Annotated in this window: 52 protein-coding genes and 1 pseudogene (1 of these 53 cut by a window edge); 23 read left to right on the forward strand and 30 right to left on the reverse strand. The window is 61.7% G+C overall.

Annotated features, from left to right (window positions below):
• Positions 1-3 precede the first annotated feature (3 nt).
• The gene (locus tag B5E41_RS13660; protein ID WP_088394739.1) at positions 4-765 is read left to right on the forward strand and encodes a slipin family protein; all 762 of its coding nucleotides are present in this window, start codon (positions 4-6) and stop codon (positions 763-765) included.
• 117 nt (positions 766-882) lie between these two features.
• Here B5E41_RS13660 and lpdA read toward each other — a convergent pair whose 3' ends face one another.
• The 7 genes from lpdA to B5E41_RS13695 form a co-directional block, all read right to left on the reverse strand.
• Positions 883-2,280 (reverse strand): dihydrolipoyl dehydrogenase, encoded by a 1,398-nt coding sequence (gene lpdA, locus B5E41_RS13665; protein WP_088394350.1) that lies wholly within the window; start codon positions 2,278-2,280, stop codon positions 883-885.
• 3 nt (positions 2,281-2,283) lie between these two features.
• The gene (locus tag B5E41_RS13670; RefSeq protein ID WP_088394352.1) at positions 2,284-3,579 is read right to left on the reverse strand and encodes a dihydrolipoamide acetyltransferase family protein; all 1,296 of its coding nucleotides are present in this window, start codon (positions 3,577-3,579) and stop codon (positions 2,284-2,286) included.
• A 3-nt stretch (positions 3,580-3,582) separates the two neighbouring features.
• Complete coding sequence (locus tag B5E41_RS13675; protein ID WP_088394354.1) at positions 3,583-4,596, reverse strand: alpha-ketoacid dehydrogenase subunit beta; 1,014 nt, start codon at positions 4,594-4,596, stop codon at positions 3,583-3,585.
• 1 nt (position 4,597) lies between these two features.
• Entirely contained in the window at positions 4,598-5,830 is a 1,233-nt protein-coding gene (locus B5E41_RS13680; protein ID WP_064806797.1) for a 3-methyl-2-oxobutanoate dehydrogenase (2-methylpropanoyl-transferring) subunit alpha, read from the reverse strand.
• Positions 5,831-5,894: 64 nt separating this feature from the next.
• Entirely contained in the window at positions 5,895-7,022 is a 1,128-nt protein-coding gene (locus B5E41_RS13685; RefSeq protein WP_088394356.1) for an acyl-CoA dehydrogenase family protein, read from the reverse strand.
• 19 nt (positions 7,023-7,041) lie between these two features.
• On the reverse strand, positions 7,042-8,229 hold the full coding sequence (locus tag B5E41_RS13690; RefSeq protein ID WP_088394358.1) for an acetyl-CoA C-acyltransferase: 1,188 nt from the start codon (positions 8,227-8,229) through the stop codon (positions 7,042-7,044).
• Positions 8,230-8,251: 22 nt separating this feature from the next.
• Positions 8,252-9,019: a 3-hydroxyacyl-CoA dehydrogenase gene (locus tag B5E41_RS13695; protein WP_088394360.1), complete on the reverse strand. Its 768-nt coding sequence runs from the start codon at positions 9,017-9,019 to the stop codon at positions 8,252-8,254.
• Positions 9,020-9,153: 134 nt separating this feature from the next.
• On the opposite strand from B5E41_RS13695, the gene B5E41_RS13700 reads away from it, so the two are divergent.
• Complete coding sequence (locus B5E41_RS13700) at positions 9,154-10,179, forward strand: AraC family transcriptional regulator (protein WP_176439386.1); 1,026 nt, start codon at positions 9,154-9,156, stop codon at positions 10,177-10,179.
• Here the strand turns inward: B5E41_RS13700 and B5E41_RS13705 are convergent.
• The gene (locus tag B5E41_RS13705) at positions 10,163-10,582 is read right to left on the reverse strand and encodes a hypothetical protein (RefSeq protein ID WP_088394743.1); all 420 of its coding nucleotides are present in this window, start codon (positions 10,580-10,582) and stop codon (positions 10,163-10,165) included. The two genes, B5E41_RS13700 and B5E41_RS13705, sit on opposite strands and share 17 nt — an antisense overlap.
• The gene (locus B5E41_RS13710; RefSeq protein WP_088394741.1) at positions 10,572-10,832 is read right to left on the reverse strand and encodes a type II toxin-antitoxin system Phd/YefM family antitoxin; all 261 of its coding nucleotides are present in this window, start codon (positions 10,830-10,832) and stop codon (positions 10,572-10,574) included. Before B5E41_RS13710 ends, B5E41_RS13705 begins: the two co-directional genes overlap by 11 nt.
• A gap of 162 nt (positions 10,833-10,994) precedes the next feature.
• Here B5E41_RS13710 and B5E41_RS13715 point away from each other — a divergent pair, with 162 nt between their 5' ends.
• The 6 genes from B5E41_RS13715 (at position 10,995) to B5E41_RS13740 (ending at position 17,771) form a co-directional block, all read left to right on the forward strand.
• Complete coding sequence (locus B5E41_RS13715; protein WP_088394364.1) at positions 10,995-12,140, forward strand: isovaleryl-CoA dehydrogenase; 1,146 nt, start codon at positions 10,995-10,997, stop codon at positions 12,138-12,140.
• Positions 12,137-13,747 carry a carboxyl transferase domain-containing protein gene (locus tag B5E41_RS13720; protein WP_088394366.1) on the forward strand — a complete coding sequence of 537 codons (1,611 nt, stop codon included), beginning with the start codon at positions 12,137-12,139 and terminating at the stop codon, positions 13,745-13,747. The genes B5E41_RS13715 and B5E41_RS13720 overlap by 4 nt, the downstream gene beginning before the upstream one ends.
• 7 nt (positions 13,748-13,754) lie before the next feature.
• A complete protein-coding gene (locus B5E41_RS13725) occupies positions 13,755-15,620 on the forward strand; it encodes an acetyl/propionyl/methylcrotonyl-CoA carboxylase subunit alpha (protein ID WP_088394368.1) in 1,866 nt (621 codons plus the stop codon).
• Positions 15,620-16,072: a MaoC family dehydratase gene (locus B5E41_RS13730; RefSeq protein ID WP_088394370.1), complete on the forward strand. Its 453-nt coding sequence runs from the start codon at positions 15,620-15,622 to the stop codon at positions 16,070-16,072. Before B5E41_RS13725 ends, B5E41_RS13730 begins: the two co-directional genes overlap by 1 nt.
• Positions 16,069-16,905: an HpcH/HpaI aldolase/citrate lyase family protein gene (locus tag B5E41_RS13735; protein WP_088394372.1), complete on the forward strand. Its 837-nt coding sequence runs from the start codon at positions 16,069-16,071 to the stop codon at positions 16,903-16,905. Before B5E41_RS13730 ends, B5E41_RS13735 begins: the two co-directional genes overlap by 4 nt.
• 335 nt (positions 16,906-17,240) lie before the next feature.
• Complete coding sequence (locus B5E41_RS13740) at positions 17,241-17,771, forward strand: c-type cytochrome (RefSeq protein ID WP_088394374.1); 531 nt, start codon at positions 17,241-17,243, stop codon at positions 17,769-17,771.
• A 147-nt stretch (positions 17,772-17,918) separates the two neighbouring features.
• Here the strand turns inward: B5E41_RS13740 and B5E41_RS13745 are convergent.
• The 4 genes and pseudogenes from B5E41_RS13745 to B5E41_RS13765 all read right to left on the reverse strand — a co-directional run.
• Positions 17,919-18,886, reverse strand: a pseudogene (locus tag B5E41_RS13745) (ISNCY family transposase); the annotation flags it as partial.
• Positions 18,887-19,240: 354 nt separating this feature from the next.
• Positions 19,241-19,456, reverse strand: a complete 216-nt coding sequence (locus B5E41_RS31670) for a hypothetical protein (protein WP_176439387.1) — start codon at positions 19,454-19,456, stop codon at positions 19,241-19,243.
• A 633-nt stretch (positions 19,457-20,089) separates the two neighbouring features.
• On the reverse strand, positions 20,090-21,232 hold the full coding sequence (locus tag B5E41_RS13760) for a M24 family metallopeptidase (RefSeq protein WP_088394378.1): 1,143 nt from the start codon (positions 21,230-21,232) through the stop codon (positions 20,090-20,092).
• Positions 21,233-21,281: 49 nt separating this feature from the next.
• Entirely contained in the window at positions 21,282-21,986 is a 705-nt protein-coding gene (locus B5E41_RS13765; RefSeq protein ID WP_088394380.1) for a GntR family transcriptional regulator, read from the reverse strand.
• A gap of 130 nt (positions 21,987-22,116) precedes the next feature.
• Here B5E41_RS13765 and B5E41_RS13770 point away from each other — a divergent pair, with 130 nt between their 5' ends.
• Positions 22,117-23,028 carry a dihydrodipicolinate synthase family protein gene (locus tag B5E41_RS13770; protein WP_088394382.1) on the forward strand — a complete coding sequence of 304 codons (912 nt, stop codon included), beginning with the start codon at positions 22,117-22,119 and terminating at the stop codon, positions 23,026-23,028.
• A 50-nt stretch (positions 23,029-23,078) separates the two neighbouring features.
• Here B5E41_RS13770 and B5E41_RS13775 read toward each other — a convergent pair whose 3' ends face one another.
• Positions 23,079-24,137 carry a LacI family DNA-binding transcriptional regulator gene (locus B5E41_RS13775; protein ID WP_088394384.1) on the reverse strand — a complete coding sequence of 353 codons (1,059 nt, stop codon included), beginning with the start codon at positions 24,135-24,137 and terminating at the stop codon, positions 23,079-23,081.
• Positions 24,138-24,280: 143 nt separating this feature from the next.
• Here B5E41_RS13775 and B5E41_RS13780 point away from each other — a divergent pair, with 143 nt between their 5' ends.
• From B5E41_RS13780 to B5E41_RS13800, 5 genes are all read left to right on the forward strand, one after another.
• Positions 24,281-26,602 carry an alpha-L-rhamnosidase gene (locus B5E41_RS13780; RefSeq protein WP_088394386.1) on the forward strand — a complete coding sequence of 774 codons (2,322 nt, stop codon included), beginning with the start codon at positions 24,281-24,283 and terminating at the stop codon, positions 26,600-26,602.
• Positions 26,603-26,638: 36 nt separating this feature from the next.
• Entirely contained in the window at positions 26,639-27,922 is a 1,284-nt protein-coding gene (locus B5E41_RS13785; RefSeq protein WP_064811822.1) for an ABC transporter substrate-binding protein, read from the forward strand.
• Between the two features lie 62 nt (positions 27,923-27,984).
• Positions 27,985-28,863 carry a carbohydrate ABC transporter permease gene (locus B5E41_RS13790; RefSeq protein WP_011427665.1) on the forward strand — a complete coding sequence of 293 codons (879 nt, stop codon included), beginning with the start codon at positions 27,985-27,987 and terminating at the stop codon, positions 28,861-28,863.
• Entirely contained in the window at positions 28,860-29,687 is an 828-nt protein-coding gene (locus B5E41_RS13795; protein WP_088394388.1) for a carbohydrate ABC transporter permease, read from the forward strand. Before B5E41_RS13790 ends, B5E41_RS13795 begins: the two co-directional genes overlap by 4 nt.
• A 4-nt stretch (positions 29,688-29,691) precedes the next feature.
• A complete protein-coding gene (locus B5E41_RS13800) occupies positions 29,692-30,669 on the forward strand; it encodes an ABC transporter ATP-binding protein (RefSeq protein ID WP_088394390.1) in 978 nt (325 codons plus the stop codon).
• Positions 30,670-30,723: 54 nt separating this feature from the next.
• Here B5E41_RS13800 and B5E41_RS13805 read toward each other — a convergent pair whose 3' ends face one another.
• Positions 30,724-31,074 (reverse strand): type II toxin-antitoxin system RelE/ParE family toxin, encoded by a 351-nt coding sequence (locus B5E41_RS13805; protein WP_088394392.1) that lies wholly within the window; start codon positions 31,072-31,074, stop codon positions 30,724-30,726.
• 5 nt (positions 31,075-31,079) lie between these two features.
• Complete coding sequence (locus tag B5E41_RS13810; RefSeq protein WP_085861332.1) at positions 31,080-31,331, reverse strand: ribbon-helix-helix domain-containing protein; 252 nt, start codon at positions 31,329-31,331, stop codon at positions 31,080-31,082.
• 274 nt (positions 31,332-31,605) lie between these two features.
• Between B5E41_RS13810 and B5E41_RS13815 the strand changes: the two genes are divergently transcribed.
• The 9 genes from B5E41_RS13815 to B5E41_RS13855 are packed head-to-tail and all read left to right on the forward strand — an operon-like array spanning position 31,606 to position 43,076.
• Positions 31,606-32,232 (forward strand): SIS domain-containing protein, encoded by a 627-nt coding sequence (locus B5E41_RS13815; RefSeq protein ID WP_088394394.1) that lies wholly within the window; start codon positions 31,606-31,608, stop codon positions 32,230-32,232.
• 16 nt (positions 32,233-32,248) lie between these two features.
• Complete coding sequence (locus tag B5E41_RS13820; RefSeq protein WP_088394396.1) at positions 32,249-33,487, forward strand: glycosyltransferase family 2 protein; 1,239 nt, start codon at positions 32,249-32,251, stop codon at positions 33,485-33,487.
• Positions 33,488-33,506: 19 nt separating this feature from the next.
• Entirely contained in the window at positions 33,507-35,477 is a 1,971-nt protein-coding gene (locus B5E41_RS13825; RefSeq protein WP_088394398.1) for a hypothetical protein, read from the forward strand.
• 53 nt (positions 35,478-35,530) lie between these two features.
• Positions 35,531-36,433 carry a lysylphosphatidylglycerol synthase transmembrane domain-containing protein gene (locus B5E41_RS13830; protein ID WP_245303095.1) on the forward strand — a complete coding sequence of 301 codons (903 nt, stop codon included), beginning with the start codon at positions 35,531-35,533 and terminating at the stop codon, positions 36,431-36,433.
• 32 nt (positions 36,434-36,465) lie between these two features.
• Positions 36,466-37,407, forward strand: coding sequence for an NAD-dependent epimerase/dehydratase family protein (locus B5E41_RS13835; RefSeq protein ID WP_088394402.1), 942 nt, complete (start codon positions 36,466-36,468; stop codon positions 37,405-37,407).
• Positions 37,397-39,346: an HAD-IIIA family hydrolase gene (locus tag B5E41_RS13840; protein ID WP_088394404.1), complete on the forward strand. Its 1,950-nt coding sequence runs from the start codon at positions 37,397-37,399 to the stop codon at positions 39,344-39,346. Before B5E41_RS13835 ends, B5E41_RS13840 begins: the two co-directional genes overlap by 11 nt.
• Positions 39,343-40,323: a GHMP family kinase ATP-binding protein gene (locus B5E41_RS13845; protein WP_088394406.1), complete on the forward strand. Its 981-nt coding sequence runs from the start codon at positions 39,343-39,345 to the stop codon at positions 40,321-40,323. The genes B5E41_RS13840 and B5E41_RS13845 overlap by 4 nt, the downstream gene beginning before the upstream one ends.
• A gap of 9 nt (positions 40,324-40,332) precedes the next feature.
• Positions 40,333-41,550: an NAD-dependent epimerase/dehydratase family protein gene (locus B5E41_RS13850; RefSeq protein WP_088394408.1), complete on the forward strand. Its 1,218-nt coding sequence runs from the start codon at positions 40,333-40,335 to the stop codon at positions 41,548-41,550.
• Positions 41,547-43,076 (forward strand): FAD-dependent oxidoreductase, encoded by a 1,530-nt coding sequence (locus B5E41_RS13855; RefSeq protein WP_088394410.1) that lies wholly within the window; start codon positions 41,547-41,549, stop codon positions 43,074-43,076. The genes B5E41_RS13850 and B5E41_RS13855 overlap by 4 nt, the downstream gene beginning before the upstream one ends.
• A gap of 15 nt (positions 43,077-43,091) precedes the next feature.
• Here B5E41_RS13855 and B5E41_RS13860 read toward each other — a convergent pair whose 3' ends face one another.
• The 14 genes from B5E41_RS13860 to B5E41_RS13925 form a co-directional block, all read right to left on the reverse strand.
• Positions 43,092-43,892, reverse strand: a complete 801-nt coding sequence (locus B5E41_RS13860; RefSeq protein ID WP_088394746.1) for a phosphate/phosphite/phosphonate ABC transporter substrate-binding protein — start codon at positions 43,890-43,892, stop codon at positions 43,092-43,094.
• An 81-nt stretch (positions 43,893-43,973) separates the two neighbouring features.
• Positions 43,974-45,428, reverse strand: a complete 1,455-nt coding sequence (locus B5E41_RS13865) for an NAD-dependent succinate-semialdehyde dehydrogenase (RefSeq protein ID WP_088394412.1) — start codon at positions 45,426-45,428, stop codon at positions 43,974-43,976.
• Positions 45,429-45,438: 10 nt separating this feature from the next.
• Complete coding sequence (locus B5E41_RS13870; protein WP_088394414.1) at positions 45,439-46,518, reverse strand: ABC transporter ATP-binding protein; 1,080 nt, start codon at positions 46,516-46,518, stop codon at positions 45,439-45,441.
• The gene (locus B5E41_RS13875) at positions 46,515-47,315 is read right to left on the reverse strand and encodes an ABC transporter permease (protein WP_088394416.1); all 801 of its coding nucleotides are present in this window, start codon (positions 47,313-47,315) and stop codon (positions 46,515-46,517) included. Before B5E41_RS13875 ends, B5E41_RS13870 begins: the two co-directional genes overlap by 4 nt.
• A 1-nt stretch (position 47,316) precedes the next feature.
• Positions 47,317-48,189 carry an ABC transporter permease gene (locus tag B5E41_RS13880; protein WP_088394418.1) on the reverse strand — a complete coding sequence of 291 codons (873 nt, stop codon included), beginning with the start codon at positions 48,187-48,189 and terminating at the stop codon, positions 47,317-47,319.
• A gap of 115 nt (positions 48,190-48,304) precedes the next feature.
• Positions 48,305-49,315 (reverse strand): ABC transporter substrate-binding protein, encoded by a 1,011-nt coding sequence (locus B5E41_RS13885; RefSeq protein WP_088394420.1) that lies wholly within the window; start codon positions 49,313-49,315, stop codon positions 48,305-48,307.
• A gap of 49 nt (positions 49,316-49,364) precedes the next feature.
• Positions 49,365-49,688, reverse strand: a complete 324-nt coding sequence (locus tag B5E41_RS13890) for an NIPSNAP family protein (protein ID WP_088394422.1) — start codon at positions 49,686-49,688, stop codon at positions 49,365-49,367.
• A gap of 4 nt (positions 49,689-49,692) precedes the next feature.
• Complete coding sequence (locus B5E41_RS13895) at positions 49,693-51,156, reverse strand: aldehyde dehydrogenase (RefSeq protein WP_088394424.1); 1,464 nt, start codon at positions 51,154-51,156, stop codon at positions 49,693-49,695.
• Between the two features lie 4 nt (positions 51,157-51,160).
• The gene (locus tag B5E41_RS13900; protein WP_088394426.1) at positions 51,161-52,201 is read right to left on the reverse strand and encodes an LLM class flavin-dependent oxidoreductase; all 1,041 of its coding nucleotides are present in this window, start codon (positions 52,199-52,201) and stop codon (positions 51,161-51,163) included.
• Positions 52,198-53,133: a flavin reductase family protein gene (locus B5E41_RS13905; protein WP_088394428.1), complete on the reverse strand. Its 936-nt coding sequence runs from the start codon at positions 53,131-53,133 to the stop codon at positions 52,198-52,200. Before B5E41_RS13905 ends, B5E41_RS13900 begins: the two co-directional genes overlap by 4 nt.
• Entirely contained in the window at positions 53,130-53,972 is an 843-nt protein-coding gene (locus tag B5E41_RS13910) for an alpha/beta fold hydrolase (protein WP_088394430.1), read from the reverse strand. Before B5E41_RS13910 ends, B5E41_RS13905 begins: the two co-directional genes overlap by 4 nt.
• 16 nt (positions 53,973-53,988) lie before the next feature.
• Complete coding sequence (locus B5E41_RS13915; RefSeq protein ID WP_088394432.1) at positions 53,989-54,591, reverse strand: amino acid synthesis family protein; 603 nt, start codon at positions 54,589-54,591, stop codon at positions 53,989-53,991.
• Positions 54,592-54,932: 341 nt separating this feature from the next.
• Complete coding sequence (locus B5E41_RS13920) at positions 54,933-55,628, reverse strand: GntR family transcriptional regulator (protein WP_020922771.1); 696 nt, start codon at positions 55,626-55,628, stop codon at positions 54,933-54,935.
• 145 nt (positions 55,629-55,773) lie between these two features.
• Positions 55,774-56,902: the 3' portion of an FAD/NAD(P)-binding protein gene (locus tag B5E41_RS13925; protein ID WP_088394434.1), read on the reverse strand. It continues 242 nt past the right edge of the window; the window shows 1,129 of its 1,371 coding nt (coding positions 243-1,371); its start codon lies beyond the right edge, outside the window — the gene reads right to left on this strand; it ends in the stop codon at positions 55,774-55,776.

Raw genomic sequence — 56,902 nt, forward strand, 5'->3', positions numbered from 1 at the left:
GCCATGGATATGTTTGCAGATCTTGCCTTCTATTTGGTGATCATTGTCATTGCGGTCGCCATCCTCGCATCGGCGGTTAATATCCTGAGGGAATATGAACGCGGCGTCGTGTTCACACTTGGCCGCTTTACCGGAGTCAAGGGACCCGGCCTGATTCTGCTCATCACCTATGTCCAGCAGATGATCCGAGTCGACTTGCGCACGCGCGTACTCGATGTCCCCAGCCAGGACGTCATCTCCCATGACAATGTCTCGGTTCGTGTCAGCGCGGTGATCTATTTCAGGGTTATTGACCCTGCGAAGTCGACAATACAGGTCGAGGATTTCATGATGGCAACTAGCCAGCTTGCTCAGACGACGTTGCGCTCCGTGCTCGGCAAGCACGACCTCGATGAAATGCTGGCAGAACGCGACAGGCTCAACTCCGATATTCAGGAAATCCTCGACGCTCAGACGGACGCTTGGGGAATTAAAGTAGCCACTGTCGAGATCAAACATGTTGACATCAACGAGTCGATGATACGCGCGATTGCTCGCCAAGCGGAAGCCGAACGCGAACGCCGCGCGAAGGTCATCAATGCCGAGGGCGAACAGCAAGCCGCAGCGAAGCTACTGGAAGCGGCGGAAATTCTGGCCAAACAGCCGGAGGCGATGCAACTTCGTTACTTGAGCACTTTGAACGTCATCGCCAGCGAGAAGACTTCGACGATTTTATTCCCCTTCCCGATGGAGCTGGGCAATCTAATGGCCATTAAGCCGAAGTGATCGAACGGCACTGGCGTTGATGATTGAACCAGCTTCGATGTCAGTCTCGGAGCAAAATGAGGCCACGCCCCAGCGAACTGGCGCAACGCCGCCACCCCGTGATCTTTGCAGCCCGGCTCAGATGTGCAAAGCGTTTCCCAAAGCTTTCAGCGCCGCTTCCATGAGCGCTTCGCTGCGGGTCGGATGGACGTGAATGGTGCCGGCGATGTCTTCCAGGCGCGCTCCCATCTCGATCGCCAGCGCAAAAGCCGCCGAGAGTTCGGAGACCCCGGCCCCCACGGCCTGCAGGCCGAGAACCAGATTGGTGTCGGCGCGGGCCACCACGCGCACGAAGCCCTCCTCAGAGACCATCGTCATCGCCCGCCCGTTGGCGCTGAATGGAAACTGGGCGGTGCGGATCTCATATCCTTGCGCGCGCGCCTCCGCCGGCGACAGGCCGGCGCTGACGATCTCAGGATCGGTAAAGCAGATGGCGGGAATGCATCTTTTGTCCCAGCCCCGCTTCTTGCCCGCAACGATTTCTGCCACCATCTCCCCTTGGGCCATCGCCCGATGCGCCAGCATCGGCTCGCCGGTCACATCGCCGATCGCATAGATGCCGCGCATCGAGGTGCGGCATTGATCGTCGATCCTCAGATAGGGGCCGGCCCGATCGAGGTCGAGTTCCTCGAGACCGGAACCTGCCGTTCGGGGGCGGCGGCCGACAGTGACAAGGACGCGATCCGCCGGCAGTGTCTCACGCCGGCCATCCGACGTTTCAACGATCAATGCCTCGCCATCATCGGCAAGAGCCATCGCCTTGGCACCCGCCAGCAATCGGATGCCGCTCTCGCTCAGCTTGCGCATGACGGGACGCACCAACTCTGCATCATAGAGCGGCAGCACCTGCTGGGTCGCCTCGACGACCGTCACCTCCGATCCCATCTTGGCAAAGGCCATTCCGAGCTCCAGCCCGATATAACCGCCGCCGACCACCACCAGCTTTTTCGGCAGCTCCGTCAGCGAGAGCGCTTCGGTCGAGGAAATGACGCGGCCGCCGAAAGGCAGATTGGCAAGCTCCACCGGATCGGAACCGGTGGCGATTACCACGGTCTCGGCGCGGATGACCTGCTGGCCGGTTTCGGTCTCCACCTCCACCGTCTTGCCGTCACGGAAATGGGCCCGGCCATGGACGATCTTTACCCGCGCCTTCTGCAACAGACCCGAAACGCCGCCCGTCAGCCGGCCGACAATGCCGTCCTTCCAGGCGATCGTCTTTGCGAGATCGATCGAGGCGCCTTCGATGCGGATGCCCATCGGGTTCTTGCCGGCCAGCATTTTTTGCGTGGCGTCGAATTCCTCGGCCGCGTGGATCAACGCCTTGGAGGGAATGCAGCCGACCGTCAGGCAGGTGCCGCCCGGCTTGCCGGCTTCGACGATGACGGTATCGATGCCGAGCTGTCCGGCGCGGATGGCGCAGACATAACCGCCCGGGCCGGCGCCGATGACGAGGAGCTTGCAGACAATTTCTTTCATGGCTCAGCCTTCGATGAAAATCAGCGCCGGTGTTTCGAGCAGAGTGCGCATGCGCTGGACGAAGGTCGCCGCATCCCAGCCGTCGATGATGCGATGATCGAAACTCGAGGAGAGGTTCATCATCTTGCGCGGCACGAATTGCGTGCCGTCCCAGACCGGCCGTGTGGCGATCTTGTTGACGCCGATGATCGCCACCTCGGGATGGTTGATGACGGGTGTCGAGACGATGCCGCCGAGCGCGCCGAGCGAGCTGACGGTGATGGTGGAGCCGGAAAGCTCGTCGCGCGTCGCCGTGCCCGAGCGCGCCGCATCCGACAGCCGGACCATCTCGGCGGCGCAATCCCAGATGCCGCGGGCTTCCGCATGCCGCACGACAGGTACGGTCAGGCCAGCCGGCGTCTGCGTGGCGATGCCGATATGCACGGCGCTATGGCGTGTGATGATGCCGGCATCGTCGTCGAAAGTTGCGTTGACCTCAGGCTGCACGGCAATGGCCTTGACCAGCGCCCGCATCAGGAAGGGCAGGACCGTCAGCTTCGGATGGCCTTCCCTGCGGTCGCCGTTCATGGTGGCGCGCAGCTCCTCCAGCGCCGTCATGTCCACTTCCTCCACATAGGTGATGTGGGGAATGCGCGACGTGGAAAGCACCATCTTCTCGGCGATGCGGCGGCGCAGTCCGGTGAGCTTGATTTCCTCGGTCGCTGTCTTTTTGGCGAGACCGTTCTTTGCCGTTGCGGGCGTCGTTCCCTGCGACAGGAACTGTTCGACATCTTCGCGCAGGATGCGACCGGCCGGTCCGCTTCCCTGCACCTGCCTGAGGTCGACGCCGCTTTCCAGGGCGAACAGCCGCACGGAGGGTGCGGCGACCGGCTTTTCGACCGGCGCAGGTGCCGGCGCAGTTGCAGTTGCAGGTGAAGGTGCAGGTGAAGGTGAAGGTGAAGGTGAAGGTGAAGGTGCAGAAGCCGGCGCTGTCGGGACGAGCTTGGCAATCTCGGCCTTAGGTGTTTCGGCGACCGGCGCTTGCGAGATCCGAATGGGCTGAGCCTCGTCGGATTCCCCTGCCGTCTCAATCCGCACCAGCGGCGCCTTCACCGCGATGCGGTCTCCGATATCGCCGGCGAGCCAGATGACGGTGCCATCGACGGGAGAGGGAATTTCAACTGTCGCCTTGTCGGTCATCACCGCGGCGATCACCATATCCTCGCGGACGGGATCTCCCGGCTTCACATGCCATTCCACCAGCTCGGCCTCGGCCACCCCTTCCCCGACATCGGGCATCTTGATGATGAATTCGCCCATGGCTCAGGCCTCCATGACTTCGGCAAGCGCCCGCCCGACCCGGCCGGGACCGGGAAAATAATCCCACTCCTGCGCATGCGGATAGGGTGTGTCCCAGCCGGCGACGCGCACAACCGGCGCTTCGAGATGATAGAAGCAATGTTCCTGCACCAGCGACACGACCTCGGCGCCGAAGCCCGAGGTCAGGGTCGCCTCATGGACGACGACGCAGCGCCCGGTCTTGGTGACCGATTTGACGATCGTATCGAGATCGAGCGGCAGCAGGCTCCTCAAATCGATCACCTCGGCATCGATGCCGGCATCCTCGGCCGCGGCAAGCGCCACATGCACCATCGTGCCATAGGCAACCACGGTCACCGCAGACCCAGCGCGCCGCACTTCGGCCTTACCGATCGGGATGGTGTAATGGCCGTCGGGCACCTCGCCGAGGTCGTGTTTCGACCAGGGCGTCACCGGCCGCTCATGATGACCGTCGAAGGGGCCGTTATAGAGCCGCTTCGGCTCCAGGAACATGACCGGATCGGGATCCTCGATCGCCGCGATCAGCAGGCCCTTGGCATCATAGGGATTGGACGGCACGATCACCTTCAGCCCGCAGACATGGGTGAAGAGCGCTTCCGGGCTCTGGCTGTGCGTCTGGCCGCCGAAGATGCCGCCGCCAGTCGGCATACGCACGACGATCGGGCAGGTGAAATCGCCGTTCGATCGATAGCGGATTCGCGCCGCCTCCTGCGTCAGCTGGTCATAGGCAGGATACACATAGTCCGCAAATTGGATCTCGACGCATGGCTTCAGCCCGTAGGCCGCCATGCCGATCGCCGTGCCGACGATGCCGGATTCACTGATTGGCGTATCGAAGCAGCGCGTCCTGCCGTATTTTGCCTGCAGGCCCTGGGTGCAGCGGAAGACGCCGCCGAAATAGCCGACATCCTCGCCGAAGACTACGACATTGTCGTCCTTCGCCATCGAGACGTCCATGGCGCTGCGCACTGCCTCGATCATCGTCATCCTGGCCATGTCAGTACCCCGCCTTCTGCCGCTGGCGACGGATATGCGCCGGCATCTCGGCATAGACGCCCTCGAAAATATCGCGCACCGAAGGCCTGCCGCCGGCATGCAGCGTGCCATGCGCCTCGGCCTGGCGCTGCGCCTCGATCACTTCGTCCATGATTTCGGCTTCCGCCTGCACATGCCGCTCCTCCGACCATACGCCCTTGACGATCAGATGTTTCTTCAGCCGCAGCACGGGATCGCCGAGCGGCCAGGCTTCCGATTCCGTCTTCGGCCGATAGGCGCTCGGATCGTCGGAGGTCGAATGCGCGCCGACCCGATAGGTGACATGTTCGATCAGCGTCGGCCCGAGATTGCGCCGGGCACGTTCGGCCGCCCAGCGGGCGACCGCATGGACGGCGAGATAATCGTTGCCGTCGACCCGCAGCGCCGGAATGCCGAAGCCGAGGCCGCGGGCGGCAAAGGTGCCGGAGCCGCCGCGGGCAATGCCCTGGAAGGTGGAGATCGCCCACTGATTGTTGACGATGTTGAGGATGACGGGCGCCTTGTAGGTCGAGGCGAAGACGAGCGCCGAATGGAAGTCGGATTCCGCCGTCGATCCGTCGCCGATCCAGGCCGCGGCAATGCGGCTGTCGTTCTTGATCGCCGAAGCCATCGCCCAGCCGACGGCCTGCACATATTGTGTGGCGAGATTGCCCGAGATGGTGAAGAAGCCGTGTTCCTTGGAGGAATACATGATCGGCAGCTGCCGGCCGTGCAGCGGGTCGCTCTCGTTCGAGTAGATCTGGTTCATCATCTCGACCATCGGGTAGTCGTCGGCGATCAAGAGGCCCGCCTGACGATAGGTCGGGAAATTCATGTCGCCCTTAACAAGCGCCTTGCGGAAGGCGCAGCTGACGGCCTCTTCGCCGAGGTGCTGCATGTAGAAGGAGGTCTTGCCCTGGCGCTGCGCCATCAGCATGCGGGCATCGAAGGCGCGCAGCTTCATCATGTTGCGAAGGCCGGTCAGCAGCTCCTCATCGGAGAGCGATCCGGCCCAGGGACCGACCGCCTCGCCGTCACGGTTCAAGACGCGGATGATCGAATAGGCGAGATCGCGGATATCCTCGGACGCGACATCGACCTCCGGCCGCGGCACGGAGCCGGCTTTGGCGATCTTGACATTGGAAAAATCAGGCTGGCCGCCCGGGCGGACGGCAGGTTCGGGGACGTGCAGGCTCAAACGAGCGGAATCCACCATGTTTTTTCTTTCCTCCCTTTGCCGGCCCTGCCCTTCTCCCCGGAAGCGGGACCGGATGTCATTCCTATAGATTGCGGGCAATCACCATGCGTTGGACGTCGCTCGTTCCCTCGTAGATCTGGCAGATGCGCACATCGCGATAGATGCGCTCGACAGGATAATCGGCCATGTAGCCATAGCCGCCATGGATCTGGATCGCATCGGAGCAGACGCGCTCGGCCATCTCCGAGGCAAAGAGCTTCGCCATGGAGGCTTCAGACAGGCACGGAAGCGCCGCTTCCCTCAGGGAAGCGGCGTGAAAGACGAGCTGCCGCGCCGCCTCGATCCGCACCGCCATGTCGGCAAGGCGGAAGGCAACGGCCTGATGTTCAAAGATCGGCTTGCCGAAGGCGGTACGCTCCTTCGCGTAGTCGCGCGCCGCCTCGAAGGCTGCGCGGGCCATGCCGACGGCCTGCGCGGCAATGCCGATCCGCCCGCCCTCGAGATTGGCGAGCGCGATGCGATAACCTTCGCCTTCCGCACCCAGCCTCAAATCCGCAGGAATGCGCATGGCGTTGAAGGCGATCTGGCAGGTATCGGTGGAATGCAGTCCGAGCTTTTCCTCGACGCGGATCACCTCGTAGCCAGGTGTGTCCGTCGGCACGATGAAGGCGGTGATGCCCTTCTTGCCGGCGTCCGGATCGGTGACGGCAAAGACGATGATGACACTGCCGTTCTTTCCCGAGGTTATGAACTGCTTGGCGCCGTCGATCACATAGTGATCGCCATCGCGCCGGGCTCGGGTCTTGAGGTTCGAGGCATCGGAACCCGCCTGCGGCTCGGTGAGCGCAAAGCCGCCGATCCATTCGCCGGTCGCGAGCTTCGGCAGGAAACGCTGCCGCTGCTCTTCGGTGCCGAATTTGAGGATGGGCACGCAGCCGACGGAGCTGTGCACGCTCATGATCGTCGAGCACGGTCCATCGCCGGCGGCAATCTCCTCGAGTGCGGCGGCATGGGCGATGACACCCGTATCCGAGCCGCCATAGGCTTCCGGCACAAGCATGCCGAGCAGCCCGAGTTCGCCCATCTCCTGCAATTCCTCGCGCGGAAAGAGATGCTCCCGATCGCGCCTGGCCGCCCCCGGCGCCAGCCGGTCGCGGGCAAAGTCGCGGGCGACATCCGAGATCTGCTGCTGGAGTTCGGAAAGAATCATGTGGCTCCTCCCCTTCCCGCTAGTGCCGCTCGATGGCGACGGCCGTCGCCTCGCCGCCGCCGATGCAGAGTGCCGCCATGCCGCGCTTGAGGTCGTAGCGCTCCAATGCTGAAAGCAGCGTTACCAGAATGCGAGCCCCCGATGCGCCGATCGGATGGCCGAGGGCACAGGCGCCGCCGTGCACATTCACCTTTTCATGCGGCAGATCGAGATCGCGCATCGCCGCCATGGCGACGACGGCGAAAGCCTCGTTGATTTCGAAGAGATCGACATTCGAGAGCGCCAGGCCGGTCCGGCCGGAAAGCTTCTGCAGCGCGCCGATTGGCGCGGTGGCGAAAAGATTGGGTGCTTGTGAGTGGGTGGCGTGGCCGAGGATGGTGGCGAGCGGCGTCAAACCGCGATGCTCCGCCTCGGATCGGTGCATCAGCACGAGCGCTGCCGCGCCGTCGGAGATCGAGCTGGAATTGGCCGCGGTCACCGTGCCGCCCTCTCGGAAGGCGGGCTTCAGTGTCGGGATCTTGTCGAGCTTGGCCTTGCCCGGCTGTTCGTCGCGGCTTGCCACCTGCTCGGCTTTGCCCGATTTTACCGTGACCGGCACGATCTCGCTTTCAAAACAGCCGTCCGCGATCGCTTTCTGCGCCCGCGTCAGGGAGGCGATGGCGTAATTATCCTGCGCCTCGCGCGTGAACTGATACGCCTCGGCGCAATCCTCCGCGAAGCTGCCCATCAAGCGCCCCTTGTCATAAGCATCCTCCAGCCCGTCGAGGAACATGTGATCCACGACACGCCCATGGCCAAGCCTGTAGCCGCCGCGGGCCTTGTCAAGGAGATAGGGCGCGTTCGTCATGCTTTCCATGCCGCCGGCGACCGCCACCGAGGCGCTGTCGGCGGCGATCAGGTCATGCGCCATCATGACCGCCTTCATGCCCGAGCCACACATCTTGTTGACGGTGCTGGCCCCCGTCGCGAAGGGTAGACCGGCACCGATCGCCGCCTGACGCGCCGGCGCCTGGCCAAGGCCCGCCGGCAACACGCAGCCGAAGACGACCTCCTCGACCGCCTCGGCCGAGACCCGGCTGCGCTCCAGTGCAGCGCGGATCGCCGTTGCTCCGAGCTCCGGCGCCGTCACCTCCTTCAGCTCTCCCTGGAAACTGCCGATCGGCGTGCGCGCCGCGCCGACGATGACGATGGGATCCTGCAGTGCCATCTTTCCTCCTTGGGGCAGACGCTCAGCGCGCGCCCATCCGCAATGCGCCGTCGAGGCGAATAACCTCGCCGTTCAGCATGGTGTTTTCAAAAATATGGCGCACCAGCCCGGCAAATTCCGCCGGCCGGCCGAGCCGCGGCGGAAAGGGCACGCTCTGGCCGAGTGCCGCCTGAACTTCGGCCGGCATGCCGGCCATCATTGGCGTCTCGAAAATACCGGGCGCAATCGACACGACACGGATGCCGTGACGGGCAAGCTCGCGGGCGATCGGCAAGGTCATCGCCGCCACCCCGCCCTTGGAGGCGGCATAGGCCGCCTGGCCGATCTGGCCGTCGAAGGCGGCAACTGAAGCCGTGTTGACGATGACGCCGCGTTCGCCTTCGGCATCCGGCTCCGCATTCTGAATGGCGGCGGCGGCAAGTCGGATCATGTTGAACGTGCCGATGAGATTGATGCCGATTGTGCGCGCAAAACTCTCCAGCCGGTGCGGCCCGTCGCGGCCGATCACCTTTTCGGCCGGCGCGACACCGGCGCAATTCACCAATCCGCGCAAGCCGCCGAAGGCTTCAACAGCCGCCGCGACCACAGCTGCTCCCGCCTCGCCATCGGTCACATCGGCCTTGACGAAGCGAGCTTCGCTGCCGAATTTCCGCGCGAGCGCCTCGCCCGCGTCAACATTGAGATCGGCGATCGTCACATGCCCGCCGGCCTCGAGCAGCATGCGCGCCGTCGCCGCTCCGAGCCCGGAGCCGCCGCCGGTGACGATGAAACTTGCTCCATGGATCCGCATGAATCCGGTCCTCCTGCCGGCACGCGCCCTCCTCCAGGCGCAACCGGCAGCAGGGATTCTATTCGCTCCACCTATTGCAAGCGATGACAGAACTGCTCCATAATTTCGGCCAGTTTTACCATAGCGAGGATTGGATGGCTGAGATCGAGCGACGCATGATCGCGCCGGGTTTCGTGGAGGAGGCGCTCGACAGCCTGCGGCGGCTCGGCAAGCCGACGAAGCCGATCCTCGCCCGTGTCGGCCTGCCAACGACCGTCGACCAGCCGGTTTCGGCCGAGACTTACGGTGCGCTGTGGCTGGCAATTGCTGCCGAACTGGACGACGAATTCTTCGGCATGGGCGCGCGCCCGATGCGCAGCGGCAGCTTCACGCTGCTTTGCCATTGCGTGCTGCACGCGCCGACGCTCGGCCAAGCGCTCCGCCGGGCGCTGCGCTTCCTCGATGTCGTTCTCGACGATCCCAGGGGGCAGCTAGTCATCGCCGACGGCCTTGCCGAGATCGAGCTCAGGGATGCCGGCGGCCCGCGTTCGGCCTTTGCCTATCGAACCTATTGGATCATCTTGCACGGCATCATCTGCTGGCTAGTCGGCCGGCGCATTCCGATTCGCCTCGTCGATTTCCGCTGCACCGAACCCAAGCAAGGGGCCGACTACCGACTGTTCTTCGGCGCGCCCGTACGCTTCTCCCAACCAATCAGCCGCCTCGGCTTCGACCGCGCCATGCTCGACCTGCCGATCTCCCGCAGCGAGCAGGCGCTGAAACAGTTCCTGCGCGGCGCCCCCGCCAATATTCTGGTGCGCTACCGTTACGATGCCGGCATCGCCGCCGCCGTCCGCCGGCGCTTGAACCAGGCCACGCCGGCTGCCTGGACGAGTTTTGCAGCACTTGCCGCCGACATGCGCATGCCGCCCTCGACGCTCCGCCACCGCCTGCACGACGAGGGGCAAAGCTATGCCGCCATCAAGGATGACATCCGCCGCGATCTGGCGGTCGAGCTTCTGCTGAACTCATCGAAGACGATCGGCGAGATCGCGGTGCAGCTGGGTTATTCCGAACCCAGCGCCTTCTTCCGCGCCTTCCGGAAGTGGATGGGCAAGAGCCCAGAGGCTTTCCGGCGGGAGGAGGCGGAAGGCCAGATCTATGTCAGTCGAACCGCTTGACGCGACCCGATTGGCTTCGCGCTTTCACGAACATGGCGGCAATCTTCATCATGAAGGATTTGCTGAAGCGGCCAAGAGCCTTCTGATAAGGCTCGATGTACCAGGACTGCTCGACAATATCATAATTATATTCGTCTATGACGATCCAGCTCTGCTTGAGATCACCGAGACCGGCACGCCGGCGCTCGATATCGGGAATTTCCAAGGCGACCCTTCCCGCCTGCGGTGGCTGTGTCGTGATCGCCAGAAGCACGAGGTGCGTATTTCCATCGCGCGCACTGCGGATGGCAACCACGACACAAACTGGCCGCTGTTTGCGCCCTTCGGTTTCGCCACGCAGCTGCTGCCACGCCCAGAGATAGGGATAGGATATCACTTCCCCGGGGCGAAACTCATGGCTCATCATCGTAGCCTTCACCCTTCGCCAGCCGCTCGATCGCCTCGCCGAACAACTCGGCATGTTCGTCCGGCATCTCCGAAATGCGATGGGCACGACGCGGGTCCATGCCACTGCGCATCCGCTCGAAGTGCTCATAGCTCATGAGCACAAAACGCGGCTTGTTATGGCGGGTGAGAACCACTGGCTCCCGGCTCGCTGCATCGGTGACATCGCCGACCTGCTTGTTGAGATCGCCTGTCGTGAATTGTCGCATGGGATCATCTCCGTTCTTTATTTCCATATATTCCATATTTCCCATATTTTCAAGAAAACGACACGTGCATGACCTCGAACGGGAAGTCCTCGCTCGCATCAAAATCATGGCCACTTTGAACCTTTCGCAACCCGCGCTACATATTTTAGCGGGAGGAGTGCCATGTTTGATTTTTCGCTCGGCGAAACCGCGGATGCGATCCGCGACACGACGGCGCGGTTTGCCGCCGATCATATTGCTCCGCTGGCAGCGGAGATCGACGAAAGCAACACGTTTCCGCGCCAGCTCTGGCCTCAGATGGGTGCGCTCGGCCTGCATGGCATCACGGTCGAGGAGGAATTCGGCGGCGCCGGTCTCGGCTATCTCGAGCATGTCGTCGCCATGGAGGAGGTGTCGCGCGCCTCGGCCTCCGTCGGCCTGAGCTATGGCGCCCATTCCAATCTTTGCGTCAACCAGATCCGCCGTTGGGCCTCGCCGGAACAGAAGCAGCGCCATCTGCCGAAGCTGATCTCCGGCGAGCATGTCGGCTCGCTCGCCATGTCGGAGGCCGGCGCCGGTTCCGATGTCGTGTCCATGCGGTTACGGGCCGAGAAAAAAGGCGACCGCTACATCCTGAACGGCACCAAGTTCTGGATCACCAATGCGCCGCATGCCGACGTGCTCGTCGTCTATGCTAAGACCGATCCCGCCGCCGGTCCGAAAGGCATTTCCGCTTTCATCATGGAGAAGGGCCTGCCCGGCTTCAGCGTCTCCAAGCAGCTCTCCAAGCTCGGCATGCGCGGCAGCGATACGGCCGAACTGGTCTTTGAGGATTGCGCGGTGCCGGCCGAGGCGCTGATGGGTCGGGAAGGCGATGGCGTGAAGATCCTGATGTCCGGCCTCGATTACGAACGGGCGGTACTGGCCGGCGGCCCGCTCGGCATCATGCAGGCCTGTCTCGATGTCGTGCTGCCCTATGTGCGCGATCGCAAGCAGTTCGGCAGGCCGATCGGCGATTTCCAGCTGATGCAAGCCAAGATCGCCGACATGTATGTCGCGCTGAATTCGGCCCGCGCCTATGTCTATTCCGTCGCCCGCGCCTGCGATGCCGGCCGCGTGACGCGCACCGACGCGGCCGCCGCGATCCTCTTTGCCAGCGAGAATGCCGTCAAGGTCTCGCTGGAGGCGATCCAGGCGCTTGGTGGCGCCGGCTATACCAAGGAATGGCCGGTCGAGCGGTTCCTGCGCGACGCCAAGCTCTACGATATCGGCGCCGGCACCAATGAGATTCGCCGGTATCTGATCGGGCGGGAGCTCATCGCATCATGACGATGATTTCGACTGCGATCGACCGCGACAGCGAAAGCTTCAAAGCCAATACCGCCAAGAACCGAGCGCTTATCGTCGAACTCTACGAGCGTTCGGCGAAAGCACGTGAGGGCGGATCGCAGACGGCGCGCGAGCGCCATACCGGCAAGGGCAAGCTCCTGTCGCGCGACCGCATTCAGCTCCTGCTCGATGCCGGCAGCGCTTTCTTGGAGATCGGCACGCTGGCGGCCAACGGCATGTATGGTGACGAGGCGCCGGGCGCCGGTATCATATCCGGCATCGGCCGCGTTTGCGGCCGCGAGGTGATGATCGTCGCCAATGACGCGACCGTAAAGGGCGGCGCCTATTTCCCGATGACGGTCAAGAAACATCTCAGGGCGCAGGAAATCGCCCTGCAGAACCGGCTGCCCTGCCTCTATCTGGTCGATAGCGGCGGCGCCAATCTTCCGCATCAGGCCGAGGTCTTTCCCGACCGCGACCATTTCGGCGCGATCTTCTACAATCAGGCGCAGATGTCGGCCGAAGGCATTCCGCAGATCGCCTGCGTCATGGGAAGCTGCACGGCCGGTGGCGCCTATGTGCCGGCCATGTCCGACGAGACGGTGATCGTCCGCAATCAGGGCACGATCTTCCTGGCCGGTCCGCCGCTGGTCAAAGCCGCCACCGGCGAGATCATCTCGGCCGAAGAGCTCGGTGGCGCCGAGACCCACGGCCGCCGCTCCGGCGTCGTCGATCATGTCGCCGAGAATGACGAACATGCGCTCCTCCTCATGCGCGACATCGTCGCCAGCCTCAACAGCGTCAAATCTGTCGATATCGACATCCAGCCTCCGCGGCCGCCGAAACTCGATGCGGACGATCTCCTTGGCCTCATCCCCGATGACGTGCGCTCACCCTATGACGTGCGCGAAGTCATCGGCCGGATCGTCGACGGTTCGGAACTGCACGAGTTCAAACCGCTCTACGGCACCACCCTCGTCTGCGGCTTCGCCCGCATCTGGGGCATGCCTGTCGCCGTCATCGCCAATAACGGCGTGCTCTTTTCCGAAAGCGCGCTGAAGGGCGCGCATTTCATCGAGCTCGCCTGTCAGCGCCGCGTGCCGCTGCTCTTCCTGCAGAATATCTCCGGTTTCATGGTCGGCGGCCGCTACGAGGCCGGCGGCATCGCCAAGGACGGGGCAAAGCTGGTGACGGCGGTCGCGACGGCGACCGTGCCGAAGGTCACCGTCATCATCGGCGGCAGTTTCGGCGCCGGCAATTACGGCATGTGCGGCCGCGCCTATCGCCCGCGTTTCCTCTTCACCTGGCCGAACAGCCGCATCAGCGTCATGGGCGGCGAACAGGCGGCTTCCGTGCTCGCCACCATCCGCCGCGACGCGCTGGAGGCGCGCGGAGAGAATTGGCCTGTCAAAGAAGAGGAGGCTTTCAAGGCGCCGATCCGCGCCAGCTACGAGGCCGAAGGCAATCCCTATTATGCCACCGCCCGCCTTTGGGACGACGGCATCATCGACCCCAGCCAGACGCGCGACGTCCTGGGTCTTGCGTTCTCCGCCTGCCTGAACGCGCCGATCCCGAAAGGGCCGCGCTTCGGCCTGTTCCGGATGTGAGGCGGCGATGATGGAAAGACTTCTCATTGCCAATAGGGGCGAGATCGCCCGCCGCATCATCCGCACGGCAAAGGCTGCCGGCATCCGCACGATCGCCGTCTACTCCGAGGCCGATGCCGGCCTGCCCTTCGTCAAGGAGGCCGACGAGGCGATCGCCATCGGTCCGCCGCCGTCCCGCGAAAGCTATCTGTCCGAGGCACGCATCCTCGAAGCCGCCCGCAAAACCGGTGCTACCGCCATCCATCCGGGCTACGGCTTCCTGTCGGAAAATGCCGAATTTGCCGAAGCGGTCGAGAAGGCCGGCTTCATCTGGGTCGGCGCGCCCCCGGCCGCAATCCGGGCGATGGGACTGAAGGACGCCGCCAAGGAACTGATGCAGGCGGCCGGCGTGCCGGTCACACCAGGTTATCTCGGGCCGGACCAGAGCGAAGCAAGGCTTGCAGCTGAGGCCGATGCCATCGGCTACCCTGTTCTCATCAAGGCTGTCGCCGGCGGCGGCGGCAAGGGCATGCGCCGCGTCGACCGGCGTGAGGATTTCAGCGAGCTCCTCGCCTCCTGCCGCCGTGAGGCCGCCGCCTCCTTCGGCGACGACCGCGTTCTGATCGAACGCTATATCGTCAATCCGCGCCATATCGAGGTGCAGGTCTTCGCCGACAGCTTCGGGAACTGCGTCCATCTCTTCGAACGCGACTGTTCGCTGCAGCGCCGCCACCAGAAGGTCATCGAGGAAGCCCCCGCCCCCGGCCTCGATGCCGCCACCCGCGCGGCGATCTGCGATGCGGCGGTGAAGGCCGCAAGAGCGGTGAACTATGTCGGCGCCGGCACGATCGAATTCATCGCCGATGCCTCGCAAGGCCTGCGTCCCGACCGTATCTGGTTCATGGAGATGAACACGCGCCTGCAGGTGGAGCATCCGGTCACTGAAGCAACCACCGGCGAGGATCTGGTGCTCTGGCAGCTGAAGGTGGCAAACGGCGAGCCGCTGCCGAAAAGCCAGGACGAGATCACCATGAGCGGCTGGGCATTCGAAGCCCGGCTCTATGCCGAAAATCCCGCCGCCGGCTACCTGCCCTCGACCGGCCGGCTCGACCATCTGAAACTTCCAGAGGCGGTCCGCGTCGACAGCGGCGTCGTTGAGGGGGATGAGATCACCGCCTTCTACGACCCGATGATCGCCAAGATCATTGCGCATGGGCCGAACCGCGAGGCCGCACTGTCGAAGCTCGCCGCCGCCTGCTCCGGCATCGAGGTCTGGCCGGTCAGATCCAATGCCGGCCTTCTCGCCCGCATCGCCGTCGATCCGGATTTTCGCGCAGCCCGAATCGATACCGGCTTTCTCGACCGCCATGGTGAAAGCCTTGTTGCGAACGAGCCTGATGGAACAGTCATTAACAAAGCGGCCACGGCACTTTTGAAGGACACGGATGGCGATCCCTGGTCTGCGCTGACCGGCTTCCGCATCGCTGGGCCAAGCGACAGTCGCGTGCGCGTGCGCATCGACGGTCACCTCCATTGGGGACGCGCATACACCGACCTCGAAACAAATGCCGTCGAGATGGACGAGATGACGGTGCTTTTCGATGCTGGCAATGCCTGGTCGATCGGCCTGCCTCATGCGGGCGAGGTCGAGGCGAATCACGGCGTGGGCGATGGCGCTATCCTCTCGCCCATGCCGGGCCTCGTCATTTCTGTGGAAGTCACCGAAGGCGATCGTGTCACCAAAGGCGATCGTCTGCTGACGGTCGAAGCGATGAAGATGGAGCATACGCTGCGGGCGCCCTTCGACGGCATCGTCGGCAAACTGCAGGTTTCCCCCGGCGCCAGGGTCTCGGAAAACCAGCTGGTCGTCACCGTCATGAAGGGAGAGGCGTGATGGCCGGCCGTTATTTCGACGAATGGACGGTCGGCGACCGCATCGCCCATGACATCCGCCGCACGGTTACCGAGACTGACAACCTGCTGTTTACGACGCTTTCCCACAATCCGCAGCCGCTGCATCTCGATGCCGAATATGCGGCCGGCACCGAGTTTGGCCGGATCGTCGTTAACGGCACCTTTACCTTTGCGCTGACCGTCGGCCTTTCGGTCGGCGATACCACGCTCGGCACGCTGGTCGCCAATCTCGGCTATGACAAGGTGACGATGCCGAAACCGGTCTTCATCGGCGATACGCTCAGGGTGGAAACGGAGGTGACGGAGCTGCGCCGCTCGAACTCCCGCCCCGATGCCGGCATCGTCACCTTCCGGCATGTCACCTTGAACCAGCGCGACGAGATCGTCTGCGAATGCCTGCGCACGGCGATGCTGAAGGAGAAACCGTCATGAGGCTGCGCTCGCTGCTCTTCGTGCCCGGCGACCGGCCGGAACGTTTCGCAAAAGCGCTCGCCTCGGGCGCCGATGCCGTCATCCTGGATCTGGAGGATTCGGTTGCGCCACCGAACAAACCAAAGGCCCGCGACAGCGTACATGAATTCGTGCAGCGCCATGCCGGCGAGACCAAGCTTCTCATCCGCATCAATCCTCTCGCCTCGCCGGAATTCGAAGACGACCTTGCCGCTCTAAGCGGCCTTCAGCCTTTCGGGCTCATGCTGCCGAAGGCCGAGGGCGGCGCTTCCGTGCTGAAGCTTGCAAGCGCCCTCGCCGCTACCATTCCCATCCTGCCGATCGCGACCGAAACGCCATCGGCGATCTTCGAGATCGGCAGCTATCGGGATGTCTCGGACAAGCTCTGCGGCCTGACCTGGGGCGCTGAGGATCTGCCGGCCGCGATTGGGGCTGCGACCGCGCGCAGGACGGATGGCCGCTATACGCCGCCTTACGAGCTTGCTCGCTCGCTCACGCTCTTTGCCGCCCATGCCGCGGCCGTTCCGGCGATCGATACCGTCTATCCCGATTTTCGCGATCTCAACGGTCTCAGGTCCTATGTCGGCCGCGCCCGGCGCGACGGCTTTTCCGGCATGATGGCCATTCATCCGAGCCAGGTCGATGCGATCAATCACGCTTTCACACCCGACACCGCCGAGATCGCCTGGGCCGAGAAAGTCGCCGCCGCGTTTGCGGCCAGGCCCGACGCCGGCGTCATTCAGCTTGACGGACGCATGCTTGACTTGCCGCATCTCAAACTTGCGCTGCGCATTCTGGAAAGCGCCGGACGATAGGCCGACTTTCCAGGAAATTAGCCCGGCGGTTTGCGTGGAGGCGGCATGTTCCGGCACGATATAGCGGACGCCGGCGATGACGTAGAGGGGTCGGAACAAGAGCTGCACAAAACCGTTGCCAAGAGCGACAGAGGTGACTTTCATCGAGGCACCGGAATGCAGGTGGATTGACGTGTTTATCCCCGCTTGAGGAACTTCGGTTGATGCGCCGCCAGAATGGCGGAGACGCTTCTCACCCGTACAATTCGATAATTCCAAGTGACTAATATATCGAACAACTTCATCGTGATATTCAGTCGTTTTCGGCCGCGAGCGGCTGTAACACGGAGGGTAAGATGTTTCGATTGAGCGTTCGGCTCGCGTTTTTAGCCGCCTGTGCGTTGCAGCTACCGCCGAGCATGGCAGCAGCGGCAGATGATCCGCAGATTGCGCGCGGCGAATATCTCGTCACCGTCGGCGGGTGCAACGACTGCCACACACCGGGATATTTCTTCGGAAAGCCGGACACCACGCGATTTCTGGGTGGATCGGATGTTGGTTTTGAGGTCCCGGGCCAGGGCGTTTTTGTCGGCCGCAACATTACGCCTGACAAGGAGACCGGCATCGGCAGCTGGACCAGGGAACAGATTGTGACCGCCCTTCAGACCGGGCAGCGCCCGGACGGTCGCGTCCTGGCGCCGATCATGCCATGGCAAGCATTCGCGCAGCTCACTGAAGAAGACGTGACATCAATTGCAGCGTTCCTTCAAAGCTTAAAACCGGTAACTAATCAGGTCCCCGGACCCTTCAAGCCGGGGGAGAAGGTTTCAACCTTTTTGTTCCGGATCTTGCCGCGGGGTGAAACCGCAGCCAGCGCGCCAAAGTAGAAAGCTGTGGCAGGGAAGTTGAAATGTCCGGATATTTGCAAAGTAGAAATGTCACTTTGGTCTGATCCGGCAGGCCGATCAGCCTCGATCTGAGCGGCTGGGCCGGGTTGCAAGATCAGATCGGGGCGGGTGAGGGGCACGCTTGGACTGCTGCTCGCGTTTGCACAGGATCTCCCTTAACCGATCCGCGGCCAGATTCATCGGCCGGTGCAGATCACCGGATCGGGCAGGCACAAGCGCAAACCGCGCATTGTAGTCTCCATGAAGCCAGGCAAGAACGCATTGCCTGCCTCCATGTCGTCGATGCCTGCCAGCCGCAATTCCTTGACCAGCCGGTCCTGCAGCGTCCGGTTCATCCGCTCGACACGCCCCTTGGCCTGGCTGGAGTTCGCACAAAGAATCTCGATATTTAGCTCTGAAAGCGCCCGCCCGAACTGGGTCATGCCCTGGCCGCCCTTGGCATCCTTCTTCGCCACCCGAAACACCGAATGCTTGTCCGAGTAAAAGGCAATCGGCGCACCGTGATCCCGCAGATAAAGCGCCAGCGCCTCGAAATAGCTGAACGCACTTTCCGAGCGCACGAAGCGCAACTGCATCAACTTGCCCGTCGCATCATCGACGAACACCAACAGCGAGCACCGATCTCCACGATCTTCGAACCAGCGATGCTCGGACCCGTCGATCTGTACCAGCTCGCCATAGGCTTCGCGCCGCAACCGCGGCTGATGAAACGTCCGCCGCTGCTTGCGTGACAGCCACAGACCGGCCTCCGACATCCAGCGACGCAGCGTCTCGCGCGACACACGCAATCCATCGCGCTCGGCAAGCTTCTCCGCCGCCAGCGTCGGACCGAAATCCGCATAACGTTCACGAACCAGCGTCACCGCATAATCCCGAACACCGTCGCTGATCCGGTTGTTCGACGGCCGACCAATCGCCTTATGCCGGATCGACGCCGCGCCGTCGGTGCTGATGCGATCCAACAGCCGCCGCACCTGGCGCTCGCTCAGAGTAAGCACATGCGCCGCCGTGACCATCGTCATCCGGCCAGCGATCACCTTCGACAGAACCTCGATCCGCTGCAGATCACGCTCGCTCATCGCAATCAATCCCATCCGCAATCTCCCACGTCAGCAAATGCGGGGAGTGTGACATTCCAACTTTGCAGAAACAGGACATTCTAACTTTGCGGCTACAATGACGGATGCTGCGATAAAGGTTATGGAAGCAGGTACCCTGCCGAGGCTGCCAGTGTCGCGGCACCCGACAATGCTGGATCATTCGTTTCCGTTGGTAAGTCACGGCCGGATGCTGATTTGATCTTCGAGACTAATCTTGTCGAAGTCGCTGATGAGGATGTCTACGCGGAGACGCCAGATTCTCGGTAGAGGGTCATACTCGCTTCGTCGCGACGCACGGCCTGTCCAAGAACGCCTCGAGGCCGGAATCAGGCTTAGAAAGGACAAACGTTACTCCTTCGCATTGAGCCACTGGAACTCGCCGGTCAGGACACAATCGATACCTTCACGTCGCCGGCATGTCCGGGTCATGACCTGCACGACGGCCATCGCTTCGTCGGTATGAATGTGCACGGTCGCAGGCTGCGGTGCCAAGCCGCGCGGCGGCATGAAGCGCCAGCAGGCGACCGCGACGAAATCAAGAGAACGATCACCGATCTGCGGCAATCGAGCCAACCAGCCGCTTGGTGTCGGGACCATTGCCTGCCTCAACGGGCTTCGTTACCGCGGGACGTCTTCCCCCACAGGCGGCATCATGCCCCTGCGCGTCCTGCCATCCTCATCGAGCCGAACAGGCGACTTAGCAACACGAGTGACCGGCCGTGTTTGGCGCGCCAGGCGGCGAATTCCTCAGATTGCGCGGTTGCGTCGCCGGGCGAATACCGATGATAGACTGGCCGGCCAGCACGCGCTCGGAGACGAAGTCCTCTCGCCGGCAGGTAGATCATCGGCGCGCCGGCTGAGGTCCGATCAGGTGGAGAGAATGCCGATGAGAGACTTGCGGGCCCAATCGCCGGCATCATTGCCCATCTGCATCAGCCGCCAGCGATGGCCGAGCCGCGGCCAGCAAGATACAAGCTCCGTCTGAACGTCTGTCGATGTCGAGAGAGCCGCTCCATCGCTTCGAAAGCAGGCAAGGCGCCGCTTGCCCAGCCGACCGCTCCGCGCGAAGCGGTGGCGGTCCGGCCGCCGCGGATCGACAGGATCGGTTCGTTCTGAAAATTGGAGCGGCGTTCTTCGCGCCTTTTTCCAGCACACCTAGCAGCGGGCGATCTGGCGCTGGCGGGATATTACGTCCGCTCAGGCAAACGGCTCGGTCGGCCCCGCCGCCGGGTTGGTGAGCCAGCACGGGCCGTCTGCGGTCATGTAGATATGATCCTCCAGCCGGATCCCGAATGTTTCGGGAAAGACGATCATCGGTTCATTGGAAAAACACATGCCGGCGGCAAGCGGCGTGTCGTTGCCGCGAACAACATAGGGCTCTTCATGGATTTCCAGCCCGAGCCCGTGGCCGGCGCGATGCGGCAATCCCGGCAGGCAATAGTCGGGGCCAAGCGAATATTTGGCAAGCACCTTGCGGGCCGCATCGTCGAGGCTCGAGCAGGCGGCACCGCTCCCGGCGGCATCGAAGACGGCCTGCTGCGCCTCCCGTTCGATCCACCAGGCACGTTCAAAGGCGCCGTTGCCGCCGCCGAGCATATAGGTTCTGGTGATATCGGAATGATAGCCGTCGATCCGGCAGCCGGTATCGACGAGAATGACGTCGTCGTCGCCAAGGATTTGATCGCTGTCGGCGCCATGCGGCAGCGAGGTCGCCGCGCCGAAGGAGACGATTGCGAATGTCGAGCCGTCATCGGCGCCCGCTTGGCGATGCTGCCGATCGATGAAATCGACCACCTCCGATGAGCTGATGCCGGGCTTCAACAGCGCGTGCACCTGCCGGTGCACGTCGAGCGTCAGGTTCATCGCATATTGAATGAGCGCAATCTCGGCCGCCGACTTGATGCGACGCAGGCCGCGGATCAGCCGGCCGCCATCGGCGAGCCTTTCGGCGCCCATCGCCGCGGCCAAGGCGTGATAGAAAAACAGCGGCAGACCATCGTCGAGCGCGAGCCTGCCGCCTCCGCCGACAAACCGGGAGATGAGGGCAGCACTGCTCTCCTCCTCTTCCCAGACCAGGATCTCTCCCGGCAGATGCGGCAGGGTTTCGACGCGACTGCGCTCGAAACCGGGAACGATATAGGAAACGGCCGTAGGCGTGACGAGCGCACCGAGGAACCTTTCGCTCGGATGCCAAACGAGGCCGGTAAAGTACCGCAGGCTTTCGGTCGGGCCGAGAAGCACCCCGGCCAGTCCTTCTGCGTCGATCGCTTCTCGAAGCCTGCCGAGGCGAACGCGCCGTTCTTCTTCAGTGATGCGGGGTACCGGGTGCGGCCACGACATGTCGCTCTCCTGTTCTTAGCGTTTCTGCTGTCCTCGCGCGACCGGTGCTTCAGGACAGGCCGATCGCCACCGGCCGGTCCAGGTTGCGGGCAAGATAGTCCTGGATCTGGCGAACGATCTGGGCGGCGTGGGCAATCGCCAGCCGGTCGGCGCGATCGGCGTCACCGGCCTCGATCGCGGCGATGATTTCCTCGTGTTCATCGACATATTGGCGCGGTAGCCGGTCGTCGAAGGTCGAATAATACAAGCGAAGGATGCGCCGGCCTTCATCGAGCAGCCTGGCGAAGAAGGCGGTGTAATAGGCGTTGCCGGCAAGCTCGGCGATCGCCACATGGAATTCGCGGTTCGCCTCGATCATCGCATAGGCGTCGCGCGCGGCGACGGCATCAGCAAAATGCTTTTGGTGCAGCCGGATCGTCTTCATGATTTCGCCGTTCCGCCTCTCGGCCGCCCCTCGCGTCGTGACCCGGTACATCAGCGTCAGCGCTTCGAAATAGGTGGGCAGGCTCGCGAAATCGATCGGAGCGACGATCGTGTTCCTATTCGGCAGGGTCGTGACCAGCCCGTCGCCGGCAAGCCGCAGCAGCGCTTCGCGGATGGGCGTCCTCGACATACCGAAACGCTCCGACAGCCGCACCTCATCGAGCGGACTACCCGGCTCCAGCGCCATGGACAAGATTTCCCGGCGCAACGTCACATAGACGCTCTGCGTGCCGGAGCCGCGCACCCGCACATTTTCCGCGTCGTTCTGCATGTGTCCCGCCCGTCTATCCTGAAAGCCTTTTATTGCGTTTCGGCCGGTTTCCGCAACGGTTCTCATAAAGCCGGTTGAGTCTTGTCGACAGTTTGTATATAACTCTCCCGACTTCAACGGGGTTCAAGCGATGACGACAGGATGGAAGGGCGTATTTCCCGCCGTAACGACACAATTCAACGAAGATCTTTCCGTGGATCTGCCCTCGACCCAGCGCGTTCAGGACGCGCTCGTCAATGACGGCGTCAACGGGCTGATCGTGATGGGCACGTGCGGCGAGAACAATTCGCTCGATCCCGATGAGAAGCGCACGATCCTGAAAGCCGCCGTCGAGGTCGTCAACGGCCGCGTTCCCGTCGTCACAGGCGTCTCCGAATTCGACACGCGGCGCGCCGTCGCCTATGCCCGCGACGCCGAAAAGCTCGGCGCCGACGGGCTGATGTTGCTGCCGGCCATGGTCTATGTGCCGAAGCCGGAAGAGCTGATCGCGCATTTCCGCACCGTGGCCGAGGCGACCTCGCTGCCGATCATGCTCTACAACAATCCGCCCGCCTACCGCGTCAATATCGGCGCCGATGTGCTGAAGGTGCTTGCCGACGTGCCGAACATCAAGGCGATCAAGGAAAGCGCGCCGGATCCGCGCCGCTTCACCGATCTCATCAACGAATTCGGCGACCGTTTCGATATCTTCGCCGGCCTCGACGACGTCGCGCTCGAAGGCCTGATGCTCGGCGCCAAGGGCTGGGTCTCGGGCCTCACCAGCGCCTTCCCTGAGGAATCCGTGCAGCTCGTTGCCGCCGCCGAACGCGGCGACTGGGAGGAGGCCCGCAGGATCTACCGCTGGTTCATGCCGCTTCTGCATCTCGATGCCGAGCACGATCTCGTGCAATCGATCAAGCTCGCCGAGCAGATCATGGGCCGCGGCTCCGAGCGCGTGCGCATGCCGCGCCTGCCGCTTTCAGGGGCACGGCGCACCGAAGTCACCGCCATGGTCGAGAAGGCTGCCGCGACGCGTCCCTCGAAACTCGGCAAGGCCGCCTGAGATTACGAGGCCGGCAGCGCACATGAGCTGCCGGCCCTTCCACCCTCGCTCTAAGTGACCGGAGCCTTGCCGGATCGGGTCAGGCTGTTGCGGCTGACCAGCGATGGCATCTGGAAAATATGCTCGGCGCCGGTGCGACCCTCTATTCTCGAAATCAACGTCCGGGTGGCGACCTGGCCGAGCTCCCTGCCCGACTGATCGATGCTTGCGAGATTGACGAGGCCGAGCGCTGCGGTCGACGAATTGTCATATCCGACGACGGCAAGATCTTCGGGCACACGCACACCCATTTCCATCGCCAGGCTCAGAAGGGTGATGGCGTCGAGGTCGCTCCAGCAGAACACGGCGCGCGGCCTGTTCTTCCTCGACAGGAACTTTCGCATCGTTTCCTCCCGCTTTGGCGGGGCGATCGGAATTTTAGTGATCGGCGCAGACGATCCCAATCCGGCGCGCTGGATCGCCCGGCGGAAGCCGATCTCACGCTGGCGAACGACGGAGACCTGGTGCCCCTCACGCTCGCCGAGGCTCAGCATTTCGATGTCGCGATAGCCGCAGGCAAGCAACGCTTCCACCGCAATCTCGGCGCCACGCTGGTCGTCGGCATTGACGGTATCGAAGGCCGTGGCGCCGACATCGTGATAACCGACCGCGACGATTGGTATCTGAGCCGCGAATTTTGCGATGATGTCGGAAGGCAGGCGCGGCGCAACCAGGATCAGACCATCCATCTTGTAGTCGATCATCGACTCGATCAGCGACGTCTCCAGCTGCACGCGCGCATCGCTGACGCCGATCATCGCCTGGTAATGCGAAGGCGCCAGCACGCCGTTCACGCCGGCGATCACCTCGGGAAGGAAGGGATTGCGGATGTCGATCAAAAGCACGCCGATGGTGAAACTGCGGCCCCGCAACCCGCGCGCCGCGCGTGAGGGACGATATCCAAGCACTTCAATAGCGTCGGTCACCCTCGCCCGCAGCGCTTCACTGACGCCGTAGGCGTTTCGCATCACCTTCGAGACCGCGGCGACCGAGACGCCTGCATGCGTTGCCACTGTCCGGATCGTCACGCGATCATTTCGTTGCAGTCTTTTTTTCTCTTCGATCGACATGAAATCTCTGGGTTACGCTGCGCGCCGTCACAATCGCTCGCAGAACCAACCATGGCAGACTGGCGACGAAATTTCTATTGCGCTTCCGAAATAAATGTAGAACGTTATATGGAGAACGTTCTACAACTCGTCGGGAGGACTTGATGAACTTTCAGCCGGCAGCCATCGACGGCAATCTCGTTTCGCGCGCTTGGTCCGGAGAGATGATCGCACCGTTGTCGGACCGCGGCCAGGGAACGGCCGCAAGCTTCGTCTCCAAGACCTTCGATCATGACGGCACCGGCCTTCCGATCGAACTCTTCATCTCGGCGCTCGGCCTCTATCGCTGCTTCATCAACGGCACCCGCGTCGGCAACGATCTGCTGACTCCCGGCTGGACAAATTACGACGACCGCATTGCTTATCAGCGATACGACATCTCGAGATTGCTGAAGTCAGGCTTTAACCGGATAGAAATCTGGCTCGCCGACGGATGGTACCGCTCGCCGATCATGTGGGGCGCCCAGGCTATTCCCAACTGCTGGGGCGACAGGATCGGGGCCATTGCGGATCTGGTCGGCCCCAGCGGCACCATTCTTTCCACCGATACGACCTGGCAAAGCGGGCCTCTGCCGATCCAGAAGTCGGGGATCTATTTCGGCGAGATTTACGACGCACGCCTGGAAAACGTCGCCGAAACCCACGGGACCGAGCGATTGCCGTTCGACAGGAGGCTGCTCGTCGCGCATGAGACCGCAGCGGTGCGGGAGCTGCGGCCGGTCGCCCCCATCGAAAGCTGGACCGATCATGAAGGCAGGACGATCTATGATTTCGGCCAGAATGTCGGCGGCTACGTCAGATACACGGTCCGTGGCATCGGCGGCACCGAAGTGCGGGTCGAGCACTCGGAAGTCCTTGGGCCGGAACGCTACTTCGACAATCGCAACTATCGCGCGGCTACCGCGCACACCTTCTATACGCTCAGCGGAGATGGCGACGAGACCTATGCGCCGCATTTCACGTTCCACGGCTTCCGTTATGCCAGGGTGACGATCAAAGGCGATGCGGAGATTGTTGACATCGCCTCGATCCCGATCTCGTCGGTGCCGGAACCGGCCGGCGGCTTCACCTCGGGCAGCCCTCTCGTCAATCGTCTGGTTGAGAATACCATCTGGTCGCAGCGCGCCAATTTCATCGAAGTGCCCACAGATTGCCCGCAACGCGACGAACGGCTTGGCTGGACGGGTGATGCCCAAGTCTTTGCCGCGACGGCCTGCTGGCTGAGCGACAGCCAGTCCCTCCTCAGGAAATATCTGCGCGATGTGATGGCCGACCAGCGCGAGGACGGCGCCGTTTCACATTTCTCGCCCGACCCGACGCGTCTGCACCCCGGCAATTTCCCGGGCTATGCCGGCTCGACCGGCTGGGGTGACGCGATTGTCGTGATCCCCTGGGTCCTCTACACCCATTACGGCGACCGATCCGTTCTTTCGGAGTGCCTGGGCTCGATGGTGCGCTGGGTCGATTTCGTCTGGTCCATCTCGGATGGCCCGATCGTCCATCCGCCCTCGCATTGGGGCGCCCGCGGCTTCACCTTCGGCGACTGGCTGCAGCCGGTCGGCGATAACAGAAAGCCGCGCCCGACGATTGCCGACGATTGTGCAGCCACCCTCTACCACTTCATCTCGACGGATCTTCTCGCGAAGATCGCAGGCGTACTCGGCGAGCACGCGCTTGAAGAACAGATGAAGGGCCGCGCTGACAAGATCAGGTTGGCTTTCGCCAACGAGTTCATCACGCCGGCCGGGCGGCTCGCCCATAACGATCAGACATCCTATGCGCTGGCCTTCCTGTATGACCTGATACCGGGTGAGCATCATGAGGCCGCCCGGCGACATTTCAGGCAGGTGGTTATCGATGCCGACTACAAGATCGGCACCGGTTTCATCGGCACGCCGGCCCTTTTGCCGGCCCTGACGAAAATCGGAATGGACGACCTCGCCGAAAAAGTCTTCCTGCAGGAGGATGTGCCGGGCTGGCTCTACCAGGTCTCGAAGGGGGCAACGACGATCTGGGAGCGCTGGGATTCGATGGCGCCCGACGGCACCATCTACGAACCCGACATGAACAGCTATAACCACTATGCCTATGGCGCGGTCTGCCAATGGCTGTTCGAATGTGTCGCCGGCATTTCGCCGAGCCCGGCCGCACCCGGCTTTGCCGAAGTGATCATCGACCCGGCACCAATCCCGTCGCTTTCGCCGGTTTCGGCCTATCACGATATCAGCCAAGGGCGCATCGAGGCCGGCTGGCACTGCACCGGCAGCGAGGTCACCTATGTGCTGACGCTTCCGGAGGGGTGCGTCGGCCGCTTCCGGCCCGGCCGGCGGCACCGAAATGCGTCGCTCAATGGGGAGCCCGTCATCGAGGAGGCGGCTCTTCCCCCCGGCACGCACCGGCTGGTCTTTTCCCTACCCGATTACTGAGGAGCATACAGTCACACCGTTCAGAGGAGGAACGTCATGACACATCGGATAAAGCTCATTCTTGCCGGCGCATCCGCGCTTCTGGCCTTGGCCGCGGCCAGCCCATCGCATGCAGAAACCACGCTGTCTTTCCTGATCGACAACAACCCCGACACGGTCGCGGCAGCCGAAGCACTGGTTGCGGCCTACCAGACCAAGGCGCCCGACGTGACGATCGAAATCGAGCCGCGGGCAGGCGGCGGTGAGGGTGACAACATCATCAAGACGCGCCTGGCAACGGGCGAGATGTCCGATGTGTTCCTCTATAATTCCGGCTCTCTCTTACAGGCGCTGAAGCCGGCGCAGACACTTGTCGATCTGAGCGGTCTCGCCTCGCAGGCGAAGGTGGATGAAGGCTTCAAATCTGTGGTCAGCGCCGGCGGCAAACTCTACGGCGTTCCTTTCGGCACGGCCATGGCGGGCGGGATCCTCTACAACAGGAAGATCTATCAGGATCTCGGCCTCGCCGTTCCGAAGACATGGGCGGATTTCATGGCCAACAATGCCAAGGTCAAGGCTTCGGGCAAGATCGCCGTGGCGCAGACCTATCGCGATACCTGGACATCGCAGCTGTTCGTTCTGGCCGACTATTACAATCTGCACGCCGCAGTGCCGAACTTCGCCGCCGACTATACCGCCAACAAGGCGAAATATGCGGAGACGCCCGCCGCCACAAAAGGTTTCGAACGGCTGAAGGATGTTCACGACGCCGGCCTGACGAACGAGGATTTCGGGGCGGCAAGTTATGACGACGGCCTCAGAATGGTGGCGACCGGCGAAGCGGCGCATTATCCGATGCTGAGCTTCGCCATTGGCGCCATCAAGCAGAATTATCCCGAGAATCTTGCAGATGTCGGTTTCTTCGCGCAACCGAGCGACGATGCGGCAACGAACGGACTGACGGTCTGGATGCCGCCCGCCCTCTATATTCCCCTGACTAGCCAGCACGCAGAAGAAGCGAAGAAATTCGTGGATTTCGCCGGCAGCGTCGAAGGCTGCAAGATCATGGTGGAAACCAACACCGTGCAGGGGCCTCCGCTGATCGACGGCTGCGATCTGCCTGCCGACGTACCGCCCGCCGTAAAGGACATGCTCCCCTATTTCGACGCCAAGGGAAAGACGACCCCGGCATTGGAATTCGTATCGCCGGTGAAGGGCCCGGCGCTCGAGCAGATCACCGTCGAAGTCGGTTCCGGCATTCGCCAGCCCGCCGAGGCAGCGAAGCTCTATGACGAGGATGTGCGCAAACAGGCCAAGCAGCTCGGCCTGCCCAACTGGTAGCGGTCGTTCGGGCCAGCTAACCTCGCTCCTGACGGGGCGAGGTTTCCCCTGAAGAGGTAGTCATGACCGAGACACGCCCGCACCCGCGCAAATCGCCCTACCCGCTGTGGTTTTTCATTCCCGCCGCCATCATTTACGGCGTGCTGTTCCTTTTTCCGACCATATCGTCTCTCTGGTACAGCCTGACGCGTTGGGATCTCTCGACGGCGCAATTTATCGGGCTTGAAAATTTCCAGCAGTTCTTTTCCGAGCCATTCTTGGTCAAGGGGCTGGTCAACACCCTGATCTATGCCGTGACGACATCCGGCTTAAAGACGGTCTGCGGCCTGCTGCTCGCCGTGCTGCTGACCAGCAATATCTTCGCCCGGGGCTTCCTGCGCACGCTGGTCTTCTTTCCCGTGCTGGTCTCGACCATCGGCATCGGCATCACCTTCACGGTAATGATGCATCCGACCAAAGGCATCATCAATGTTACGCTCGAGACGCTTGGAATGCCTGGGCCGGGATGGCTGACCAATCCGGCGCTCGCGCTTTTTTCGGTGGCCCTGGTCGATGTCTGGAAGGGTGTCGGCCTCGCCACCCTGATTTTCATTGCCGGTCTCGCTGCGATCAGCCCCGATTATTATGAGGCGGCGAGGATCGACGGCGCCACGCGCCTCCAGCAATTTTTCCGCATCACCCTGCCGCTCGTGCGTCCCGCCACGGTCATCGTGGTGACCTTGTCGCTGATCGGTGGGCTCCGTTCCTTCGACCTGATCTGGGCCATGACCCGCGGCGGACCCGGTTTCTCCTCCGATGTGATCGCCTCGGTCATCTACAAGCAGTACCAGGCTGGTTTTTATGGGCTGTCGACGGCCGGAAACGTCATTCTGTTCGCGCTGATTGCCGTGATCATCCTGCCCTTCACCCTGTGGTTCAACCGGCGCGAGGTCGAGGAATGAGAAGCGCCCGCCCCTATGTGACGGGCGCGATAGCCCTTGCCGTCGCGGCCGTCGTCTTCGTCATGCCTTTCGTTTTCGTCGCCCTGCAGGCGGTGAAATCCAAATCGGAGGCTTCCCGGCTCGATTTCGAACTTCCTGAGCATTGGCTGTTCTGGGACAATCTCGTCGCCGTCTTCAAGGCGCGCGACTATCAGCTCATGCTTGCCTATTTCAATTCGACGCTGATCACGGTCGTTTCCGTCGCGATCCTGATCCTGCTGTCGGCAATGGTCGGATATGTGATGCAGCGCCGTAAGACGGCGTGGAACCGCGTGGCTTTCGCTGCGCTGTTCATGGGCCTGATGATGCCGCCGGCCGTTGTTCCCACCATCGGCCTTTTGCAGGACATCGGCCTCTTCAAGACCATGGCGGGAATGATCCTGATCCAAGTTGCCTATAATCTCTCCTTTTCGGTCCTGCTCTATCGGTCGTTCATCTCGACCATCCCGCGCGATCTCGACGAGGCGGCGCTGATCGACGGCGCCAAGCCCCGGCAGATCTTCTTCCGGGTGGTCCTGCCGCTGCTGAAGCCGGTGACCGTGACCAATATCGTCGTCCAGTCGATCGCGATCTTCAACGATTTCACCAATCCGCTCTACTACCTGCCGGGCAAGGAGAATGTGACGGTGCAGCTGACGCTCTATAATTTCCAGAGCATGTATTCGAGCCAGTATAATCTGCTCTTCATGAACATCCTCCTCGTGACGATCCCGCCGCTGATCGTCTTCATTTTCTTCAACCGCCAGATCGTCGCAGGCATGACGTCAGGCGGAGTCAAAGGGTAGCAGAATGGCTGAGCTCACTCTCAAACAGGTTCGCAAGAGCTTTGGCGCTCTCGAGGTCATCAAGGGCGTCGATCTGGAGGTTGCCTCCGGCGAGTTCGTCGTCTTCGTCGGCCCGTCGGGCTGCGGGAAGTCGACGCTGCTGCGCATCATCGCCGGCCTGGAAGAGGCGACCTCGGGTAGGCTGACCATCGGCGGCAAGGACGTGACCTATGCGGAACCTTCCGAGCGAGGCATCGCCATGGTGTTCCAGAGCTATGCGCTCTACCCGCATATGACTGTTGCCGAGAATATCGGCTTCGGACTTTCGCTCGCCCGCCGCCCGAAGGCTGAGATCGCCGAGAAGGTCGCGGCGGCAGCCGAAACGCTGCAGCTCACTCATCTGCTGCAGAGAAAGCCGAAAGCGCTTTCCGGCGGCCAGAGGCAGCGCGTCGCCATTGGCCGAGCGATCGTGCGCGATCCCAGGGTCTTCCTGTTCGACGAGCCGCTCTCCAATCTCGATGCCTCGCTCAGGGCACAGATGCGCCTGGAGATCTCGGAACTCCACGCCCGTCTGAACTCGACGATGATCTATGTCACCCACGACCAGGTCGAGGCGATGACGATGGCCGACAAGATCGTCGTTTTGAACGGCGGCGCCGTCGAGCAGATCGGCAGCCCGATGGAGCTCTACCGCAATCCCGCCACACCCTTCGTCGCAGGCTTCATCGGCAGCCCGAAAATGAACCTCTATGGCGGCGAGACGGCACGGCGGATGAACTGCACCACCTACGGCATCCGCCCGGAACATGTCAGACTTTCGGAAGGCACCGGCCAGTGGCAAGGCAGAATCCGCCATGTGGAACGGCTCGGCGCCGACGCAATCCTCTATCTCGATGTCCCCGAACTCGGCGAAATGATCGTGCGCGCCGAAGGCGAAACACCTTTCAGGCCTGGCATGACGGTCTGGGCAAACCCGCTGGAGGGAGCGGAACACCGGTTCTGAGTCCGGGTTAAAGCCCACATCGAGGAACAATCCTACCGACCGAAGATCCCGCCCTCACGGCTGTTTGTTTGAGAGAGCCGCCAGATCCTCTTTGAGCCGGACCGGCAGATTCATCCGTTCGTGAAGAATGCTCATGACACCAAGATCGCCGTTCTTAAGCTCGCGAAAGAAGACGTAATGATGTTCATAACGACCGAAATAGGCTGAACGCTTGATGTCTGCCGGAACTGCCAGACGTTGCGGAAGCTGTCGCCAGATCGACCGATCCTCGCACAAACGCTGCAAATAGGCGTGCAGCCCGAGAATGTAGGCATCCGCCTGCTTCTCTCCCCCCGCCTCAATCGTGTCGCGCCAAATCTTGTCCTGCGCGTCGTCAGCGCGCGGATAAAATCGATAGACTGCCATCAGGCTTATTGACGCTTGTTGCGGCGGATGACGTCTTCGGCCGAAACCGCGACGAATTCGCTGTCTTCAGCCCGCATCGCCGGCGCAAGCTCTCTTTGCAGCATGTCCCAGGCCTCATTACGGGTCTGCAAGTCGCGGCGAATGAGCGCACGAATATACTCGCTGGCATTTTCATAAAGGCCGTCATCGCCGACCTGCTGCTGGATATGATCCTGCAACTGCCCACTGACCTTCACATGAATGCTACCCGATGCCATCGGCATACCCCTTTGTTTCGTCTATGATGGATAGCGTAGCACATATTGTCAATATTCATCACGCACGCCTCCGTAGCTTAATAACTGGTCGGGTTCAGCAGCGCTAAGGCGAGCAGCAACCCTCACGTCGGGGCCGGATGCTTTACGGAAGACCGTTAGTTGCAAAGCCGTGACACTCGTTAACAACCATCCGGAGGAAAGCCGTGCAACTTGCCTTTGTATCATTTAGTCTTTAAGGACGCCCCAATTTCCAAGGAGTAAGGGTTGAACCAGCATGTCACATGACCAGACCATATCTTCGGACCTTGGCGTGACGGCCGGCGATCTTGATCGCTACTTTACATTTCTCCGCCATGTTCTCGTGAATGCATCCGCGTCGCGGCGGGGTGACGAAAGCCTCGATTATGCAGCTGCGATGAGTGAGGCCATGCGGCTGGCCCGCGCTACCCATGATGTCGGCCGGAAGATCATCTTCATCGGTAACGGCGGCAGCGCCGCGATTGCCAGCCATATGGCGACGGACTATTCCAAAAATGGCGGACTCCGCGCCATGGCAATGAACGACGGCGCTACGCTGACATGCCTCTCGAACGACCTCGGCTATGAGAACGTCTTCGCAAAGCAGATCGAAATGCATGCGAATGAAGGGGATCTGCTGATCGCCATCAGCAGTTCAGGCAGATCGGAAAGCATTACCAAAGCCGTCCGCGCCGCCCGCGAAAAAGGTGGCGCCGTTATCACCTTGAGCGGCTTTGCTCCAGGCAATCCGTTGCGCGCGCTCGGTGATCTGAACTTCTACGTCGCTTCCGACCAATATGGCTATGTGGAGATCGCGCATCTGGCGATCTGTCATGCCATATTGGATTTTTCCTGCGGCCTCGTCCCGCCCGTCCTTTCCTAAGAGCCTGATTACGCGAATGAATTTTCCCCATATCCACGATCCGGAATTGACGCTTCTTACACCCGATGACGACGTCACCGACCCTGAGGTAACCATCCTCGTCCCCTCGCTCAACGAGGAATTGACGATCGGAACCTTCGTCGACTGGTGCCGTCAAGGCATCGCGGCAAGTGGTGCGGCGGTCGAAATCCTCATCGTCGACAGTTCGACCGATCGCACGCCGGAAATCGCCCGTGAGCGGGGCGCGCGCGTGTTGCGGACGCCGAAGCGCGGCTTGGGCAGAGCTTACATCGATGCCATTCCTTTCGTCCGCGGCAAGTTCATCATTATGGGTGATGCGGACTGCACCTATGATTTTCGCCAAATCGCACCCTTCATCGAGGCCTTCCGGAAGGGATCTGAGTTCGTCATGGGCTCGCGGTTCAAGGGCACGATCGAAGACAATGCGATGCCGCCGCTGCATCGCTATTTCGGAACGCCGCTGACGACGTGGATTCTCAATCGGATGTTCGGCAGCCGCTTTTCCGACATCCATTGCGGCATGCGGGGCATCAGTGTCGATGCGTTGCTTCGCATGGATCTCCGTTCGCAAGGGTGGGAATACGCCTCGGAAATGGTGCTGAAGTCCGTGCATATGGAGCTTGCGACGACCGAGGTGCCGATTCACTTCCTGAAGGATCCGGAAGGACGGCTGAGCCACATGAAGCGCCGAGGCTGGATGGAGCCCTGGCGCGCCGGCTGGCGCAATCTGCAAGCGATGTTTGTCTACGGATTCGATTTCTTTTTGATTTGGCCGGGCTTCCTGCTGCTGGCCCTCGGCTTGATCATAATGTTGCCGCTGCTCGCCGGACCTATGTCGATAGCAGGTGTGCGGTTCTCCTCGAATGCCATGCTGTTTGCGATGGCTCTGGCCGTCCTCGGTCAATCGATGCTGATTTCGGCAGCGATCGGTCGGGTGATTTTTGACTATTCGGGACATGTGCAGCCTCGCCTCGAGCGGCGCCTTCCTTACAATGCAACGATATGGGGATCGGTTATCGCCGTTCTGGCAGGCGTTTTGCTGGCGGTTCCGCTCTTCGATTCCTATGTCGGGAACGGCTACGTGCTGCCCGAGATCGGCATCGAGACCAACTGGGCCGTCTTCGGGCTGTGGCTTATCATCACGGCGTTCCAGATCTTTATATCAGGGCTCATGATAAGAGCACTCGGGGTTATGCTGCCAGTCAAGAAGCCTGCGCCGCCTCTTGCGGGATAAAAGCCACGAAAGGGCTATCATGATCCTAGGCTGGTTCACGGTTCTTTCCATAATATTATGGGGCCTCGTGATCGACAGAGGCATTGTTGCGCGGCTCAACCGACGTTGCGATCAGCCCTTTCGAGACGGCATCGATTTTCTGTTCAGCGGTGTTCTGCCGGCTCTGGCGATCGCCGGTGGCGCGGCCACTATTCTTGGCGCGTTTCATGGATTGAGATGGGAAATCGTTCTTCCCACAGTGGCAGCCTCGATGATCTGGCGGCGGCGCGATCTCGTCGCCGTCCTTTGCGATCTGGGTTTGCTGTTTCGTAGAATCGCAACTGAATCGAAAAACGCAAATCCAATTCCGGCGCTTGTGGCCCTCACATGCATCATACTCTGCTATGTGTGGAGCGTGCTGGCCCTTTTCCCGTCAGCCGTTGCCGACGTCTGGGTTTTCCATATCCCGCTCGCGAACAGTATCATCGATCATGCCGGCTTTGTGTCGCCGCAGATCGACCATCCCTTCTACGGCAATATTCCGCTCTTCTTCAATCTGCTGTTTGCGCTCGTCATGATGGTCAGCGGTCACTGGACCGGCGCGTCCGTCATGAACATCGCGATTTTCTTCGGGTTTCTGTTTCTGCTTTCAAGCTGCGCCAGCCGTTGGCGGGCATGCGGCTTTTTCCTGGTGGCCGCTCTGATCCTCAGCATCCCCTTCTTCAGGGGGAGTGTCGGCGAACCGATGACGGATCTGGCCCGGTCGTGTTTCTCGGTCGCCGCCGTACTTTTCCTGTGGCGTTATCTGGAAACCCGGCGCCCGGCGGAGCTTTTTCATTGTGCGCTCGTGCTGGGGGGAGCGGTCGGAGGAAAATATACGGAACTGCAAATGGTCGGCCTCATAGGGCTGGCATTGCTGCCGACGCTTCTCAAGGGACGGGTCTCGCTGCCGCTCTTTCTGTCATGCCTCTGCGCATTCCTCGCAGTCGCGGGCTACTGGTATGCGAGAAACCTGATCGTCCTCGGCAATCCGATCTACCCCTTCATGTTCGGTCATCCAGGCCTGACCGATGCTTGGATGGCGGATTACATGCTCGAATTGGGCCGGGCTTTCGATCCCGCCAACCGGCATTTCGTGACGAACCTCGCAACTCTGCAAGGGTGGCGCGATTTTCTGCACATTCTTTACCAGTGGTTTCTCAAGAGCAAGCCGAATGCTTTCGTCGCTCTCGCTTTGATATTGGCCGGCTTGGCAGTGGCTTTCCGGCGCATCGCCTTTCTCGTAGCGATTAGCGCTGCGATGTTTGTGATATGGTACACCGTTATGTTCAACCACATCAGGTGGGCGACGCCAGCCTATCTGCTTTTCTTTTCGACCGGGTTTATCGGCGCCTCGCTGGTTCGCGAACGAATGGACCAATGGCTTGACCGACGGATGCTGCCGCAGATGGCCCCCTTCGCCAAAATTATCTCTTCGCCGGCATGCTTGATCGCCAGCCCGGTGATCATAGGCCTGCTGGCCGGGGGCATCTGGATTTCCCACTGGCATCAGATGGGCGGTAGCGACATCGATCCCGTCAAGGCGAAAGAGCTCGACGTCGTCCTTGGGCTGATCAGCGTCGACAAATATATGGAGAGTCATCGCGAAGCCTATTTCATGTATCGCTATATCGCGGATCACGACCTGCGGGCCGTATTTCAGCCGTTCGATACCGCCAATACCTTGCTGTCCACCGCGTATAACGACGGCCGCGATGGCGGCTGGCAGTTGCCCCGTTACGTGCTGCCCGCACCGGGGTCGGATATCGATGCCTTCATCAGGGACAATCGCATCGGCTATTTCATCGTTCCCCCGGATGCCGACAGTGCGTTCCTCGCCGAGCGCATTGGAGCGGACAAAATCGGGATGGCCAACAGCGTTATAGCCCACATGATGCCCCGCTCATCACTGATCTTGACGGATCGGTTCGGCTGGAAGCTCTACCGTTTTGATGCGGATCGCGAAACGTGACGACACCATCCTCCCGCGCATTGCTTCGCATCGGAATCCCTGTTCTTAAAGTGGTGGTCGCGTTCGGCCTCGTCCTCTGGATCGCGCTCAGAGTCGATTTTGCAGAAGGCTGGGCAGCGATCCAAACTCTGTCGCCGACGACCATCGCAGTCAGTATCTTTCTCCTTCTCTTCCAGGCCCTGCTTTCGGCCTGGCGGTGGTGCCTTCTTTCGGAGATGATCGGACGGAGGCTGAAAATATCAGGCGCCATGAATCTCTTCATGCAAAGCCTCTTTTACAATCAGGCTCTTCCAAGTCCCATTCCAGGCGATGCCGCACGCATATTCGGCGCCCTCAAATATGGTTTGACAATCCAGGAAGCCACGCTCGGCGTTGTCATGGACCGGATCCTCACCCTGTTCGGGTTGGCGGTCGTTGCGTTGATCGGCCTGATCATCATGCGCGTTTCTTACGGTCACGATTTCCCAATCCCTTATCTCACCGAACTCACGGCCCTCGGCGTCGCGGGAACCATCGCATCGGCCCTGGTGTTCATCTGGCGTCGCCATCTCTTCGTTCGGTTTCTTCCGGAAAAACTGCACGCGCTGAACGAGGCGCTGCGGGCTTTTCTCACCCACCGCAGAATGCTCGGAATATTTCTGTTGACCCTGGTCATTCACGGCCTGGGCGTCGTCTCGCTTGAGATCCTCGTTCTCGGCCTTGGTCTCCCGCTCAACTGGGGCCAGGCCGCAGCCGCTTTCCCGCCCGTATTGCTGATCGCCATGGTCCCCATTTCAGTTGGAGGATGGGGCTTGCGGGAAGGCGGCATGATCATTTCACTTTCTGTGTTCGCCATCGGCACGACCGACGCCGCAACGTTGTCGGTGGCTTTTGGCCTGTTGCAGCTTGTGGTCGGCTTGGCCGGTGGTGTATTCGTCCTTTCGCGTCCTCATTCGGGAAAGATCAAAGCGCTCTGACGAGCCTTAACAGATCATATGGAGCTGCCGACATGCATGCCTTGGTAACGGGAGGGGCCGGATTTATCGGCAGCCATCTCTGCGATCGTCTCTTGGACTCGGGTTATCGGGTAACGGCAATCGACAATCTTCATCTTGGCCGGATGCGCAATATAGATCATCTGCAGGGCCGGGCGGATTTTCGCTTCCAGAAGCTGGATATGCTCGATCGGGAAGGTATGGACCACCTCTTTGAGGAGGACCGTCCTGATGCGGTTTTTCATCTCGCCGCCAATTCCGATATTGCCGCAGGCAATACCAATACGGAACTGGATCTCCAGCTGAACCAGCTGACGACGACGACGCTGCTTGCCCTCATGCGCAAGCATGATGTCGGCAGACTTTTCTTCGCCAGCACCTCCGCGGTATTCGGCGAAGCCGAGGGCAATATTCACGAGAACCACGGCCCCCTCCAGCCAATCTCGTTCTATGGCGCCAGCAAGCTTGCTGCAGAGGCCTATCTGTCCGTCTACGCTCTGTCATTCGGCATCAAGACGCTCGTGCTGCGCTTTCCCAATGTGGTTGGGGAGCGCTCAACGCACGGGGCAATCTACGACTTCATCAACCGATTGAAGGCTGATCCAACGAGACTTCAGGTGCTCGGTAACGGAAGGCAGACGAAGCCCTATCTCTATGTCGGCGATCTGGTGGATGCGATTCTCCTTGCATGGGACAAGGCGCCAGGCGCCTATGAAGTGTTTCATGCCAGCGGCATCGGCGAAACCTCCGTCCGGGATATTGCCGAGATCGTGGTCTCGAAGGTCGCAGCCGGAGCCGCTATCGAATATGGAAGCGAGGATCGCGGCTGGCTGGGCGACGTTCCGCGCTTCAGCTACGACATCAGCAAACTTATAGCGCTGGGCTGGTCGCCGAAGCGAAAGTCGACGGAAGCGGTTGAACTCGCCGTGGAGCGGATTCTGACGAATGGGTTCTGACGCCGCCATCCGCGAGGCAATCATTATTGCCGGAGGCCTTGGAACGCGCGCGCGCAGCATGACGGGCGATGCCATTCCGAAAGCCCTCCTGCCTATTGACGGCGTGCCGATCATTCTGAGGCAGATCCGCGTCCTCGCCCGCGAAGGCGTTCGGCATGTGCGCGTGCTCGGCGGCCACCTCGGCAGCCAGCTCGAGCCTGCCCTCGGCCCGGAAGCGGAAAGGCTCGGCATTACGATCGAGGTCTTCGTGGAGACGTCACCGCTCGGCACGGCCGGCTGCCTGACGACTTTGGACACGGTCGCCGACGATGTCCTGATCGTCTATGGCGACATGCTTTTCGATCTCGATCTTTCGGCGCTGGCGCGGCATCGTCAGCAATTTCCAGCCGCCCTGACGATCATCGCCCATCCCAACGATCATCCGCGCACATCCGACATCGTCGTTCAGAAGAACGGCTATCTCACGCGCCTCTTGGCTCGCAAGGCGCCCCGCGATGCGGATTGGCGCAATCTCGTGCCGGCCGGCTTGTACGTGGCTTCCGGTCAGTTTTTCGAGACCCTCCTGCCGGGTCACCAGGCCGACATGATCCACGATGTCATTCCCGATCTTCTCGAGCGCTCCATCCCAGTCGCTATCTACGACACGCCCGAGTACATGAAGGATACCGGATCTCCGAGCCGGCATGCCGCAGCGGCCGAGGACCTTCGGCAGGACCGTGTCCATGCAATCCACTTGTCGGTCCGAAGACCCGCGGTGTTCTTCGATTGCGACGGCGTGCTCAACGAAGACGTCGGCGGCCATGGCGTCATTCATCCCGACCAGGTGACGTTGGTCGGCCGCGCCGGCCAAGCGGTACGGCTCGCCCGCGAGGCAGGCTTCCTCACGGTCGCGGTGACTAACAGGCCGCAGGTCGCCAAAGGCCTGCTCGACGAAGCCGGCCTGGATCATGTTCTCGGTCGTCTGGAGGCCGAGCTGGCCGAAGACGGCGGCGTGCTGGATCGCATCTACTTTTGTCCGCATCATCCGGACAAAGGGTTCCCCAACGAGGTGCCCGAACTCAAGATCGATTGCGCTTGCCGCAAGCCCGGAGACCTCATGATCCGCCAAGCTATGGCGGAACTGCCGATCGAAAAGGCGAGATCCGCCATCATTGGCGATAGCCTGCGCGATATCGGTGCAGGCCGCAAAGCCGGTATCTGGGCCTATGGCGTCCGGACCGGTTACGGCCTGCGGGACGATAGGAGCTATCCTGCCGCAGAAACGGGAATCCCCCACGCCGACCTGGTCTTCGACACGGTCTATGATGCTGTTCGCTTTCAATGCAGCTACCACGACATTGGGCAAGCTCTCTTCAACGCGATTGATGAGCGGCTTTCCAATGCGGCGGGCCCGCTGCTCGTAGGCATATGCGGTCGTTCCCGCTCGGGCAAGAGCACGTCCGCGCATGCCGTACAACGTCTTCTCTCGGAAGCCGGGCGCAGCGTGCTGCGGCTGGAACTCGACCGCTGGATACTGCCGCTCGAGCATCGCCGGCCCGATATGAATGCGGAAGAACGCAACAGGGTGGAGGATTATCCCGAGATCGTCAGAAAGCTGCGTCAGTCCGGACAGGTCGAGGCACCGGGTTACCACGCGGCAAGCCGTGGCCAGCATGCATCTCCGACCCTCTACGATGCGCGTGGTGCCGACGTAATCCTTCTCGACGGCATCTTTGCCGGCCACGTGTCGATCCGCGAGGATGTCGATATGACTGTCTTCGTCGAAGCCTCACAGCAGGCGTTGCTGGATCGCTTTCACAAGTTTTACGCCTGGAAAGGCCTAACGCCAGCGGCGGCTGAAGAGCTCTGGACGTCGCGAATTCAGGAAGAGTGGCCGAGGATCGATCTGCAGCGGACATCGGCCGATATCGTCATCAATCTCGAGGAGGCACTCCTTTGATCGTTTCATCCGCACCTTTTCGCGTCAGCTTCGCCGGCGGCGGCTCGGACATCGCGTCCTATTACCGTCGTCAGGCGGGCGCGGTATTGTCCTGCGCGATTGCCAAGTACAGCTTCGTGATCGTGCATAACTACTTCAATGAAAACAAATATCATCTCAAATATACGCGAACCGAGCTTGCCGACACGCTTGAGGATATTGCCCATCCGCTACTGCGCGAGGCCTTGCGCATGCACCGGGTCGAGCCCGGCATCGAAGTCGCCTCCGTCGCCGACATTCCCTCCGGCACCGGTCTCGGATCATCCAGCTCCTTTTCCGTGGCGCTGATTAACGCGCTTTATGCCCACAGGTCGCGCTTCGCCTCCAAGGATCAGTTGGCGGAAGAAGCCTGCAAGCTCGAAATCGATATCCTGAAGGAGCCGATCGGCAAACAGGACCAGTACGCAGCCGCCCATGGCGGCCTAAACTTCATCGAATTCAATTCCAATGGCGGCGTGAACGTGCAGCCCGTCGTCCTCACCGCTGAAAAGATGGCTGAGCTCGAGAGCAATATCCTCCTGTTTTTTACCGGAAGCCAGCGCGATACGCGCTCTGTGCTGTCGACCCAGGTGAAGGCGATGGAGACGGACGAGGACAAGTTCCGGACCGTCGAGCGCATGGTGCAACTGGCCTACGAAATGCGCGACATCCTGATGAGCGGCGATCTCGGCGTCTTCGGCGAAGCGCTGCACCGCGGATGGATGATGAAGCGCTCGCTGACATCGCAGATCACCAACAGCGCGATCGACGAGTTTTACGATGCGGCCCGCGCGGCCGGCGCGATCGGCGGCAAGCTCGCGGGTGCCGGCGGAGGGGGCTTCCTCGTCCTCTATTGCCCGAAAGACCGCCAGGCAAAAGTCCGCCAAGCGCTGTCGCAGCTCAAGGAGATAGAGTTTCGTTTCGACCGGAGCGGCGCGCGCATCGCCTTTGCACAATAGAGGGTGTTGATGGCACCGCGTCTCATCATCACGGGATCGACCGGCTACATCGGTGCAAGACTTGCGGCGACCGCGCGGGAGCGCGGCTTCGACGTGGTGGAATTCGGCCGGCGCTCTGGAGCGAAATGGCGCATCGGCGACGAGCCCGTAGCATCGGATCTCGAGGGGGCAGCCGCAGTCATCCATCTCGCGCATTCTTGGGCGACCGGGCCGGAGGCAGCTGAAGAAAACAACATCAATATCTCAAGCACCGTCAAACTGGCCGAAGCGGCAAGAGCGGCCGGCGTGCCGCACTTCGTCTTTTCCTCCTCCACCTCTTCCCGAGGGGAAGCGCTCAACGTTTACGGACGCACCAAGTTCAGGATCGAACAGCACCTGGCCGCCAGCTCTGCAGCACCTATCGTTCGCATCGCGCGCATCGGGCTTGTCTACGGCGGCCCACGGGTCGCGATGTATGGCCTGATGGCGAAGCTGGCGGCCTTGAGTCCGCTCCTGCCGATGATAGGGCTCAGCCGAAAGGTCCAGCCGATTCATCTCGACGAAGTTGCTGCAGGCCTTTTGGCGCTGGCGACCCGGGAGGACCTGCAGCCGCAGACATTCGTGCTTGCGCAGGAAAAACCGATCAGCTTCGCCGCCTGGCTCAGCATTCTTCGCCGCAGCCAGGGCAAGAGCAAGCTTCATTTCATACCGATCCCCCTGGGCTTCGCTCTCTTTGCCTGCCGGATGACCAAGCTTGTGCCGTTGATCCCGACTGTCGATCCGGAGCGCGTCCTCGGACTCGCGGGCGCAGCACCGATGGAGAGCGCGGAAAGCCTCAGGTTGCTCGACTTGAATCCGGCCGATCCGATGACGGTGTTGACGCGGGAGTTTGCCGAAACAGACCAGGAAGAATTGCACGGTGAGGCGAAGGCTCTGCTGCAATATCTCGGCATCACGCCGACGGAGGCGCAATTACAGCGGCTCGGCGAAGGGCTTCGGCGCGAAGGGCTGTCGCCGCTCGGCCTCTCCCCAATGCTGATCCGGCGTCCGTGCCTGCTCGCCCTCTTCGAGCCACCGGCCAATCGCACGCAGCATCGCTTGGCGCGCGCCCTCTATCTCGCAGATCTCGCGAGCGAGCCGGAAAGACATTTGGCCAAAAAGACGGGACTTATCGGCGCCATGCTGGCCATCGCAAGCGATGTCCTGCTGTTCCCGCTCCGCGCACTTTTGGCGGGACGATATCGATGAAGACGCCCGACGCCGACTTCATCATCGTCGGCAGCGGCCCGGCAGGCGTCTCCGCTGCGTTTCCATTGATAGCGGCTGGGCGCCGCGTCCTGATGCTGGATGCCGGCAATGATGCTGGATCGGAGGAAGAAAGCCGCAGCGCGCGTGTGCTGGGAAACGATCTGGAGTCGCTCCGCGCCGACGATGGCAGTTCACCGAAACTGCAGACTCCGGTGGCCCGCAGGATTCTTGAACGGTTCCGGCGCGAGTCAGGGATTACCGGCGATGGATTCACGCCGGTCGCCAGCCTCGTCCGCGGCGGTCTCTCCAATATATGGGGAGCGCAAATCAGCTACCTCGATGCCGAGGACATCGCGGCTTGGCCTATCGATATCGACCTGCTGCAGAGATCCTACGAACGTGTATCGCAACGCGTCGGGATCAGCACGAACGCCGATCTGACCGAAGGCGCCGACAGCGGATCCGTCCTGCCGCTTGGCGCTGCAGCCGCCCATGTCCTTCATCGGCACAAGGCCGCAAAGCCGGCGGATGGCTCGTTTCGGCTTTTTCCCGCCGTCAACGCCATCCTTTCGGAGCCGAGACCCGGGCGGGCGGCGTGCGACCTGCGCGGCGACTGTCTCTATGGCTGCCCGAGCGGCGCGATCTATAACAGCCGTCAGGATCTGCTTGCATTGCAGAAGTCGCCGCATTTTCGGTTGCTCGACAACGTGCGGGCCATATCTCTGACGTCCAACGCGGGCTGGACGATCGGAACGGCCGACGGATCGTCATTCTCTGCGCCGAGGATCATTCTCGCCGCAGGCGTGCTTGGAACCGCCGCGCTGCTGGCGGACCTCCTGCCGATCGGCGGTGAAGGACTGCGCCTTTTGAACAGTCCGACACTCGCCATTCCTTTGCTTTCTCCGGCAAGGTTGCTGCGCTCGGCGACGGCGACCCACAGCCTGGCGCAACTCGGATTGTCGCTGCGTTACGGCGAGCGCGCATCCGATTATGTGACGGGTGCGATCTATGAAGTCGGCTCGCTGCCGGCGCAGAGCTTCGTCAACAGGATGCCGCTTGGCAGAAAGGCTGGGCGGGCTGCCTTCGAAACGATCGCCGGCAGCCTGCTGGTTGCGACGATCTATTATCCTGGCGACCAAAGCCGGAGCTACATCCATCGCGATGCAGCAGCAGGAAAAGGCATGACCGTTCGGGGCGGTTTTGCAGACGGCTTCGATATCCGCGCCAGGGATCTGAAAAGAAGGCTTCGCCGCGAGTGGCAACGGTTGGGGCTCATTCCGCTTCCGGGCGCATCGCTGGCGGAACCGGGGGTCGATGCGCATTTTGCCGGCACCCTGCCGATGGGCGCAACCGGACCGTTCGGTACCTCTGCGGACGGCGAATTGAACCTCCATCCGGGTCTTCACGTCGTCGACGGCTCAATTCTCCCCGATCTTTCCTCGAAATACATCACAATGACGATTATGGCGAACGCCGATCGCATTGCCCACCGCCTCGCTGAAACGGAAGCAAACCCGGCGCTCTGACGTCCCTCAGCCTCTTCAGGCCCTCAATGGCGGCAATGCATCGCCGGCCAATGAGATGAGCGGCTCGTAATCCGCTTCGGAGAGCAGCGCGATATCAACGAGTCCGAGCTTGGCGCGCGTGGCCGCCAAGGACGGCTCCCTGATGGCGGCATGCAACGCACCTCGGAGGAGGAGGATTGTTTGGCTCGATGCGTCGCCTGATGTGATGAACGGCAGACCGGGAGCCTTGGGTGTTTCGGCGATGATCCGGATGTCCTCGACCATGGCGGGATCGAAACGGCACATATTCTCAAGAGTGATACAATCGATGGCCGCGCCTTCCGCCCTGCCTTCGATAACGGCGGCAATGCTGCCGCCGTGGCTGCCTGTTTCGATGATCCGCCCAAAGAAACGGCCGTTGCGCGCAAGCGGAGCGACGGCGGCGCGAAAGAGATTGCTGCCGGAGTTGCTGACAGGGCTGTTGATCGCAGCTGTCGTGCCGCGCAGATCCTCCAGCACGCGAAGGGAAGAATTCTTCCGGACGATGATGAAGCTGCGCATCAGCGGCCCATCGCAGCCGGGATGGCTATAGACGGGCGTGGCCACCAGCCGCACCCGGCCGCGCAGGCTCGTGGCAAAAGGATAGCCGCATGTCTGCGACAGAAGCAGATCCGGCCTCAGCCAGGCTTCGTCATAGGCAACCGACTGGTCGAGCGTTTCAGGCAACCCCATGAGGCCGGCATGCAGGAGGTAGCGCCGGAGAAACGACCAGAGTTCGGCCGTCGCTTCCGCGAGCGGCCGGGATGTCAGGTACATGGCAATGCTGACGAGAGGCATGCCGATCTTTGATTGCCCCTGCATAAGCGCTACAGCGTCTCGCCTGAAAGGCGGGTGGCGCTGGAACGCATATGTTGAGGATCAGGCAATGCCGCCCAGGCATACATATTTGAGCTCGGTATATTCGTCCAATCCGTGCCTGGAGCCTTCGCGGCCGAGACCTGACATCTTGACGCCGCCGAATGGCGCCTCGGCGGTGGAGACAAGACCGGTGTTGACCCCGACCATTCCATATTCGAGCGCTTCGGCCACGCGGAAGACCCGCGATAGATCGCGTGCGTAAAAATAGGAGGCAAGGCCGAACTCGGTGTCATTTGCCTGCTCGATGACGTCCTGCTCGTCGCGAAACCGGAAAAGCGGGGCAAGAGGTCCAAAGGTTTCTTCACGCGCCACCTGCATGCCGGCAGCAACATCACGCAGAATGGTGGGCTCGAAGAAATGGCCGCCAAGCGCGTGGCGTTTGCCTCCCGTTACGATCCCGGCACCCTTTGCAACGGCATCCTGAATGTGGCTTTCGACCTTGGCAACGGCGTTGTCGTCGATGAGCGGGCCAAGCACGACGTCACGCTCCAGACCATTGCCGACCTTCAACTTCGAAACAGCTTCGGCGAGCTTGGCGGCAAATGCCTCGTAGACGCCGTCCTGGACATAAAGCCGGTTGGCGCAGACGCAGGTCTGACCGTTGTTGCGGAATTTGGCGATGATCGCGCCTTCGACCGCAGCGTCGAGATCGGCATCGTCGAAGACGATGAAGGGCGCATTGCCGCCGAGCTCGAGACCGAGTTTCTTGATCGTCGGCGCGCATTGCCGGTAAAGCAGTTCGCCCGTCCGGGTGGAGCCGGTGAATGTCAGGACCCGGACGTCGCGGCTTGCGGTCATCGCCCCGCCGATTGCAGCCGCATCGCCCGTGACAATGTTGAGGAGGCCGGACGGCAGGCCGGCGCGCTCTGCGAGAACGGCGATCGCGATTGCGGAGAACGGCGTCTGCAGCGCCGGCTTGAGAACGACAGCGCAGCCGGCGGCAAGCGCCGGGCCGATCTTGCGCGTGATCATCGCGTTCGGAAAATTCCAGGGCGTGATCGCCGCCACCACGCCGGCCGGCTGGCGCAGCACGAGGATACGCTTGTCCGGCTGATGTCCCGGTACGATTTCGCCGTTGATGCGCCGTGCCTCCTCGGCGAACCATTCGATGAAACTCGCACCATAGGTGATTTCCCCCTTGGCTTCGGCCAAGGGTTTTCCCTGCTCCAGTGTCAGGATCATCGCCAGATCGTCACGGTTCTCGATCATCAGGCGATGCCACGTCTTGAGCACAGTCGCGCGCTCACCGGCGGTCTTCTTCGCCCAAAGCTTCTGGGCGAGAACGGCGGCGGCGATGGCTTCTTCCGTTTCGGTCGCACCGAAATCAGGCACCGCACCCAGCACCTCACCTGTCGCCGGATTGCGGACCATGGCCGACGCGCGGCCTTCCGCCTCTATCCAGCGATCGGCGATGGGGCATGCCTGACGGAACAGCGAGGGATCATTGAGCTTCATGGGACAACTTTCAGCAGAACACGTGAGCGGCGCCGGGATCGAAATCGAGATGGACTATATCTCCACGATTGAGCCCGGCAATAGCCTCATGGCCGAACGGCAAGCGAACCGAAAGCGCCTCGCCCGTCGCCGTCTCCGTGGAGACGTGGATATTGTTGCCGAGAAAGGTAATGTCGCTGACAGTCGCGGCAAGACCTGCTCCGGCGGCTCTTGCGCGCGACAGCCGGATGCGCTCCGGCCTCAGCATCAGCGCCGCCCTTGCGCCGGACGCCCCTTTTCCATGCACCGGAATCTGATTGAAGATGGTTCCGCCGCCGAGCGCAATGGTGGCTTGTCCATCGGAGGAGGACACCAGGTCGCAGGAAATGAAGTCGCTGTCGCCGATGAATTCGGCAACGAAGCGCGTCTTGGGATTGGCATAAAGTTCAGGGCCAGTCCCGATCTGATCGATGACGCCCTTGGAAAAGACGGCAATGCGGTCGGAGAGCCGCAGCGCCTCTTCCTGATCGTGCGTGACATAAAGGATCGTCACTTCCGTCTGCTGGTGGATGCGGCGGATCTCGTGCTGGATCTCCTCACGCAGCTTCTTGTCGAGCGCCGACAGCGGCTCGTCCATCAGCAGCAACGGCGGATCATAGGCAAGCGCCCTGGCAAGGGCGACACGCTGCTGCTGACCGCCTGACATCTGCGCCGGCTTGCGATCCTCGAAGCCTTCGAGCCGGACGAGGCGCAGCATCTCCTTCACCTTCAAGTCGATCTCGGCCTTCGACTTGCGCCGGACCTTCAGCGGAAAGGCAATGTTTTCACCGACCGTCAGATGCGGAAACAGGGTGTAGCGCTGGAACACCATGCCGATATTGCGCTTGTGCGAAGGCGTGGCGAGCAGCGTCTTGCCCTCGAGCGTAATGTCGCCTTTGGTCGGGTTTTCAAAGCCGGCCAGGATGTAGAGCGTCGTGCTCTTGCCGGATCCGGACGGACCGAGGAACGTCAGGAATTCACCGCGCCGGACATCGAGATTGACGTCGTGGACGGCGACGACCGGGCCGTATTCCTTGCGTATTCCGCGGATCTGAAGGAATGCATCGTTCATTGTTTCAGTACCTTACGCACGAGGGCAACCAGCGCCATCAAGATGATCGTCAAAAGGATGAGAAGGGTCGATGCGGCGGCGACAACGGGCGTCAGGTCCTGCCGCAGCGTCGCCCACACCTTTACCGGCAGCGTCTGCAGGGTGGGGCTCGACATGAAGATCGCCACCACCACCTCGTCCCAGGAGGTCAGGAACGAAAAGACGGCGGCCGAAAACAGCCCATGGCTGATCGCCGGAAGGGTGACCCTGATCTTCGCTTCCAAAGGCGAGGCGCCACACAGCACGGCTGCGTCCTCGATCGACTTGTCGAAACCCTCCAGCGCGCTCGATATCGACAGGATCGAGAAGGGCAGCGCCAGCACGAGGTGGGAAATGACAAAACCCGCCAGAGTCCCGCCAAGGCCGATCCTCAAAAAGAAGGCGTAAAGCGCCACTGCAAGAACGACGACCGGAAGGATCATCGGCGTGAGGAACAGCGCCTTCAGCGCATCGCGGAACATGAACGAACCGCGCACCAGCCCGAAGGACGTCACCAGCCCGAGCAGCACCGACAGAACCGTCACGATGACCGCGATCTTGAAGCTCGTCAAAGCCGATTCCAGCCATCGCGGGTCGGCGAAGAGCTCGCTATACCATTGAAATGTCCAGCCCGGCGGCGGAAAGATCAACCATTGCGATGAGCCGAAGGACAGCGCCGCGATAAAGACGATCGGCAGCAGCAGAAAGGCTGCAGTCAGAAGCGTGATCGCAAGCAGGACGTATTTCCACCAGCCGAGACGGTCGAAATTGAGGAGCATATCAACGTCCTCCCGGGTTCTGACTGCCGAAGAAACGCAGCTGCACGGCATAAAGCGACAGCGTCACCACCAGGAGCACCAGCGCTGCGGCGCCACCCATTCCCCAATTGACCAGCGACTGCACGAACTGCGCGATCAGCTCCGCGAGCATCATGTTGGCGGTACCCCCGAGAAGCGATGGCGTAACGAAATAACCGAGCGACATGACGAAAACCATGAGGGCGCCGGCCGCCATGCCGGGCATCGCCAAGGGCAGGAGAACCCGGGTCAGGCACTGCCAGCGGTTGGCGCCGCAAAGGGCTGCCGCCTGCAGGGTCGACGGGTCGATTTTCTTGATCACACCATAGAGCGGCAGAATGATGAAGGGCAGCATGATGTAGGTCATGCCGATCGTGACGCCTGTGAGATTGTTGACGAGTGCGAGCGGCTGGTCGATCAGGCCCATTCCCATCAGCATCTTGTTGATCAGCCCGGTCCGCTGCAGCAGAACCATCCAGGCATAGGTGCGGGCCAGCAGATTGGTCCACATCGACAAGAGCAGGATCGCAAAGATAACCGACGTCAGCCGACCGGGCATGATCGCCAGCGCCCAGGCGACGGGAAATCCGATCAGCAGCGATATTGCCGTGACGAAACCCGAGACAATGAAGGTATTGGCGAAAATCTTCAGATAGGTCGCAGATCCGATCAGTTGCGCATAATTGCCGAGGCCAGGCACCGGTTCCAGTACGCTCCGCAACAGAAGTATTGCAACCGGCGCGATGAAAAAGATGCCGACGAAGGCGAAAGCCGGAGCGACCGCGCCAAAACCTGTTGCCCTGCGCACCTTTGGCAAAGGTGCAATTATGCCGGAGGCATCGCTATACGTCGACATGACAGTCCTTCCCACCCGTCAATTTCCGCGGGGCACGCGCCGAATGCAACCGATTGGCACCGGCGCCGTAGGGGCACGGCGATCTTCGCCGTGCCTGTTCATCTCAAGTTTCAACTCATTTCGCCTGCCAGGCGTACCACTTCTCGCCGATGGCATCGCGGTTCTCTGCCCAATAGTTCATATCGGCATTGACCTGGCTTGCCGTCTGCTGGTCCCGCAGGGTCTTGGCGGTCTCCGGGTCCATCAGCTTGGCCGAGTCGAGGTTGATCGGCGCGTACCCCGTAGCCTTTGCGAGGGCGGCCTGCGGTTCGGCGGAGGTCGCCAGCGCGATGAATTTCATCGCAGCCTCGGCATTCGGCGCGCCCTTCGGCACGACGAGCGCATCCGCAGCGGTGATGTTCTGCTCCCAGGAGGTCTCCACCTTGATGCCGGTCGCCGCAAGCGCCGTCATGCGGCCGTTCCAGACGCTGCCGAAGGGCGCCTCTGCGGAGGCCAGCAGCTGCTGCGACTGCGCGCCGCCCGACCACCAGATGATATCGGACTTGATCGTATCGAGCTTCTTGAAGGCGCGGTCGAGATCGAGCGGGTAGAGCTTGTCGGCAGGCACGCCGTCGGCAAGCAGCGCCGCTTCGATCACGCCGGGAGCCGACCACTTGTAGAAGGTGCGCTTGCCGGGGAATTTCGCCGTGTCGAACAGGTCGGCCCATGTCTTCGGGCAGGCTTTGACGGCATCGGCATTGCAGCCGATGACGAAGGAATAATAGAAGCTGCCGACCGAATAATCGGTGACGAAGCGCGGATCGAGCTTGGACTTGTCGATGATGGAGAAGTCGAGCTTCTCGAGTTGGCCGTTCTTGCCGGCCTGGGCGGCATAGTCGCCCTCGACGTCGACGACATCCCAGTTGACTTCGCCGGCCTCGACCATGGCCTTGAGCTTGCCGTAGTCGGTCGGGCCGTCCTGCACGACGGTGATGCCGGTCTTGTCGGTGAAGGGGCTTGCCCATGCCGCCTTCTGCGCGTCCTGGGTCGTTCCGCCCCAGCTCGAGAAGACCATGCTGTCAGCGTGCGCCGGCGCGGAGACCGCCACGAATGCGGCAACCGCCGCGAAAGCAAATGTCGTTTTCATGTTCCCTTATCCCTGTTTTGGTTTGTCCTACGGGTTATGCCTTATGCCGTCAGCGCGCCTCGCTCCGGGGAGAGAAGTTTGCCGGCTTCATAATCTTGTTTTCCGCCACCTCGATCAGGTCGCGGATCTTCGGCAGGAAGGCCTGCCAGCGGGGATCGGCCAGAAGCCGCTGGCGTCTCGCCTCGCGGTCGTCCAGGCTCGTAAAGGCCCAGATGTGAACGATCTCGTTGATCGTCCCGATCTCCGAGAAGAAGTAGCCGACGAGCGTGCCGAGATGGCCCTTCTGGATTTCGATGCCCTCTTCCTCGACGACCTTGAGATATTGCGGGATCGTCCCGTTCTTCAGCCGATAGGTGCGGATCTCGTAAAACATCGCGTCACCTCATCACGAAAGGATCGGGGATCGGATCGTCGGAGGTCCTGAGCCAGATCGTCTTGGTGCGGGTATAATCGAGCGCCGCGGCCATGCCGCCTTCCCTGCCGTGGCCCGACAGGCCGAAACCACCGAAGGGCGCGATCGGCGAGACGACACGGTAGGTATTGACCCAGACGATGCCGGCGCGGATGCCCTTCATCAGCCGGTGCGCCCGGGTGAGGTTCTCGGTGAAGATGCCGGAGGCCAGGCCGTAGCGGGTGTCGTTGGCAAGCTTCAGCGCCTCGGCCTCGGTCTCGAAGGAGACGACGGAGAGGACCGGCCCGAAGAATTCCTCGATCAGCGAGGGCGAGGCTACATTGTCGCAATCGAGGATCGTCGGCGGGAAATAATAGCCTTCGCCGTCGATCTTGCGTCCGCCGGTGACGAGGCGGGCGCCGCTTTCGATCGATCTCTCGATAAGGGCGCCGATATTGTCCTGCTGGCGCTTGGTGGCAAGCGGGCCGACTTCGGTCGCCATATCGAGCGGCGCGCCGATCCGGATAGCTTCGGCCTTTTCCCGCAGCAGCGCGACGAACTTGTCCTTGACGCTGCGCTCGACGATCAGGCGCGATCCGGCAACGCAGCTCTGGCCCGTCGCGGCGAAGATGCCCGCGACCTGGGCATTGGCAGCACTTTCGAGATCGGCATCGGCAAAGACGATGAACGGCGACTTGCCGCCGAGTTCGAGCGAGGTCGAGGCGAGGTTTTCGGCCGAGTTGCGCACGACGTGCCGAGCGGTTTCCGGGCCGCCGGTGAAGGCGACATGGGCGACCTTGGGGTGGCGGCCGAGGGCCGCACCGCAGGAGGCACCGAAACCGGTGATGATGTTGACGACGCCGGCAGGAAAGCCTGCCTCATGCACGAGACGCGCAAATTCGAGAAGCGGCGCCGGCCCATCTTCCGAGGCCTTCACCACCATCGTGCAGCCGGCGGCGAGCGCCGGGCCGATCTTGACCGCCGACAGAAAGAGCTGGCTGTTCCATGGCACGACCATGGCGACGACGCCGATCGGCTCGCGGCGAAGCCAGACATCCATGTCAGGCTTGTCGATCGGCAGGTAGGAGCCTTCGATCTTATCGGCGATGCCGGCATAATAACGATAATATTCGGCGACATAGGCGATCTGCGCCGACGTTTCGCGGATGATCTTGCCGGTGTCGCGTGTCTCCAGTTCAGCGAGGATCTGCGCATTGGCGGCAACCAGGTCGGCCAGCTTGTAGAGCAGCTTGCCGCGTTGCGTCGCCGTCATCTTCGCCCAGGGGCCCTCGTAGAGCGCCCTTTCGGCAGCGTTCACAGCCCGATCGACATCATTCTCGCGCGCTTCCGGCATCTCTGCCCAGACCGCGCCGGAAGCCGGATCGATGCTTGGATAGGAAGCTTCGCCATTCGAGAATTCGCCGTCGATATAATGCTGGAAACGCCGCATGGTCTTACTCCTGAAATGCCGGCATGACCTCGGCGATGAAGCGCTCGAGCGACGCCTTCTTGCGCTCGAAACTCATGCCGGTGTCGATCCAGAAGGAATATTCGTCATAACCGAGCGCTTCATAGGCCTTGAGCCGCTTGATGACAGTTTCGGCGTCGCCAACGACATTGTTGGTGCGCATCACCTGATCCGACAGCATCGCATTCGCGCGGATCTGCTCGTCCGCAATCCGCTCGATCAGGCCTTGGGTAATTGGCTTCTCATTCTTGAACCAGGCGAAGAAATAGTTGTAGTAGACGCTGAGCTCATGGGCTGCCTGGGCGACGTCTTCTTCCGACGAGCCGACATAGGTGTGGCGCAGCAGCATGATCTTCGGCCGCTCGACGTCGGGGTTCTTGGCGCAGGCATCGTTGAAGCGGTCCATCAGCGACTGAACCTCGTCATCACCCTGCCAGAGCGGCGTGACCTGGACATTGCAGCCGTTGGCGACGGCGAATTCATGCGAGTTCGGATCGCGCGCGGCAACCCAGATCGGCGGGTTCGGCTGCTGCAGCGGCTTCGGGGCAGACGTCGTCGCGGGGAACTTGAAGAACTCCCCGTCATGGGCGTAATCGCCCTTCCAGATGCCCTTGACCGCCGGGATGAGCTCGCGCATCCGCTGGCCCGCCCCCCAGGCATCGAGACCCGGCAGCAGGCGCTCATATTCGAAGGAATAGGCTCCGCGAGCAATGCCGATGTCGAGCCTGCCGCCGCAGATGATATCGGTCATCGCTGCTTCGCCGGCGAGCTTGATCGGATGCCAGAAGGGAGCGATCACCGTCCCCGTCCCGAGCCTTGCTCGCGAAGTGCGGCGCGCGAGATCGGCAATGGTGACGAACGGGTTGGGGGCAATGGTGAAATCCATGCCATGGTGCTCGCCCGTCCAGATCGCATGCATGCCGCCCTTGTCGGCGATCTCGCAGAGCGCGACAAATTCGTCGTAGAGGCCCTTATGGCTCTGGCTGGCGTCGAGCCGCTCCATATGGACGAAGAGGGAGAACTTCATGCTTTTGCGCCTTTGGCTGGAATGGGATGAATGGTGCCGCCGGTCTCGTCACCGAAATAGACGCCGAAATTGCCGATCGAGCTTTCCATCGCGAAGCGGTTGACGATATCGGCGGTCGAGCTGGTCTTGAATTTTGCCGCAGCCAGGGCGTCGGGCTTCACGAATCTGCCGCCGGCAGGCTCACCGTCGCCGGCAACGGCGTGATAGACGATGTGCTGCTTGCCGTCGCTCTTGCCCTCATAGACCGAATAGAGGAAGCCGATGCTGACCGTCAGCCCGGTGAGCGTCTCCAGGTATTTTTGCAACGCTTCGGTCGGGTTGCCGTCATGGGCGTCGATGCTCGGCAGGGAGAATACATCCTCGCCCAGCAGCAGAACTTCTCCACGGCGTTCGACGACGGCCGCAAGCTCGATATTGCCTTCGGCGGCGGCGGAAACCGCCTTGCTTGCAAGAGTCGGCGTGAAATAGCCGCCGCGCGCATAGCCGAGACCGTTGCGGCCGCTGTTGTCGAAGGATTCGATACGCCCCATCAGGATGACATGGTCGCCGGCCTCGACGACCTCTTCCATGGCGCATTCGAACCAGGCCGCCACGTTCGAGAAGATCGGGCAGCCCGCCGATCCCTTGGCCCATTCGACCGCCGCAAATCGGTCTTCGACCGGCCGCGCGAAAGTATTCGATACGTCCTTCTGCGTTTCCGACAGCACGTTGATGGCGAAATGCGGCGCCCCGGTCATGGTGGCAAAATTGCGCGAAGTTTTGGCAAGGCAGACGAGCAGCAAGGGCGGGTTGAGGGAAACGGATGTGAAGGAGTTCGCGGTGAAGCCGATCGGATTTCCTTCCCCATCGCAAGCGGTGACGACAGTCACGCCTGTGGGAAAAGCGCCGAATGCATCTCGCAATGCTCTTGGATCGACAGTCTGGATTGTCATCGTTCATCCTCCCCGAACGACAGCCACTCGGCGAGCAGCGAATTGACGATATCAGGCGCGGTCAGGTTCACCATATGACGATGGCCTCCGACGATGCGGACCCAGCCCTTCGGCGCGAGCGCCGCCATTTGCTCTGCCATCAGAGGTGTCGAATTCGGATCGTCGGACCCCGTCAGGAACAGGGCCGGACCAGCCACGTCTTTCCAACGATCGGCATAGGTCTCGTCTCCGCCGGCAAAAGCGGCGTAAGCGACAGCATAACCCTCCGGATCGACGAGGTTGAGCCATTTCCGCGTCAGTTCCCGCGCAACGACGCTGTCTGCATCGTCGCCGAACCAACGAGCCAAGGGACCTTCCTTATCCACGCCCGTCACCGGAATAGCCGCGGCCCGTGCGAGCACGGCAGCCTTTGCTTGCGGATCGCGCCTGTAGACGCCGTTGAGGTAGGCGACACGGCTGATCCGTTCGCCGAACGTCGCCGCCGCCCCGCCCGATACCAGCGCCCCCATCGAGTGGCCGGCAACATTCACCCTATCGATCGCCATCTCGTCGAGAAAGCGCCCGAACCAGGCGACGAACTCCTCGAGGCGGCTGCCCGCCGGCAGTTTTGCGCTCTCGCCATGCCCCGGCATGTCGACGGCAATGACGCGGTGGCCGGCCGACAGAAAGGCGATCTGCGGCGCCCAGGCCTCGAGCCGCATGCCGACGCCATGAATGAGAACCAGCGGCTCGCCGCTGCCGGCCTCGTGATAGGCCGTTCCGCATGGCGTCTTCTTTCGGGGCAAGTCACCGACGCCTTTTGCTGCAGCGGCGCCCGAGATCGATCCAGCTGTCAGCATCTCAGCGCCCACCCTTTCAAACGCCCGCCGCGTTGGCGACGTCCTGCCCAAGATCCTTCAGATCCTGGTAGCGGTCACCGATGCGGTGATGAGGACGCCCGCCCACCGACGCGCCAAGAGCCACCACAATCTCATCGGCGGCCGGCGCATCAGGGATCGAGGTCTGGATGGTGAGATAATGCGAGCGGCGGCCTTCATCGTTCTTGTCCATCAGCGGGATCATGATCGGCGCATTGGCAGGGCCGCGTGTATTGCAGAAGGCGAGATAGGATTTGGCGCCGACGGCATGGCGATAAAAATTGCCGAAGCGCAGCGTGTGGATGAGCGCGGAGGCATGTTCGATCTCACCATCCAGGCCGACGACGGCGGCCTTGCCATAGGCTTCGACCGCATCGCCGGACCCGACGGCATCGATGATCATCTTGGTCAGCAACTCACCGAGAACTGGAGCGCCCGCATGGATTTCGGGCTTGAGATCCTCGATAAAGCCGCGGCCCGCCCAGGGGTTCTTCACGACCGCGAAAGCGGAAAACAGTTTTAGCGGCACCGCCGCGGCCTTGCCGCCTTCGATCAGCGTCGTTTCGATCTGCAATCCCGTCTTGCGAATTTGAATGGCCATGGAACACCTCATCTCTCTACTTTATATTATGGTATACCATAATATAATCATGTCAAGTTGGTGTTTGCGATTGACGCGGATTGAGGTTCGATCCTTGGAAATCTGCGGTTTTCCGCCCGTCAGCAGCGACGCGGCAGGCAGAACAATCCCAGTCCTTACGATGTCACATTATATATTATTGATTATGGCATACCATCACATCGAGCTAAGACAGGTGTCAAGCTCGAAGTGTAGAGCTCCGGGGAACGTGAATCGCGATGCGCAAAGGCATCGACAAATGTCGATGCGACAGCACCTCGTCGGAGATCTGCAGTGGTCGCTAATGGAATGAGTTTAAAGAGTTATTCCGCAGGCTTCTGGGCGGATAGCACCGCTTCTGCAATGGCACTCGCCGCCGCCACATGATCCATCGCCGCCCGCTGGGCCCCCTCGCCGTCGCCGCGGCGGATAGCGTCGACGATCTTCGACATTTGTGCCGGCCCCTCGATGCCGCGCCGTTCCGTCTTGATCGTCATCGAGCGCAGATGGTTGATGCGAACAGTGAGCAGGTTGACGACGCCCCAGGCGACATGCCTGTCGACCATGGTGAACAGCGTTTGATAGAAGGAAGAAGTATTGGCGAGCACACCCGCCATATCCTGATCGCGGTAGCTGTTGCGGATTGCGGTCAGCGATTCCTCGAGCGCAGCGACGATCTCGGGGCTGCCGCGCTCTGCGCAGAGCCGTGCCGCCATGCCTTCGAGCGCACCGCGGATTTCATAGATCTGTTTGGCTTCCTCGATATCCAGCTGGGCGACGATCGGTCCCTTGTTCGGCAGATTGGCGACCAGCCCTTCCGATTCCAGATGCCTCAGAACCTCGCGCACCACCGTCCGGCTGACGCCGAGCTGGGCGCAGAGGTCGCGCTCGACAAGCCGGTCTCCCGGACGGAAGTATCCGTTGACGATGGCCTCGCGGACCTTGTCGAGCGCCAGTTCCCGCAAGGTCTTCGCAGGACGCTCGACCCTGATTGCTGCGTCCTTCAGAGCACCGCTCATGCTGTACCTCAGTGTTGGATTGACTTCGCCGGCCCAAGCTTTGCTGCGGCAGCCGAATTCAGGAATCGTATTATGGCCTACCAAATACTGTAGCTGTCGGCGGCCAGCAATTCAACAGCACCGTACCGGTCCCAAGTTTGTCAGCCTACGTGTCGGAGGCGGGCCTCGTTTTGACGATCACTTCGGCCACGGCCTTCGCCTGCACCCGGATGTCGGGGACGGCGGTGATCTCCCAGAATTGTCCCGCCGTCAAGGCGCCGACGGCAAACAGCCGCGCCGGCGAGATCCTGGACGGAGCCGTCACTTCCGAAGCTGCATCCACCTGGATGCCGAGGCCAAGCGGATCGGGAACAATAAGCTGAAACCGGCTCATTTCCTTCAGAAGCGGCGAATGGCTGATGCCGGCGCGCTCCATACCCGTGCAGTTGACCAGCCAGTCCGCCCTGATCTCGTCGATCTCGCGCTTGGCTCTGACCCTGTATCCGGCGACCAGCCTGCCATCTTCGGCCTCGAGCGATTTCAGGAAGCCCGCATGGAAGCGAACGGTTCCGTCTAAGACCAGTCTCTCGAACCCTGCGAACACGTCGGGCGCGACCCGGTGACGGTGGATGTTCCACCAGGGAAGCGCATGCCGCAGGAACCGTGCTCGCTCCTCGTGCGAAAGCCGCTGCCAGAGAGCCTGCGTGGCCGGCCTCAGGCCGTCCATCACGCTCCGCCAGTCGGCGACCTCCCTGCTCTTTTCCCGCAAGATCTTCAACAGGCCGCTGATCGTAGCCGGAAGCGTGTGAACGTCGATCGGCAGCGGCGCGGGGGGCGTCCTCGCATGGCTGAGCGGCGCCAGGCCGCGTCGCGAAAGCACGTCGATCCTGCCTCTGTGGCCACGGGCGCGAAGTGCCAGAACCTGATCAATCATCGTCAGGCCGGAGCCGAGAATACAGACCGCATCGGAGGGCGCGACGCGCCTCAGCCAGGAGAGCCGCCACGGGTTCTCGACGATCCGCGATCGCAGCGAAGACGGAACGCCAGTCGGTTCGACCGGAAGGTCGGCGTTTCCGACGCCGAGGCAAAGCACCACATTCTTCCCGGCGACCTCGTCGCCATTGCCGAGGTGAAAGGCGAGCGTGTTGGTGTAACTCTCCACGCACCCGGCTGCTTTGGCCTTGATGAAATCGACCCGGCAACGGCCATCCCGCTTTCGAAGCAGCCGCGCAAGCGTATCCCTGACATAAAGGCCGTAATCGCTGCGCGAGGCGAAATCGCCGGCCTGCATAGGA

Origin of the sequence: Rhizobium esperanzae (assembly GCF_002204185.1) — a bacterium.
Taxonomy (GTDB): Bacteria; Pseudomonadota; Alphaproteobacteria; order Rhizobiales; family Rhizobiaceae; genus Rhizobium; species Rhizobium esperanzae.

What these genes read in the sequence shown, in the direction of transcription:
- B5E41_RS13765 (WP_088394380.1), bottom strand. Translation starts at nt 21,986, where the DNA reads ATGCAGAACGACGCGGAAAATGTGCGGGTGCGCGGCTCCGGCACGCAG.
- B5E41_RS13685 (WP_088394356.1), bottom strand. Translation starts at nt 7,022, where the DNA reads ATGATTCTTTCCGAACTCCAGCAGCAGATCTCGGATGTCGCCCGCGAC.
- B5E41_RS13730 (WP_088394370.1), top strand. Translation starts at nt 15,620, where the DNA reads ATGGCCGGCCGTTATTTCGACGAATGGACGGTCGGCGACCGCATCGCC.
- B5E41_RS13660 (WP_088394739.1), top strand. Translation starts at nt 4, where the DNA reads ATGGATATGTTTGCAGATCTTGCCTTCTATTTGGTGATCATTGTCATT.
- B5E41_RS13740 (WP_088394374.1), top strand. Translation starts at nt 17,241, where the DNA reads ATGTTTCGATTGAGCGTTCGGCTCGCGTTTTTAGCCGCCTGTGCGTTG.
- B5E41_RS13690 (WP_088394358.1), bottom strand. Translation starts at nt 8,229, where the DNA reads ATGGCACTGCAGGATCCCATCGTCATCGTCGGCGCGGCGCGCACGCCG.
- B5E41_RS13855 (WP_088394410.1), top strand. Translation starts at nt 41,547, where the DNA reads ATGAAGACGCCCGACGCCGACTTCATCATCGTCGGCAGCGGCCCGGCA.
- B5E41_RS13910 (WP_088394430.1), bottom strand. Translation starts at nt 53,972, where the DNA reads ATGCTGACAGCTGGATCGATCTCGGGCGCCGCTGCAGCAAAAGGCGTC.
- B5E41_RS13905 (WP_088394428.1), bottom strand. Translation starts at nt 53,133, where the DNA reads ATGACAATCCAGACTGTCGATCCAAGAGCATTGCGAGATGCATTCGGC.
- B5E41_RS13810 (WP_085861332.1), bottom strand. Translation starts at nt 31,331, where the DNA reads ATGGCATCGGGTAGCATTCATGTGAAGGTCAGTGGGCAGTTGCAGGAT.
- B5E41_RS13865 (WP_088394412.1), bottom strand. Translation starts at nt 45,428, where the DNA reads ATGAAGCTCAATGATCCCTCGCTGTTCCGTCAGGCATGCCCCATCGCC.
- B5E41_RS13760 (WP_088394378.1), bottom strand. Translation starts at nt 21,232, where the DNA reads ATGTCGTGGCCGCACCCGGTACCCCGCATCACTGAAGAAGAACGGCGC.
- B5E41_RS13670 (WP_088394352.1), bottom strand. Translation starts at nt 3,579, where the DNA reads ATGGGCGAATTCATCATCAAGATGCCCGATGTCGGGGAAGGGGTGGCC.
- B5E41_RS13695 (WP_088394360.1), bottom strand. Translation starts at nt 9,019, where the DNA reads ATGCGGATCCATGGAGCAAGTTTCATCGTCACCGGCGGCGGCTCCGGG.
- B5E41_RS13875 (WP_088394416.1), bottom strand. Translation starts at nt 47,315, where the DNA reads ATGCTCCTCAATTTCGACCGTCTCGGCTGGTGGAAATACGTCCTGCTT.
- B5E41_RS13840 (WP_088394404.1), top strand. Translation starts at nt 37,397, where the DNA reads ATGGGTTCTGACGCCGCCATCCGCGAGGCAATCATTATTGCCGGAGGC.
- B5E41_RS13795 (WP_088394388.1), top strand. Translation starts at nt 28,860, where the DNA reads ATGAGAAGCGCCCGCCCCTATGTGACGGGCGCGATAGCCCTTGCCGTC.
- B5E41_RS13715 (WP_088394364.1), top strand. Translation starts at nt 10,995, where the DNA reads ATGTTTGATTTTTCGCTCGGCGAAACCGCGGATGCGATCCGCGACACG.
- B5E41_RS13785 (WP_064811822.1), top strand. Translation starts at nt 26,639, where the DNA reads ATGACACATCGGATAAAGCTCATTCTTGCCGGCGCATCCGCGCTTCTG.
- B5E41_RS13720 (WP_088394366.1), top strand. Translation starts at nt 12,137, where the DNA reads ATGACGATGATTTCGACTGCGATCGACCGCGACAGCGAAAGCTTCAAA.
- B5E41_RS13800 (WP_088394390.1), top strand. Translation starts at nt 29,692, where the DNA reads ATGGCTGAGCTCACTCTCAAACAGGTTCGCAAGAGCTTTGGCGCTCTC.
- lpdA (WP_088394350.1), bottom strand. Translation starts at nt 2,280, where the DNA reads ATGAAAGAAATTGTCTGCAAGCTCCTCGTCATCGGCGCCGGCCCGGGC.
- B5E41_RS13790 (WP_011427665.1), top strand. Translation starts at nt 27,985, where the DNA reads ATGACCGAGACACGCCCGCACCCGCGCAAATCGCCCTACCCGCTGTGG.
- B5E41_RS13725 (WP_088394368.1), top strand. Translation starts at nt 13,755, where the DNA reads ATGATGGAAAGACTTCTCATTGCCAATAGGGGCGAGATCGCCCGCCGC.
- B5E41_RS13805 (WP_088394392.1), bottom strand. Translation starts at nt 31,074, where the DNA reads ATGGCAGTCTATCGATTTTATCCGCGCGCTGACGACGCGCAGGACAAG.
- B5E41_RS13710 (WP_088394741.1), bottom strand. Translation starts at nt 10,832, where the DNA reads ATGCGACAATTCACGACAGGCGATCTCAACAAGCAGGTCGGCGATGTC.
- B5E41_RS13700 (WP_176439386.1), top strand. Translation starts at nt 9,154, where the DNA reads ATGGCTGAGATCGAGCGACGCATGATCGCGCCGGGTTTCGTGGAGGAG.
- B5E41_RS13820 (WP_088394396.1), top strand. Translation starts at nt 32,249, where the DNA reads ATGAATTTTCCCCATATCCACGATCCGGAATTGACGCTTCTTACACCC.
- B5E41_RS13920 (WP_020922771.1), bottom strand. Translation starts at nt 55,628, where the DNA reads ATGAGCGGTGCTCTGAAGGACGCAGCAATCAGGGTCGAGCGTCCTGCG.
- B5E41_RS13770 (WP_088394382.1), top strand. Translation starts at nt 22,117, where the DNA reads ATGACGACAGGATGGAAGGGCGTATTTCCCGCCGTAACGACACAATTC.
- B5E41_RS13780 (WP_088394386.1), top strand. Translation starts at nt 24,281, where the DNA reads ATGAACTTTCAGCCGGCAGCCATCGACGGCAATCTCGTTTCGCGCGCT.
- B5E41_RS13850 (WP_088394408.1), top strand. Translation starts at nt 40,333, where the DNA reads ATGGCACCGCGTCTCATCATCACGGGATCGACCGGCTACATCGGTGCA.
- B5E41_RS13705 (WP_088394743.1), bottom strand. Translation starts at nt 10,582, where the DNA reads ATGAGCCATGAGTTTCGCCCCGGGGAAGTGATATCCTATCCCTATCTC.
- B5E41_RS13915 (WP_088394432.1), bottom strand. Translation starts at nt 54,591, where the DNA reads ATGGCCATTCAAATTCGCAAGACGGGATTGCAGATCGAAACGACGCTG.
- B5E41_RS13870 (WP_088394414.1), bottom strand. Translation starts at nt 46,518, where the DNA reads ATGAACGATGCATTCCTTCAGATCCGCGGAATACGCAAGGAATACGGC.
- B5E41_RS13675 (WP_088394354.1), bottom strand. Translation starts at nt 4,596, where the DNA reads ATGGCCAGGATGACGATGATCGAGGCAGTGCGCAGCGCCATGGACGTC.
- B5E41_RS13825 (WP_088394398.1), top strand. Translation starts at nt 33,507, where the DNA reads ATGATCCTAGGCTGGTTCACGGTTCTTTCCATAATATTATGGGGCCTC.
- B5E41_RS13860 (WP_088394746.1), bottom strand. Translation starts at nt 43,892, where the DNA reads ATGCCTCTCGTCAGCATTGCCATGTACCTGACATCCCGGCCGCTCGCG.
- B5E41_RS13895 (WP_088394424.1), bottom strand. Translation starts at nt 51,156, where the DNA reads ATGCGGCGTTTCCAGCATTATATCGACGGCGAATTCTCGAATGGCGAA.
- B5E41_RS13775 (WP_088394384.1), bottom strand. Translation starts at nt 24,137, where the DNA reads ATGTCGATCGAAGAGAAAAAAAGACTGCAACGAAATGATCGCGTGACG.
- B5E41_RS13890 (WP_088394422.1), bottom strand. Translation starts at nt 49,688, where the DNA reads ATGTTTTACGAGATCCGCACCTATCGGCTGAAGAACGGGACGATCCCG.
- B5E41_RS13885 (WP_088394420.1), bottom strand. Translation starts at nt 49,315, where the DNA reads ATGAAAACGACATTTGCTTTCGCGGCGGTTGCCGCATTCGTGGCGGTC.
- B5E41_RS13880 (WP_088394418.1), bottom strand. Translation starts at nt 48,189, where the DNA reads ATGTCGACGTATAGCGATGCCTCCGGCATAATTGCACCTTTGCCAAAG.
- B5E41_RS13815 (WP_088394394.1), top strand. Translation starts at nt 31,606, where the DNA reads ATGTCACATGACCAGACCATATCTTCGGACCTTGGCGTGACGGCCGGC.
- B5E41_RS13680 (WP_064806797.1), bottom strand. Translation starts at nt 5,830, where the DNA reads ATGGTGGATTCCGCTCGTTTGAGCCTGCACGTCCCCGAACCTGCCGTC.
- B5E41_RS13735 (WP_088394372.1), top strand. Translation starts at nt 16,069, where the DNA reads ATGAGGCTGCGCTCGCTGCTCTTCGTGCCCGGCGACCGGCCGGAACGT.
- B5E41_RS13835 (WP_088394402.1), top strand. Translation starts at nt 36,466, where the DNA reads ATGCATGCCTTGGTAACGGGAGGGGCCGGATTTATCGGCAGCCATCTC.
- B5E41_RS13900 (WP_088394426.1), bottom strand. Translation starts at nt 52,201, where the DNA reads ATGAAGTTCTCCCTCTTCGTCCATATGGAGCGGCTCGACGCCAGCCAG.